This is a genomic window from Shigella sp. SIG6, from assembly GCF_053555815.1.
This window is the reverse complement of sequence record NZ_JBQZXC010000007.1, coordinates 1-55192: the sequence shown is the minus strand read 5'-3', so window position 1 is coordinate 55192 and position 55192 is coordinate 1. Positions and strand designations below refer to the sequence as shown.

52 protein-coding genes, 3 tRNA genes, 5 pseudogenes and 1 other annotated feature are annotated in these 55192 nt (G+C 52.0%); of the genes and pseudogenes, 21 read left to right on the top strand and 39 right to left on the bottom strand.

Going from position 1 to position 55192, the window contains the following annotated elements:
• Positions 1 to 175: pseudogene (locus tag ACUU1M_RS02650) on the top strand (fimbrial family protein); the annotation flags it as partial.
• 37 nt (positions 176 to 212) lie between these two features.
• On the opposite strand, the gene nhaR reads toward ACUU1M_RS02650, so the two are convergent.
• Positions 213 to 1112: a transcriptional activator NhaR gene (nhaR, locus tag ACUU1M_RS02645; RefSeq protein ID WP_005072526.1), complete on the bottom strand. Its 900-nt coding sequence runs from the start codon at positions 1110 to 1112 to the stop codon at positions 213 to 215.
• A gap of 65 nt (positions 1113 to 1177) precedes the next feature.
• The gene (nhaA, locus tag ACUU1M_RS02640) at positions 1178 to 2344 is read right to left on the bottom strand and encodes a Na+/H+ antiporter NhaA (RefSeq protein ID WP_152028868.1); all 1167 of its coding nucleotides are present in this window, start codon (positions 2342 to 2344) and stop codon (positions 1178 to 1180) included.
• 585 nt (positions 2345 to 2929) lie between these two features.
• Here nhaA and mokC point away from each other — a divergent pair.
• The gene (mokC, locus tag ACUU1M_RS02635) at positions 2930 to 3082 is read left to right on the top strand and encodes a type I toxin-antitoxin system toxin MokC (protein ID WP_000809168.1); all 153 of its coding nucleotides are present in this window, start codon (positions 2930 to 2932) and stop codon (positions 3080 to 3082) included.
• A gap of 103 nt (positions 3083 to 3185) precedes the next feature.
• On the opposite strand, the gene dnaJ is transcribed toward mokC, so the two are convergent.
• Together dnaJ and dnaK are read right to left on the bottom strand one after the other, a co-directional pair.
• Positions 3186 to 4316 carry a molecular chaperone DnaJ gene (gene dnaJ / locus ACUU1M_RS02630; protein ID WP_001118475.1) on the bottom strand — a complete coding sequence of 377 codons (1131 nt, stop codon included), beginning with the start codon at positions 4314 to 4316 and terminating at the stop codon, positions 3186 to 3188.
• Positions 4317 to 4404: 88 nt separating this feature from the next.
• Entirely contained in the window at positions 4405 to 6321 is a 1917-nt protein-coding gene (gene dnaK / locus ACUU1M_RS02625; RefSeq protein ID WP_000516121.1) for a molecular chaperone DnaK, read from the bottom strand.
• A 376-nt stretch (positions 6322 to 6697) separates the two neighbouring features.
• Here dnaK and ACUU1M_RS02620 point away from each other — a divergent pair, with 376 nt between their 5' ends.
• The 3 genes and pseudogenes from ACUU1M_RS02620 (at position 6698) to satP (ending at position 8547) form a co-directional block, all read left to right on the top strand.
• Positions 6698 to 7102 (top strand): DUF2541 family protein, encoded by a 405-nt coding sequence (locus tag ACUU1M_RS02620; RefSeq protein WP_000843568.1) that lies wholly within the window; start codon positions 6698 to 6700, stop codon positions 7100 to 7102.
• 25 nt (positions 7103 to 7127) lie between these two features.
• Positions 7128 to 7832, top strand: a pseudogene (gene msyB, locus ACUU1M_RS02615) (acidic protein MsyB).
• 148 nt (positions 7833 to 7980) lie between these two features.
• Entirely contained in the window at positions 7981 to 8547 is a 567-nt protein-coding gene (gene satP / locus ACUU1M_RS02610) for an acetate uptake transporter (protein ID WP_000528538.1), read from the top strand.
• 34 nt (positions 8548 to 8581) lie between these two features.
• On the opposite strand, the gene mog is transcribed toward satP, so the two are convergent.
• Together mog and tal are read right to left on the bottom strand one after the other, a co-directional pair.
• The gene (gene mog / locus ACUU1M_RS02605; RefSeq protein WP_001295414.1) at positions 8582 to 9169 is read right to left on the bottom strand and encodes a molybdopterin adenylyltransferase; all 588 of its coding nucleotides are present in this window, start codon (positions 9167 to 9169) and stop codon (positions 8582 to 8584) included.
• A gap of 114 nt (positions 9170 to 9283) precedes the next feature.
• Positions 9284 to 10237, bottom strand: coding sequence for a transaldolase (tal, locus tag ACUU1M_RS02600; protein ID WP_000130191.1), 954 nt, complete (start codon positions 10235 to 10237; stop codon positions 9284 to 9286).
• 278 nt (positions 10238 to 10515) lie between these two features.
• Between tal and ACUU1M_RS02595 the strand changes: the two are divergent.
• Together ACUU1M_RS02595 and yaaA are read left to right on the top strand one after the other, a co-directional pair.
• A pseudogene (locus ACUU1M_RS02595) lies at positions 10516 to 11946 on the top strand (alanine/glycine:cation symporter family protein).
• Positions 11947 to 12015: 69 nt separating this feature from the next.
• Complete coding sequence (yaaA, locus tag ACUU1M_RS02590) at positions 12016 to 12792, top strand: peroxide stress protein YaaA (RefSeq protein ID WP_000906197.1); 777 nt, start codon at positions 12016 to 12018, stop codon at positions 12790 to 12792.
• A 152-nt stretch (positions 12793 to 12944) separates the two neighbouring features.
• Here the strand turns inward: yaaA and ACUU1M_RS02585 are convergent, their stop codons facing one another.
• The 7 genes from ACUU1M_RS02585 to yjjY all read right to left on the bottom strand — a co-directional run bounded on the left by ACUU1M_RS02585 (position 12945) and on the right by yjjY (position 19724).
• Complete coding sequence (locus tag ACUU1M_RS02585; protein WP_000738718.1) at positions 12945 to 13241, bottom strand: DUF2502 domain-containing protein; 297 nt, start codon at positions 13239 to 13241, stop codon at positions 12945 to 12947.
• Between the two features lie 213 nt (positions 13242 to 13454).
• A complete protein-coding gene (gene thrC / locus ACUU1M_RS02580; protein WP_000781045.1) occupies positions 13455 to 14741 on the bottom strand; it encodes a threonine synthase in 1287 nt (428 codons plus the stop codon).
• The gene (thrB, locus tag ACUU1M_RS02575) at positions 14742 to 15674 is read right to left on the bottom strand and encodes a homoserine kinase (protein WP_000241642.1); all 933 of its coding nucleotides are present in this window, start codon (positions 15672 to 15674) and stop codon (positions 14742 to 14744) included.
• Between the two features lies 1 nt (position 15675).
• Complete coding sequence (gene thrA / locus ACUU1M_RS02570; protein WP_152028867.1) at positions 15676 to 18138, bottom strand: bifunctional aspartate kinase/homoserine dehydrogenase I; 2463 nt, start codon at positions 18136 to 18138, stop codon at positions 15676 to 15678.
• A gap of 25 nt (positions 18139 to 18163) precedes the next feature.
• Positions 18164 to 18283 (bottom strand) — a sequence feature (Thr leader region).
• Positions 18219 to 18284 (bottom strand): thr operon leader peptide, encoded by a 66-nt coding sequence (thrL, locus tag ACUU1M_RS02565; RefSeq protein WP_001386572.1) that lies wholly within the window; start codon positions 18282 to 18284, stop codon positions 18219 to 18221. It overlaps the preceding feature by 65 nt.
• A 213-nt stretch (positions 18285 to 18497) precedes the next feature.
• Positions 18498 to 19184 carry a tRNA/rRNA methyltransferase gene (locus ACUU1M_RS02560; protein WP_001223194.1) on the bottom strand — a complete coding sequence of 229 codons (687 nt, stop codon included), beginning with the start codon at positions 19182 to 19184 and terminating at the stop codon, positions 18498 to 18500.
• Between the two features lie 399 nt (positions 19185 to 19583).
• Positions 19584 to 19724, bottom strand: coding sequence for a YjjY family protein (gene yjjY / locus ACUU1M_RS02555; RefSeq protein ID WP_001303782.1), 141 nt, complete (start codon positions 19722 to 19724; stop codon positions 19584 to 19586).
• 95 nt (positions 19725 to 19819) lie between these two features.
• Between yjjY and arcA the strand changes: the two genes are divergently transcribed.
• Entirely contained in the window at positions 19820 to 20536 is a 717-nt protein-coding gene (gene arcA / locus ACUU1M_RS02550) for a two-component system response regulator ArcA (protein ID WP_001194358.1), read from the top strand.
• 58 nt (positions 20537 to 20594) lie between these two features.
• Here arcA and creD read toward each other — a convergent pair.
• From creD to creA, 4 genes and pseudogenes are all read right to left on the bottom strand, one after another.
• Positions 20595 to 21947: pseudogene (gene creD / locus ACUU1M_RS02545) on the bottom strand (cell envelope integrity protein CreD).
• A 57-nt stretch (positions 21948 to 22004) separates the two neighbouring features.
• A complete protein-coding gene (gene creC / locus ACUU1M_RS02540; RefSeq protein ID WP_152028866.1) occupies positions 22005 to 23429 on the bottom strand; it encodes a two-component system sensor histidine kinase CreC in 1425 nt (474 codons plus the stop codon).
• Complete coding sequence (gene creB, locus ACUU1M_RS02535) at positions 23429 to 24118, bottom strand: two-component system response regulator CreB (RefSeq protein ID WP_001188674.1); 690 nt, start codon at positions 24116 to 24118, stop codon at positions 23429 to 23431. The genes creC and creB overlap by 1 nt, the downstream gene beginning before the upstream one ends.
• A gap of 12 nt (positions 24119 to 24130) precedes the next feature.
• Complete coding sequence (gene creA, locus ACUU1M_RS02530; RefSeq protein ID WP_000875487.1) at positions 24131 to 24604, bottom strand: protein CreA; 474 nt, start codon at positions 24602 to 24604, stop codon at positions 24131 to 24133.
• Between the two features lie 210 nt (positions 24605 to 24814).
• On the opposite strand from creA, the gene robA reads away from it, so the two are divergent.
• Complete coding sequence (gene robA, locus ACUU1M_RS02525; protein WP_000371659.1) at positions 24815 to 25684, top strand: MDR efflux pump AcrAB transcriptional activator RobA; 870 nt, start codon at positions 24815 to 24817, stop codon at positions 25682 to 25684.
• Here robA and gpmB read toward each other — a convergent pair.
• Positions 25681 to 26328: a 2,3-diphosphoglycerate-dependent phosphoglycerate mutase GpmB gene (gene gpmB / locus ACUU1M_RS02520; RefSeq protein ID WP_000942344.1), complete on the bottom strand. Its 648-nt coding sequence runs from the start codon at positions 26326 to 26328 to the stop codon at positions 25681 to 25683. The two genes, robA and gpmB, sit on opposite strands and share 4 nt — an antisense overlap.
• A gap of 51 nt (positions 26329 to 26379) precedes the next feature.
• Between gpmB and yjjX the strand changes: the two genes are divergently transcribed.
• On the top strand, positions 26380 to 26901 hold the full coding sequence (gene yjjX, locus ACUU1M_RS02515) for an inosine/xanthosine triphosphatase (protein ID WP_001341279.1): 522 nt from the start codon (positions 26380 to 26382) through the stop codon (positions 26899 to 26901).
• A gap of 84 nt (positions 26902 to 26985) precedes the next feature.
• On the opposite strand, the gene trpR is transcribed toward yjjX, so the two are convergent.
• The gene (trpR, locus tag ACUU1M_RS02510) at positions 26986 to 27312 is read right to left on the bottom strand and encodes a trp operon repressor (protein ID WP_000068679.1); all 327 of its coding nucleotides are present in this window, start codon (positions 27310 to 27312) and stop codon (positions 26986 to 26988) included.
• An 89-nt stretch (positions 27313 to 27401) separates the two neighbouring features.
• Entirely contained in the window at positions 27402 to 29339 is a 1938-nt protein-coding gene (sltY, locus tag ACUU1M_RS02505; protein WP_152028865.1) for a murein transglycosylase, read from the bottom strand.
• 210 nt (positions 29340 to 29549) lie between these two features.
• Here sltY and ettA point away from each other — a divergent pair, with 210 nt between their 5' ends.
• The gene (gene ettA / locus ACUU1M_RS02500; protein ID WP_000046749.1) at positions 29550 to 31217 is read left to right on the top strand and encodes an energy-dependent translational throttle protein EttA; all 1668 of its coding nucleotides are present in this window, start codon (positions 29550 to 29552) and stop codon (positions 31215 to 31217) included.
• Positions 31218 to 31323: 106 nt separating this feature from the next.
• Here ettA and nadS read toward each other — a convergent pair whose 3' ends face one another.
• The 4 genes from nadS to serB are packed head-to-tail and all read right to left on the bottom strand — an operon-like array spanning position 31324 to position 35177.
• Positions 31324 to 31491, bottom strand: a complete 168-nt coding sequence (gene nadS / locus ACUU1M_RS02495) for a NadS family protein (RefSeq protein WP_000007444.1) — start codon at positions 31489 to 31491, stop codon at positions 31324 to 31326.
• A gap of 33 nt (positions 31492 to 31524) precedes the next feature.
• Positions 31525 to 32757 (bottom strand): multifunctional transcriptional regulator/nicotinamide-nucleotide adenylyltransferase/ribosylnicotinamide kinase NadR, encoded by a 1233-nt coding sequence (nadR, locus tag ACUU1M_RS02490; protein WP_000093815.1) that lies wholly within the window; start codon positions 32755 to 32757, stop codon positions 31525 to 31527.
• Positions 32758 to 32777: 20 nt separating this feature from the next.
• Positions 32778 to 34160 (bottom strand): DNA repair protein RadA, encoded by a 1383-nt coding sequence (gene radA / locus ACUU1M_RS02485; protein WP_449144638.1) that lies wholly within the window; start codon positions 34158 to 34160, stop codon positions 32778 to 32780.
• A gap of 48 nt (positions 34161 to 34208) precedes the next feature.
• Positions 34209 to 35177, bottom strand: coding sequence for a phosphoserine phosphatase (serB, locus tag ACUU1M_RS02480; protein ID WP_001132955.1), 969 nt, complete (start codon positions 35175 to 35177; stop codon positions 34209 to 34211).
• Between the two features lie 105 nt (positions 35178 to 35282).
• Between serB and ACUU1M_RS02475 the strand changes: the two genes are divergently transcribed.
• The 3 genes and pseudogenes from ACUU1M_RS02475 to ACUU1M_RS02465 all read left to right on the top strand — a co-directional run bounded on the left by ACUU1M_RS02475 (position 35283) and on the right by ACUU1M_RS02465 (position 37266).
• Entirely contained in the window at positions 35283 to 35927 is a 645-nt protein-coding gene (locus ACUU1M_RS02475; protein ID WP_000124601.1) for a YtjB family periplasmic protein, read from the top strand.
• 27 nt (positions 35928 to 35954) lie between these two features.
• A pseudogene (lplA, locus tag ACUU1M_RS02470) lies at positions 35955 to 36971 on the top strand (lipoate--protein ligase LplA).
• Positions 36972 to 37002: 31 nt separating this feature from the next.
• Positions 37003 to 37266, top strand: a complete 264-nt coding sequence (locus ACUU1M_RS02465; protein WP_000566150.1) for a helix-turn-helix domain-containing protein — start codon at positions 37003 to 37005, stop codon at positions 37264 to 37266.
• 160 nt (positions 37267 to 37426) lie between these two features.
• Here the strand turns inward: ACUU1M_RS02465 and deoD are convergent, their stop codons facing one another.
• The 4 genes from deoD to deoC form a co-directional block, all read right to left on the bottom strand.
• Complete coding sequence (gene deoD, locus ACUU1M_RS02460; protein ID WP_000224879.1) at positions 37427 to 38146, bottom strand: purine-nucleoside phosphorylase; 720 nt, start codon at positions 38144 to 38146, stop codon at positions 37427 to 37429.
• Between the two features lie 56 nt (positions 38147 to 38202).
• The gene (gene deoB, locus ACUU1M_RS02455; protein ID WP_000816471.1) at positions 38203 to 39426 is read right to left on the bottom strand and encodes a phosphopentomutase; all 1224 of its coding nucleotides are present in this window, start codon (positions 39424 to 39426) and stop codon (positions 38203 to 38205) included.
• 51 nt (positions 39427 to 39477) lie between these two features.
• Positions 39478 to 40800 carry a thymidine phosphorylase gene (deoA, locus tag ACUU1M_RS02450; RefSeq protein ID WP_000477815.1) on the bottom strand — a complete coding sequence of 441 codons (1323 nt, stop codon included), beginning with the start codon at positions 40798 to 40800 and terminating at the stop codon, positions 39478 to 39480.
• Positions 40801 to 40926: 126 nt separating this feature from the next.
• A complete protein-coding gene (gene deoC, locus ACUU1M_RS02445; protein ID WP_001295412.1) occupies positions 40927 to 41706 on the bottom strand; it encodes a deoxyribose-phosphate aldolase in 780 nt (259 codons plus the stop codon).
• A gap of 257 nt (positions 41707 to 41963) precedes the next feature.
• On the opposite strand from deoC, the gene ACUU1M_RS02440 reads away from it, so the two are divergent.
• Together ACUU1M_RS02440 and ACUU1M_RS02435 are read left to right on the top strand one after the other, a co-directional pair.
• Positions 41964 to 43505 (top strand): YjjI family glycine radical enzyme, encoded by a 1542-nt coding sequence (locus tag ACUU1M_RS02440; RefSeq protein ID WP_001143224.1) that lies wholly within the window; start codon positions 41964 to 41966, stop codon positions 43503 to 43505.
• A complete protein-coding gene (locus ACUU1M_RS02435; protein WP_001088390.1) occupies positions 43477 to 44340 on the top strand; it encodes a YjjW family glycine radical enzyme activase in 864 nt (287 codons plus the stop codon). The genes ACUU1M_RS02440 and ACUU1M_RS02435 overlap by 29 nt, the downstream gene beginning before the upstream one ends.
• Positions 44341 to 44553: 213 nt before the next feature.
• Here the strand turns inward: ACUU1M_RS02435 and ACUU1M_RS02430 are convergent, their stop codons facing one another.
• The 8 genes from ACUU1M_RS02430 to holD all read right to left on the bottom strand — a co-directional run bounded on the left by ACUU1M_RS02430 (position 44554) and on the right by holD (position 51014).
• Positions 44554 to 45336 carry a metal-dependent hydrolase gene (locus ACUU1M_RS02430; RefSeq protein ID WP_000563017.1) on the bottom strand — a complete coding sequence of 261 codons (783 nt, stop codon included), beginning with the start codon at positions 45334 to 45336 and terminating at the stop codon, positions 44554 to 44556.
• On the bottom strand, positions 45333 to 46406 hold the full coding sequence (locus ACUU1M_RS02425) for a patatin-like phospholipase family protein (protein WP_005053752.1): 1074 nt from the start codon (positions 46404 to 46406) through the stop codon (positions 45333 to 45335). The genes ACUU1M_RS02430 and ACUU1M_RS02425 overlap by 4 nt, the downstream gene beginning before the upstream one ends.
• 121 nt (positions 46407 to 46527) lie before the next feature.
• Positions 46528 to 46689, bottom strand: a complete 162-nt coding sequence (locus ACUU1M_RS02420) for a DUF1328 domain-containing protein (RefSeq protein WP_000490275.1) — start codon at positions 46687 to 46689, stop codon at positions 46528 to 46530.
• A gap of 126 nt (positions 46690 to 46815) precedes the next feature.
• Positions 46816 to 47421 (bottom strand): molecular chaperone OsmY, encoded by a 606-nt coding sequence (gene osmY / locus ACUU1M_RS02415; protein ID WP_005072483.1) that lies wholly within the window; start codon positions 47419 to 47421, stop codon positions 46816 to 46818.
• Between the two features lie 392 nt (positions 47422 to 47813).
• Positions 47814 to 49403 (bottom strand): peptide chain release factor 3, encoded by a 1590-nt coding sequence (prfC, locus tag ACUU1M_RS02410; protein ID WP_000175952.1) that lies wholly within the window; start codon positions 49401 to 49403, stop codon positions 47814 to 47816.
• A 90-nt stretch (positions 49404 to 49493) separates the two neighbouring features.
• Positions 49494 to 50171: a pyrimidine 5'-nucleotidase gene (gene yjjG / locus ACUU1M_RS02405; protein WP_000870701.1), complete on the bottom strand. Its 678-nt coding sequence runs from the start codon at positions 50169 to 50171 to the stop codon at positions 49494 to 49496.
• A 14-nt stretch (positions 50172 to 50185) separates the two neighbouring features.
• Complete coding sequence (gene rimI, locus ACUU1M_RS02400; RefSeq protein WP_001092461.1) at positions 50186 to 50632, bottom strand: ribosomal protein S18-alanine N-acetyltransferase; 447 nt, start codon at positions 50630 to 50632, stop codon at positions 50186 to 50188.
• A complete protein-coding gene (gene holD, locus ACUU1M_RS02395) occupies positions 50601 to 51014 on the bottom strand; it encodes a DNA polymerase III subunit psi (RefSeq protein WP_000204032.1) in 414 nt (137 codons plus the stop codon). The genes rimI and holD overlap by 32 nt, the downstream gene beginning before the upstream one ends.
• Before the next feature lie 102 nt (positions 51015 to 51116).
• Here holD and rsmC point away from each other — a divergent pair, with 102 nt between their 5' ends.
• From rsmC to ACUU1M_RS02375, 4 genes are all read left to right on the top strand, one after another.
• Entirely contained in the window at positions 51117 to 52148 is a 1032-nt protein-coding gene (gene rsmC / locus ACUU1M_RS02390) for a 16S rRNA (guanine(1207)-N(2))-methyltransferase RsmC (RefSeq protein WP_001272302.1), read from the top strand.
• Between the two features lie 276 nt (positions 52149 to 52424).
• Positions 52425 to 52511: transfer RNA gene (locus ACUU1M_RS02385), tRNA-Leu, on the top strand.
• A gap of 28 nt (positions 52512 to 52539) precedes the next feature.
• Positions 52540 to 52626, top strand: a tRNA-Leu gene (locus tag ACUU1M_RS02380).
• Positions 52627 to 52660: 34 nt separating this feature from the next.
• Positions 52661 to 52747: transfer RNA gene (locus tag ACUU1M_RS02375), tRNA-Leu, on the top strand.
• 38 nt (positions 52748 to 52785) lie between these two features.
• On the opposite strand, the gene ACUU1M_RS02370 is transcribed toward ACUU1M_RS02375, so the two are convergent.
• Entirely contained in the window at positions 52786 to 53022 is a 237-nt protein-coding gene (locus tag ACUU1M_RS02370; RefSeq protein WP_001423769.1) for a DUF1435 domain-containing protein, read from the bottom strand.
• Positions 53023 to 53162: 140 nt separating this feature from the next.
• Between ACUU1M_RS02370 and fhuF the strand changes: the two genes are divergently transcribed.
• On the top strand, positions 53163 to 53951 hold the full coding sequence (fhuF, locus tag ACUU1M_RS02365) for a siderophore-iron reductase FhuF (protein WP_000331583.1): 789 nt from the start codon (positions 53163 to 53165) through the stop codon (positions 53949 to 53951).
• 37 nt (positions 53952 to 53988) lie between these two features.
• Here fhuF and bglJ read toward each other — a convergent pair whose 3' ends face one another.
• On the bottom strand, positions 53989 to 54666 hold the full coding sequence (bglJ, locus tag ACUU1M_RS02360) for a DNA-binding transcriptional activator BglJ (RefSeq protein ID WP_024260828.1): 678 nt from the start codon (positions 54664 to 54666) through the stop codon (positions 53989 to 53991).
• The coding region (locus tag ACUU1M_RS02355) for a helix-turn-helix domain-containing protein (protein ID WP_449144254.1) at positions 54624 to 55192 on the bottom strand (569 nt) is incomplete at its 5' end. The genes bglJ and ACUU1M_RS02355, both read right to left, overlap by 43 nt.

The following is a 55192-nucleotide window of genomic DNA, read 5'->3' as shown; positions in this document are numbered from 1 at the left end:
CTCCAATGATGGTACGAATGAAATCCAGTATGGTAAAAGCAATTACTACTCTTTTCAGCATCCCCATGAAGGAAGTAATCAGATTCCTCTATTTATTCGCCCGCGTACATATGGAAACAATGTCTCAAGCGGGCAAATAATGAGCCGAGTCAAAATCGTGGTAATGTACAACTAATCTATCTCCCCCACCTTAACTTTGGGGGAGCTGCCGATTAATGCACCGCTGGACTAAAAAGCGCAGAATAATCCGTATTGCAGATTCGCTGTACCGCCGGGTGCTGAATCATCCGCTCAGCAAAAATAGCATGGTACTCTTCCATCACATTCTCGACGCGACCAATTTCTACGACAGTTTTATCGGCATAAAAGTCATATGCATAAAGCGTTGGGGCAACGAAGATTGCATTGTGCATCGCACCAAAAGCTTTCATCAAAGCGGCATCATCAAACTCGCCGAGGATTTCTACGTTTAATCCCTGGGAGTTAAACCAGTTAAGCAATTTGCGCCCTAACATTGAACGTCGCCCAGGAATCAAAAGTCGCCGTTCTTCCAGACAAGCCGGGAACGGTTTTTCTGGTGGTGGATTTGTACACCAGAAACTCACGCCACATTCGCCAATTCTCACGGAGAACAGGCCTTCCTGCTGCGTAGAGTCTATCGGACAGTCAGAAATGATCATATCCAGTTTATGCTGACTTAATTGCTCCAGCAGCATTTCGTGGGTGGATTCGAAGCAGCGAAGATGAATGGGCTCGCCTTCTACCACTGCGGCGTTAAGTACGCTACTGACCAGGCGTTTGGAAAGTGCATCAGCCACGCCAACGTCAAACAATAAATTGGATTCTTTGCGATAGTTCACAATATCCAGCATTTCCTGGCTTAAGGTGAACATTTTATCGGCATAGCGATAGACCAGTTCTCCCAGCTCGCTGGGTTCGAGACCACGTCCCTTGCGTTTAAATAATTTGCCTTGCAGGCGCTCTTCCAGCGCTCGAATCTGTCCGGTAATGGTTTGTGGAGTTAAATAAAGCGCCTCCGCTGCGCCAACCACGGAACCTTCTTTATAGACATGCCAGAAGTAATACAAGTGGTTGTAATTGATATGAGACATGCTCATTTCTCTCCCTGATAACAATGAAAAGGGAGCCGTTTATGGCTCCCCGGTAAACCGTCCTGTCAAACTGATGGACGCAAACGAACGCGTAACCAGCTGTATCCAATTACCGCCGAAGAGATAGAACCGACCAGGATACCGAGTTTCGCCCAGTTAATCAGTTCTGGATCTACGCTACCAAAGGCCAGGCTGGCAATAAAGATAGACATAGTAAAACCGATACCGCACAGGATCCCCACCACCATAATTTGCTGATAAGTCGTTCCCTCAGGCAGATGCGCCAGTTTCAAACGCAGCGCCAACCAGCAGAACAGACTAATCCCCAGCGGTTTGCCAATCAGCAAGCCAGCGATGATCCCCAATGGCAGAATGGAGGTCAAGCCATCCAGCGTGACGCCTTGCAGTGAAACGCCAGCATTAGCAAATGCAAACAGCGGCAAAATCAGATACGCCACCCACGGGTGCAACACATGCTCCAGTCGCTTCGCTGGAGAACGCCCATGCTTCTCTTTCAAAGGAATAAAGAAGCCGACAATTACCCCCGCCAGAGTTGCGTGAACCCCCGATTTCAACACCGCAGTCCACAACACCACGCCAACAAGAATATAGACGCCCGTGCGGCGTACACCACACAGATTCAATACCGCGAGTACCGCAATTGCTACAGCCACGACGCCAAGAGAGGCCATCGATAAGTCATTAGTGTAGAACAATGCGATGATAATGATGGCCCCAAGATCGTCGATAATAGCCAGAGCCATCAAAAAGATCTTCAGCGCTAACGGAACACGACTTCCCAACAGCGCCAGTACACCAAGTGCAAAAGCAATGTCAGTAGCCGCCGGGATCGCCCACCCTTCGCGGGTAATCGGATCGGCATAGTTAAAAGCCAGATAGAGTAATGCCGGCACAATCATCCCACCAATAGCGGCAATAACTGGAAATGCGGCCTGGCGTAAGCTGGCTAGCGATCCTTGCATCAGTTCACGTTTAACTTCCAGACCGACTAACAGGAAAAATACCGCCATCAGCGCGTCATTTATCCATAACAGCATGTTTTTGTTGATTTCGAGTGAACCAACCCGGAGCTGAACCGGCGTCTCCAGAAAGTCGTGATACCATCCACTGGTTGCGCCGCTGTTGGCCATAATCATCGCCAGGATAGCGGCAATGATAAGAATAATGCCTCCCGAGGCATCACTGCTAAAGAATCGATGCAGATGTTTCACTTTTTATTTCTCTTTCAGGTGAATAGATCGTTTTTACTATTTTACCCCGCACGAATCATCGTTAAAATCAGATTATAGTGTAGGAATAATTCGTTTTTTGCGAGCTATTGAAGAATTTGCGCCATCAGCGGTGAGATGCGTTTTTGACGGCTGTAAGCGCTCACGAGTGACCCTAAGCCCAGATAATCATAGCTTAAGGTGAGGATTCCTGAGGGATTAATTAGGAAAAGTAATAATTAATTTGTTGTCAGTCGGCGATGCTTGTTAGGCCAATATTTCAAAAATAATCCAGCTTGTCGTCAATAATTGCGATGAAGAGATAAATTAAAGTTAAATAATTAAATCATTAAAAAATTACGCCACAAAAATGCGAGGCGTCTTCAGGATTAGAATCGATAAAACAAAATGGGTTAAAGAGAGCGATATAATAGCGGCGGGTGCTTGAGGCTGTCTGTCTCAGGCATTAGCTGAACGGCAGATAGAGAAAAGCCCCGAGTGATATTTTACCATCAACCCGAGGCCTCCTATATGCTGAACACATGTAGAGTGCCTCTTACTGACCGTAAGGTCAAGGAGAAGAGAGCAATGAAGCAGCATAAGGCGATGATTGTCGCCCTGATCGTCATCTGTATCACCGCCGTAGTGGCGGCGCTGGTAACGAGAAAAGACCTCTGTGAGGTTCACATCCGAACTGGCCAGACGGAGGTTGCTGTTTTCACGGCTTACGAATCCGAGTAAGAGCAACGGCGGGGAGTGATCCCCGCCACTTTACAGGTGCTCGCATATCTTCAACGCACCCTATTTTTACCCAGGCCTGCCCACGGGCAGGCTTTTGGGGAGGTTAGCGGGTCAGGTCGTCAAAAAACTTCTTCACACCATCAAAGAAGCTCTTTGAGCGCGGGCTGTTGTGCTCGCCGGTTGGGCCACCGAAGCTTTCTTGCAGCTCTTGCAGCAGCTGTTTCTGCTTTTCGTTCAGGCCTACCGGTGTTTCGACGACAACGCGGCACAGCAAATCACCCTGTGCGCCACCGCGGACAGACTTGACGCCTTTACCGCGCATACGGAATAGCTTACCGGTCTGGGTTTCGCCAGGCACTTTCAGTTTGACGCGACCATCAAGGGTCGGTACTTCGATTTCGCCACCCAGCGCCGCCATAGCGAAGTTGATCGGGACTTCGCAATACAGGTTGTTGCCTTCACGCTCGAAAATCGGGTGCTGTTTAACCTGAACCTGAACGTACAGATCGCCTGCCGGTGCGCCATGCTCGCCCGCTTCACCTTCGCCCGCAAGACGGATGCGGTCTCCAGTGTCCACCCCTGCCGGGATTTTAACGGACAGCGTTTTGCTGCGCTCAACACGACCATGACCATGACATTTGTTGCACGGATCTTTGATCAGCGTACCGCGGCCCTGACAGTGTGGACAGGTCTGCTGTACAGCGAAGAATCCCTGGCGCATCTGCACCTGACCAGAACCATGACAGGTCGGACAGGTCTGCGGCTGTGTACCTGGTTTTGCACCGCTACCGTGGCAAACGTCACACTCTTCCAGAGTCGGAATGCGGATCTCTTTGGTCACGCCACGTACAGCTTCTTCGAGGGTGAGCTCCATGTTATAGCGTAAATCAGCACCGCGCGCCGCACGTTGACGACCACGTCCGCCGCCAAAAATATCGCCGAAAACGTCACCAAAAATATCGCTGAAGTCTGCGCCGCCGCCAAAACCACCGCCGCCCATGCCTCCTTGCTCAAACGCAGCATGACCATACTGATCGTATGCCGCACGTTTTTGCGAGTCGGTCAGAACTTCATAAGCTTCCTTGATCTCTTTAAATTTCGCCTCGGCCTCTTTGTCACCCTGGTTACGGTCCGGGTGGTATTTCATGGCCAGGCGTTTGTAGGCCTTTCTGATTTCACGCTCTTCCGCTGTTTTGGAAACGCCTAAAATCTCGTAATAATCTTGCTTAGCCATCTTTTTTAAATTGCCCCTAGATGAATGCACGGGCGGAGAGGAAATTCCCCTTCGCCCGTGTCAGTATAATTACCCGTTTATAGGGCGATTATTTTTTGTCTTTGACTTCTTCAAATTCAGCGTCGACAACATCGTCATCTTTCGCGTTGTTTGCAGAAGCATCAGCACCGGCAGTCTGCTGCTGGGCATGTTGCTGCTGGGCGATTTCCATCAGTTTCTGGGAAACCTGTGCCAGTTCCTGCATTTTCGCTTCGATAGCGGCTTTGTCTTCACCTTTCAGAGCAGTTTCCAGTGCAGTCAGCGCAGACTCGATAGCAGTTTTGTCGTCAGCCGGCAGTTTGTCGCCTGCTTCTTCAACCTGCTTACGGGTGCTGTGCAGCAGATGGTCGCCCTGGTTGCGAGTCTGTACCAGCTCTTCAAACTTACGGTCAGCTTCGGCGTTAGCTTCTGCGTCGCGTACCATTTTCTGGATTTCATCTTCGTTCAGACCAGAAGAAGCCTTGATGGTGATCTTCTGCTCTTTACCGCTGTTTTTATCTTTCGCGGAAACGTGCAGGATACCGTCAGCATCGATATCGAAGGTAACTTCGATCTGCGGCATGCCGCGCGGTGCCGGGTTGATACCATCTAGGTTGAACTGACCCAGAGATTTGTTATCAGCCGCACGTTTACGTTCACCCTGCAGCACATGGATGGTTACCGCAGACTGGTTGTCTTCAGCGGTAGAGAACACCTGGCTGTGCTTGGTCGGGATAGTGGTGTTTTTCGCGATCAGCGTCGTCATCACACCGCCCATGGTTTCGATACCCAGAGACAGCGGGGTAACGTCCAGCAGCAGTACGTCTTTTACGTCACCAGTCAGAACACCACCCTGAACAGCAGCACCGATTGCTACAGCTTCGTCCGGGTTAACGTCTTTACGCGGCTCTTTACCAAAGAACTCAGCAACTTTCTTCTGAACCATTGGCATACGAGTCTGACCACCAACGAGGATAACGTCGTCGATATCAGATACGGACAGGCCAGCATCCTGCAGTGCAACTTTCAGCGGCTCAATGGAACGGTTTACCAGATCTTCAACCAGGCTTTCCAGTTTCGCACGAGTCACTTTGATGTTCATGTGTTTCGGACCGGTCGCGTCTGCAGTGATGTATGGCAGGTTAACGTCGGTCTGCTGAGCGGAAGACAGTTCGATTTTCGCTTTTTCTGCCGCTTCTTTCAGGCGCTGCATTGCCAGCGGATCGTTGCGCAGGTCAATGCCCTGATCTTTCTTGAATTCTTCAACCAGATAGTTGATCAGACGGCTGTCGAAGTCTTCACCACCCAGGTGGGTATCACCGTTGGTTGCCAGAACTTCGAAGGTTTTTTCGCCGTCAACTTCGTCGATTTCGATAATAGAAATATCGAAAGTACCACCCCCCAGGTCATAAACCGCGATAGTACGGTTGCCAGTGCCTTTGTCCAGACCGTAAGCCAGCGCAGCTGCGGTCGGTTCGTTGATGATACGTTTTACTTCCAGACCAGCGATACGGCCTGCGTCTTTGGTTGCCTGACGCTGAGCATCGTTAAAGTATGCCGGTACGGTGATAACAGCTTCAGTTACCGGTTCACCCAGGTAATCTTCAGCGGTTTTCTTCATTTTTTTCAGCACTTCAGCAGAAATCTGCGGCGGTGCCATTTTCTGGCCTTTAACTTCGACCCATGCGTCGCCGTTATCAGCAGCAATAATTTTGAACGGCATGATGGAAACATCACGCTGTACTTCTTCGTCCTGGAAGCGGCGGCCAATCAGGCGTTTAATCGCAAACAGGGTGTTTTGCGGGTTCGTCACTGCCTGACGTTTAGCCGGCTGACCAACCAGAGTTTCACCATCCTGGGTATAGGCAATGATAGAAGGCGTGGTGCGATCGCCTTCGGCGTTCTCCAGCACGCGAGGAATGGTGCCATCCATAATCGCTACACAAGAGTTGGTAGTACCCAGGTCGATACCAATTATTTTACCCATCTAAACGTCTCCACTATATATTCGGTCATCATGTGGTTGTGAGTCTGTAATAGGGGCGAAACGTCTGGTTTCAACTGCCCAATTTCATTTTTTTGCAGACTCACTCACTGCGGTTGACTACTAAATGGGGTCGTAACCCACGTCATCAAGGGGGAGATGCAAAAATTTTTTGTGCTTTTGCGCAGAAATTTCGCGATATGGCAGGACAAGACGTAAAATTGACAGCAATTTTATTCATATAAAGAATGAATCGCAGCCAAGGCATTCATCAAAAAATTGTAATAAAAAGAAAAGATTACGTGCCTGAATCTTCTCTTTATCAGCAGTAAACTAGTGGGTATTCATCCCCCTACCTCTTCCCACTAAGAGAATCCTTATGAAATCCGTTTTTACGATTTCCGCCAGCCTGGCGATTAGCCTGATGCTGTGCTGCACGGCGCAGGCAAACGACCATAAACTCCTCGGCGTCATTGCAATGCCGCGTAACGAAACCAACGATCTGGCGCTGAAACTTCCTGTTTGTCGCATTGTGAAACGCATACAACTCTCTGCCGACCATGGCGATTTACAGTTAAGCGGTGCATCGGTTTATTTCAAAGCCGCCCGTAGCGCCAGTCAGAGCCTGAATATTCCTTCAGAAATAAAAGAAGGGCAAACCACTGACTGGATCAACATTAACAGCGATAACGACAATAAACGCTGCGTCTCAAAAATCACCTTTTCCGGTCATACGGTGAACTCATCGGATATGGCCACGCTGAAAATTATCGGCGACGACTAACGCCAGAATATAGAAGCCACAAAAAATGAATGTTAATTACCTGAATGATTCAGATCTGGATTTTCTTCAGCATTGTAGTGAGGAACAGTTGGCAAATTTCGCCCGATTGCTCACCCATAATGAAAAAGGCAAAACTCGCCTCTCCAGCGTACTGATGCGCAACGAACTGTTTAAATCGATGGAAGGGCATCCCGAGCAACATCGCCGCAACTAGCAGCTGATTGCCGGAGAATTACAGCATTTTGGTGGCGATAGTATCGCCAACAAACTGCGCGGACACGGTAAATTGTATCGGGCCATTTTGCTCGATGTTTCAAAGCGATTGAAGCTGAAAGCCGACAAAGAGATGTCTACGTTTGAAATTGAGCAACAGTTACTGGAACAATTTCTGCGTAATACCTGGAAGAAAATGGACGAGGAACATAAGCAGGAGTTTCTGCACGCGGTCGATGCCAGGGTGAATGAGCTGGAAGAGCTGCTGATGAAAGACAAATTATTGGCAAAAGGTGTGTCGCATTTGCTTTCCAGCCAACTGACCCGCATTTTACGCACCCACGCAGCAATGAGCGTACTTGGGCATGGTTTGCTGCGCGGCGCGGGGCTGGGAGGCCCTGTGGGCGCAGCATTAAATGGGGTTAAAGCGGTCAGCGGCAGCGCCTATCGCGTGACGATTCCAGCCGTACTGCAAATCGCCTGCCTGCGCCGGATGGTTAGCGCCACTCAGGTCTGATACCGGAAACCGGGGAAAATTTTCATTTTCCCCTCAAAAGATCGTAGACACTGCCCCACTGGCTGATTATTATGCCGCGCCCTGAAAACACTACAGTTATTCAGGGAAATTATTTCACCATTCATTCGATGATGATTTTTGAGGAATTATGGGCAACACTAAGTTGGCTAATCCGGCACCGCTGGGCCTGATGGGCTTCGGCATGACCACCATTCTGCTTAACCTGCACAACGTGGGTTATTTCGCTCTGGACGGTATTATTCTTGCCATGGGCATTTTCTACGGCGGCATCGCGCAAATTTTTGCTGGTCTGCTGGAGTACAAAAAAGGCAACACTTTCGGTTTAACCGCATTCACCTCTTACGGTTCTTTCTGGCTGACGCTGGTTGCGATTCTGCTGATGCCGAAACTGGGTCTGACCGATGCGCCAAATGCACAGTTCCTTGGTGTCTACCTGGGTCTGTGGGGCGTATTTACGCTGTTTATGTTCTTCGGCACTCTGAAAGGCGCACGCGTCCTGCAATTCGTTTTCTTTAGCCTGACCGTGCTGTTTGCCCTGCTGGCGATCGGTAACATTGCCGGTAATGCCGCGATCATCCACTTTGCCGGCTGGATTGGTCTGATCTGCGGTGCCAGCGCAATCTATCTGGCGATGGGTGAAGTGCTGAACGAGCAGTTTGGTCGCACCGTTCTGCCGATTGGTGAATCCCACTAATTGTCTTGAGATCCCCCCGCTCGGGGGGATTTTTTTATTCGCTAACGTCGCGTCTTGCACTCTTCGGTCTGAATGCAGCAACCACTTCTGGTGCCGTTTCAACGTATGGCCCTTCCAGCAACTGAATGCAGTACGGTACGCTGGCAAAAATACCATGCACCACAACGTTACCCTCAGCGTCCTTCACACCTTCCAGCGTCTCTTTAATAGACTTCGGCTGACCGGGTAAGTTAAGGATCAGCGCCTGTTTGCGAATCACGCCCACCTGACGCGAAAGGATCGCAGTTGGTACAAAATGCAGGCTGATCTGGCGCATCTGTTCACCAAAGCCAGGCATCTCGCGGTCCGCTACTGCCAGCGTCGCATCGGGCGTTACGTCACGACGCGCCGGGCCAGTTCCGCCCGTGGTGAGCACCAGATGGCAACTCATTTCATCCACCAGCTCACACAACGTTTGCTCGATGATCGCCTGCTCATCGGGGATTAAGCGGGTTTCCAGTTCAAACGGCGTGGTTAGCGCCGATGTCAGCCATTCTTCCAGCGCTGGAATGCCTTTATCCTGATAAACGCCGCTGGATGCGCGATCAGAGATGGAAACTAAGCCAATACGTAAAGTATTCATCAAGATTTTTCCGTTTAAACAGTCTCGTTAAACAGAATGATACACTGCGAAGGGAGTGACAGACAGGCTTCAGAAGAGGTAGCGTGACCGACTTCCCGGTCACGCTAAGAATGATTACAGCAGATCGCCGATCATTTTTTCCAGTTTTTCCTGGTCAATAGCAAACTTACGGATACCTTCCGCCAGTTTATCTACTGCCATTGGATCCTGGTTGTGCTGCCACAGGAACTCGGACTCAGTGATACGCGCCGGACGCGCTTTCACTTCGCCGGTGTAAGACAGTTTACGTTCGATAGCCCCTTCGCTCTCCGCCAGCTCTTTCAGCAGTGCCGGTGCGATGGTCAGACGGTCACAGCCTGCCAGTTCCAGAATTTCGCCGGTGTTACGGAAGCTTGCGCCCATAACCACGGTTTCATAACCGTGCTCTTTGTAGTACTGGTAGATTTCAGATACAGAAACCACGCCCGGATCTTCTGCCGGAGCGTACTCTTTCTTATCGGTATTCGCTTTGTACCAGTCAAGAATACGGCCAACAAACGGCGAGATCAGGAACACGCCCGCCTCCGCACAAGCACGAGCCTGAGCGAAGGAAAACAGCAGGGTCAGGTTACAGTTGATACCTTCTTTTTCCAGCTGTTCTGCAGCACGGATACCCTGCCAGGTAGAAGCCAGTTTGATCAGAATACGATCGTTGCTAATACCTGCATCGTTGTAGAGTTTGATCAGGCGTTTTGCTTTCGCAATTGACGCTTCGGTGTCATAGGAAAGACGCGCATCAACTTCAGTTGAGATACGGCCCGGAACCAGTTTCAGGATTTCCAGACCAATATTTACTGCCAGTTTGTCGGTCGCGTCCACGATCTGCTGCGCGCGATCGTTGCTCTGCTGTTTCGCCCAGGCGACAGCATCATCAATCAACTTACGGTATTCCGGAATCTGCGCTGCGTTAAGAATGAGAGAAGGGTTGGTTGTGGCATCCTGCGGTTGATACAGCTTCATTGCCGCGATGTCCCCAGTGTCGGCCACTACGGTGGTGTACTGACGAAGGGAGGTCAATTTGTCCGTCATGATAGTATTTCTCTTTAAACAGCTTGTTAGGGGGATGTAACCGGTCTGCCCTGATGATATCACGACGCAACGTCAGCGCAACCGCCGACAAGACGGTTATCGCTAGGCGAGACTGTTTCGGATTTCTGACACTGCGTTGATATCGCCCGCCATTTTTATACAAAACCTCATGTATGCTACGCAGAAGTTATCAAGTACCTCGTAGCGTATATACTTCTTAAACAATTGGTAACGTTTACACAGGAAAGTCATCGCGACCGGCAATAAGAGGGATATGCATGCCAGATTTTTTCTCCTTTATTAACAGCGTCCTTTGGGGATCGGTAATGATTTACCTGCTCTTCGGCGCAGGTTGTTGGTTCACTTTTCGCACCGGATTTGTGCAATTTCGCTACATCCGCCAGTTTGGCAAAAGTCTTAAAAATAGCATTCATCCACAGCCAGGCGGTTTAACCTCATTTCAGTCATTGTGTACCAGTCTTGCGGCGCGCGTGGGTAGCGGCAACCTGGCCGGCGTTGCGCTGGCAATTACCGCCGGTGGACCAGGTGCCGTCTTTTGGATGTGGGTTGCTGCGTTTATCGGCATGGCGACCTCGTTTGCCGAATGTTCCCTTGCACAACTTTATAAAGAACGTGACGTCAATGGGCAGTTTCGTGGCGGACCGGCATGGTATATGGCGCGCGGGCTGGGGATGCGCTGGATGGGCGTTCTGTTCGCCGTCTTTTTGCTCATCGCCTACGGCATAATTTTCAGCGGAGTTCAGGCGAACGCCGTTGCCCGAGCCCTGAGTTTTTCTTTTGATTTTCCTCCGCTGGTGACAGGCATTATTCTCGCTGTCTTTGCTCTGCTGGCAATCACTCGCGGTCTTCATGGCGTCGCCCGGCTCATGCAGGGGTTTGTCCCGTTGATGGCGATAATCTGGGTACTGACCAGCCTGGTGATTTGCGTAATAAATATCGGGCAACTTCCCCACGTCATTTGGTCTATTTTTGAGAGTGCTTTTGGCTGGCAGGAAGCGGCAGGCGGCGCGGCGGGATATACCTTAAGCCAGGCGATTACTAACGGTTTTCAGCGCAGTATGTTTTCCAATGAGGCGGGAATGGGATCGACGCCAAACGCGGCAGCGGCAGCTGCATCCTGGCCTCCGCATCCGGCAGCACAAGGGATTGTCCAGATGATTGGCATTTTTATCGACACCCTGGTCATCTGTACGGCAAGCGCCATGCTGATATTACTGGCGGGTAACGGCACAACCTACATGCCGCTGGAAGGTATTCAGCTTATCCAGAAGGCGATGCGGGTGCTAATGGGTTCCTAGGGTGCTGAATTTGTTACCCTCGTGGTTATTCTGTTTGCCTTCAGCTCCATCGTTGCCAACTACATTTATGCCGAAAACAATCTCTTCTTTTTACGCCTGAACAACCCTAAAGCGATCTGGTGTTTGCGGATCTGCACCTTCGCAACGGTCATCGGCGGCACCTTGCTAAGCCTTCCGCTGATGTGGCAACTGGCAGATATCATAATGGCCTGCATGGCTATTACCAATTTGACCGCCATTTTACTGCTCTCGCCTGTGGTTCATACCATTGCCAGTGATTATCTACGCCAGCGTAAACTCGGCGTGCGCCCGGTGTTTGATCCGTTGCGTTATCCGGATATCGGTCGCCAGCTTTCTCCGGACGCGTGGGATGATGTTTCGCAGGAGTAATCACAACTATCGATCAACTCATTCTCTTTTTTTGCTAAAGTCGGCATAAATTTCCTGCAAGGACTGGATATGCTGATTCTTATTTCACCTGCGAAAACGCTTGATTACCAAAGCCCGTTGACCACCACGCGCTATACGCTGCCGGAGCTGTTAGACAATTCCCAGCAGTTGATCCATGAAGCGCGGAAACTGACGCCTCCGCAGATTAGCACGCTGATGCGCATCAGCGACAAACTGGCGGGTATCAACGCCGCTCGCTTTCATGACTGGCAGCCAGATTTCACGCCGGCGAATGCCCGCCAGGCGATTCTGGCGTTTAAAGGTGATGTCTACACCGGCTTGCAGGCCGAAACCTTCAGCGAAGACGATTTCGATTTTGCCCAACAGCATTTGCGAATGCTTTCCGGCTTGTATGGCGTACTGCGCCCGCTCGATTTAATGCAGCCTTATCGTCTGGAAATGGGGATCCGTCTTGAGAATGCCCGAGGGAAAGATCTGTATCAATTCTGGGGAGATATCATCACCAACAAGCTGAACGAGGCGCTCGCAGCACAAGGCGATAATGTGGTGATTAATCTGGCGTCAGATGAGTATTTTAAATCGGTGAAGCCGAAGAAATTGAATGCCGAGATTATCAAGCCGGTGTTCCTCGATGAGAAAAACGGCAAATTTAAGATCATCAGCTTCTACGCTAAGAAAGCACGCGGTCTGATGAGTCGTTTCATTATTGAAAATCGGCTGACCAAACCAGAGCAACTGACTGGTTTTAATAGCGAAGGTTACTTCTTTGATGAAGATTCCTCCAGCAATGGCGAACTGGTGTTTAAACGCTACGAGCAGCGTTAAGTTTGTAGTCAATGCCGGATGCGGCGTGAACGCCTTATCCGGCCTACAAAAGCATGCAGATTCAATATATTGCAGAATTAACGTAGGCCTGATAAGACGCGCCAGCGTCGCATCAGGCGCTGAATGCCGGATTGTTACCCGGCATTTGTCATTTAGCGGTGATGTTTGCCTGGACCATGACCGCCGTGATGATCATGAGGTGCTTTCTTATGGTGGCGCGGCGGTGGCGGCGGTCCGTGTGGGTGCCAGCGATTGCCTCGCCATTCATAATGTTGTTTCCTCCAGCCGTGGTCGCGCCAGTGACCTCCATCCCAGTAATAGCCACGATTATCACGATCGCCTATCTGTAATTTTACTGACGGGACTAACGTAATTTCCGCAGCCTGTGCTGCCATGGGAGCGACCAGAACCAGGGAAAGTGCGAGTACGATAGATTGCATCTTTTTCACAGGTTACTCCTTTTATCATTGCCCGTTATGGGTCGATATCCGGAGATTACGCGATGAGAACGACGGTTGTTATTCTCCGCAATCCTAATCTCTAAGTTACCGCATTTATTGAGAATTTCTCCTTTTTCCCTGTCGTTTTTCTCCATAATTTCTTCATAAAAAAGCCGGGCTGCATAAAAGCAAACCCGGCCTGATTGAGATAATGAATAGATTTTACTGATGATTCATCATCAATTTACGCAACGCAGCAAAATCGGCGGGCAGATTATGTGAAAGCAAGGGTAAATCAGCACGTTCTGCCAGCTCTTTTGGCAGATCCAACGTTTCACCGAGAATCGCTTCCACGCTCTCTTTAAATTTCGCCGGATGCGCGGTGCCGAGGAACAAGCCATATTCGCCTGGATTCAACTGGTCACGCAGCGCACGATACGCTACGGCAGCGTGCGGCTCCGAGGTGTAGCCCAGTTCTTTTAACTCACGCATTGTCTGTTGCGTGGTTTCATCATCCACGGCTGCATAACCCAGCTCTTTCAGTTGCCAGATTTTGCGGCGGAACAACTCTTCCACACGCGGCCAGTTGTTCGGCTGACTCACGTCCATCGCGTTGGATAACGTCGCCTGAGTCGCTTTGGGTGACCACTGACCGTCGTGCAGGAAACGTGGCACGGTATCGTTCACGTTGGTCGCAGCAATAAAACGTTTCACCGGCAGACCGAATGACTTCGCCAGCAGACCCGCCGTCAAATCGCCGAAGTTTCCGCTTGGCACCGAGACAACCAGCTGGTTGCGCGCCTCCTGCGGCAGCTGCGCAACAGCTTCAAAGTAGTAGCAAATCTGCGCCAGCAAACGGCTGATGTTAATCGAGTTAGCCGAGTTTAACCCCAGCGCCACTTTCAGTTCTTCATCATCAAACGCCTGCTTCACCAGCGCCTGACAGGCATCGAAATCGCCGTCGATGGCAACAGTTTCGATATTGCCGCCCAACGTACAGAACAGTTTTTCTTGCAGTGGACTGATTTTGCCTCGTGGATAGAGGATAACCACTTTCACATTCGGCAAACCGTAGAAAGCATGAGCCACTGCAGCTCCGGTATCACCGGAGGTCGCGGTCAGAATGGTCACTGGCTTATCATCCGCAATATGGGTCAGCATTTGTGCCATAAAGCGACCGCCGAAATCTTTAAATGCCAGCGTTGGCCCGTGGAACAATTCCAGACAACCGACATCGCTTTCAACATTGGCGACCGGAGCCGGGAAGGCAAACGCCGCGCGCACGCGCTCTTCCAGGATTTCCTGTGGGATTTCATCACCAATAAACGCCGAGAGGATCTTCGCACTGCGGGTGACAAAATCCAGCTTCAGCATCTCATCAATTTCAGTCAGGCTGAATTCCGGCAGGTCGTGCGGAAAAAACAGCCCCTGATTTTTGCCCAACCCCTGGGTTACGGCTTGCGCAAAGCTGACCTGCTCGTTGTGATCTTTCAGATTGTAGAGTTTCATTTAGTTTTCCAGTACTCGTGCGCCCGCCGTATCCAGCCGGCAAATATGAACAAAACCTTCCTGATTTTGCAGGTAGTTCTTACCCAACCAGTCGGCAACGCGCTGGGCGGTATCCGGCTTGTCACATAGAGCGAACAAGGTCGGGCCGGAGCCGGAGATACCGCTCGCTACCGCGCCGATTTCCGCGACCGCCTGCCGCGCCTGCCGGAAGCCAGGCAGTAACCGTTCACGGTAGGGTTCAGCGATAACATCTTTCATCAGCTTCGCGGCAAGCTCAGGCTGACGGGAATAGCAGGCGTGAATGAAGCCAGCCAGATGTCGCCCGTGCGCAATGCAATCCTGGCGGCGATACTGCGCCGGTAAAATAGCCCGGGCTTCTGCCGTCGAGACTTTAATTCCCGGATACGCCAGCACCCACAGCCACTCATCAAACCCAGGCACTTGCTGGCTGATGATGTCGTTTTCTTCGATCATCAACTGCATACCACCAAGAAAACACGGTGCCACGTTGTCGTAATGAATGCTGCCGGAGATACGTCCTTCCAGCTCGCCCATCAAAGCCAGCAAACGAGTGTCATTAAGCGGCTTGCCGCAGTGTTCATTCATCGCCATCAGCGCCGCGACCACCGAACAGGCGCTGGAGCCTAAGCCCGAACCGATCGGCATATTCTTTTCCAGAGTCATCGCCACTGGAATTTGCTTGCCAAGCTCCTGGCAAAAACGCTCCCAGCACTGATAAACGATATTTTCCCGTGGTTCTGACGGCAGCTTATCGGCAAAGCGTCCGAGGTTGTTGAGACTGAATGTCTCTGCCGCCTCAACCGTGACTACATCTCCGAGCAATGCACCATCAACGGGTGCCACCGCCGCCCCGAGCACATCAAACCCGACGCTCATATTGGCACTGGAAGCCGGGGCATAAACTTTAACCATGTCAGACTCCTAACTTCCATGAGAGGGTACGTAGCAGATCGGCAAAGACACCGGCAGCGGTAACGTCATTGCCCGCACCATATCCGCGCAGCACCAACGGCAGCGGCTGATAATAGTGGCTATAAAAGGCCAGGGCGTTTTCGCCATTTTTCACTTTGAACAGCGGATCATTCCCATCCACTTCGGCAATCTTCACGCGGCAGACACCATCTTCATCAATATTGCCAACATAGCGCAAAACTTTTCCTTCATCACGGGCCTTCGCCACGCGCGCGGCAAAGAGATCGTCGAGCTGTGACAGATTCGCCATAAAAGCGGCAACATCACCCTCGGCGTTAAACTCTGCGGGCAGCACAGGTTTAATTTCAATATCCGCCAGCTCCAGTTCACGTCCCGTTTCACGAGCGAGAATCAATAGTTTACGCGCCACATCCATACCAGAAAGATCATCTCGCGGGTCCGGTTCGGTATAACCCATTTCCCGCGCCAGCGTGGTCGCCTCGGAGAAACTCATGCCTTCGTCTAACTTGCCGAAGATATAAGAAAGCGAACCTGAAAGAATGCCGGAGAACTTCACCAATTCATCACCTGCATTGAGCAGATTTTGCAGGTTCTCAATAACCGGTAATCCAGCCCCAACGTTGGTGTCATAGAGGAATTTACGCCGCGATTTTTCCGCCGCATAACGCAACTGATGATAGTAATCCATCGACGAGGTGTTGGCCTTTTTGTTCGGCGTGACAACGTGGAAACCTTCGCGCAGGAAGTCGGCATATTGATCCGCCACTGCCTGGCTGGAGGTGCAGTCAACAATGACCGGGTTCAGCAGATGATATTCTTTCACGAGGCGAATTAAGCGCCCGAGATTAAACGGCTCTTTGGCTTGTGCAAGTTCTTCCTGCCAGTTTTCCAGATTAAGGCCATGCACACTAGTGAGCAGAGCCTTCGAGTTGGCAACGCCGCAGACACGTAAGTCGATATGTTTATTCTTCAGCCAGCTTTGCTGACGCTTCAGTTGCTCCAGCAGCGCACCGCCAACGCCACCGACGCCAATCACAAACACTTCGATAACCTGATCGGTATTGAACAGCATCTGATGAGTAACGCGCACGACAGTGGTCGCATCATCGTTATTTACCACGACAGAGATTGAGCGTTCAGAAGATCCCTGAGCAATGGCGACAATGTTGATATTGGCGCGGGCCAGCGCGGCAAAGAATTTCGCCGAGATCCCACGCAAGGTGCGCATACCATCACCTACCACCGAGATAATGGCCAGCCGTTCCGTCACCGCCAGCGGCTCCAGTAAGCCTTCTTTCAGTTCCAGGTAGAACTCTTCCTGCATTGCCCGTTCAGCTCGCACACAGTCGCTTTGTGGAACGCAGAAACTGATACTGTATTCGGAAGATGATTGCGTAATCAGCACCACGGAAATACGGGCGCGTGACATTGCAGCAAAGACGCGCGCCGCCATGCCAACCATCCCTTTCATCCCCGGGCCGGAAACGCTGAACATTGCCATGTTATTCAGATTGGAAATGCCCTTGACCGGTAATTCGTCTTCATCACGGCTGGCACCAATGAGCGTACCTGGTGCTTGAGGATTTCCGGTATTTTTAATCAGGCAAGGGATCTGGAACTGGGCGATGGGGGTAATGGTGCGGGGGTGAAGAACTTTAGCGCCGAAGTAGGAAAGCTCCATCGCTTCCTGGTAGGACATCGACTTCAACAACCTCGCATCGGGCACCTGACGCGGGTCGCAGGTATAGACCCCGTCAACGTCCGTCCAAATCTCGCAACAATCGGCGCGTAAACAGGCAGCCAGCACCGCCGCGGAGTAGTCGGAACCGTTACGTCCAAGCACCACCAGTTCGCCTTTTTCATTACCGGCGGTGAAACCTGCCATCAACACCATGTGATCAGCCGGAATGCGGCTTGCCGCAATACGGCGGGTGGACTCAGCAATATCGACGGTAGATTCGAGGTAATGCCCCACTGCCAGCAGTTTTTCGACCGGATCGATAACGGTAACGTTGTGACCACGCGCTTCTAACACGCCGGCCATAATGGCGATCGACATTTTCTCGCCACGGCAAATCAGCGCAGCGTTGATGCTATCCGGGCACTGCCCCAACAAACTAATGCCATGCAGGACATGTTTTATTTGGGCAAATTCCTGATCGACGAAAGTTTTCAATTGCGCCAGCGGGAACCCCGGCTGGGCGGCGGCGAGTCCCGTCAAAAGTTCGGCAAAAATACGTTCGGCATCGCTGATATTGGGTAAAGCATCCTGGCCGCTAATGGTTTTTTCAATCATCGCCACCAGGTGGTTGGTGATTTTGGCGGGGGCAGAGAGGACGGTGGCCACCTGCCCCTGCCTGGCATTGCTTTCCAGAATATCGGCAACACGCAGAAAACGTTCTGCATTTGCCACTGATGTACCGCCGAACTTCAACACTCGCATGGTTGTTACCTCGTTACCTTTGGTCGAAAAAAAAGCCCGCACTGTCAGGTGCGGGCTTTTTTCTGTGTTTCCTGTACGCGTCAGCCCGCACCGTTACCTGTGGTAATGGTGATGGTGGTGGTAATGGTGGTGCTAATGCGTTTCATGGATGTTGTGTACTCTGTAATTTTTATCTGTCTGTGCGCTATGCCTATATTGGTTAAAGTATTTAGTGACCTAAGTCAATAAAATTTTAATTTACTCACGGCAGGTAACCAGTTCAGAAGCTGCTATCAGACACTCTTTTTTTAATCCACACAGAGACATATTGCCCGTTGCAGTCAGAATGAAAAGCTGAAAAATACTTACTAAGGCGTTTTTTATTTGGTGATATTTTTTTCAATATCATGCAGCAAACGGTGCAACATTGCCGTGTCTCGTTGCTCTAAAAGCCCCAGGCGTTGCTGTAACCAGTCGACCAGTTTTATGTCATCTGCCACTGCCAGAGTCGTCAGCAATGCCATGACTCGTTCGCGTAAAGCTTGCAGTTGATGTTGGTCTGCCGTTGTGTCACTTTTCGCCGGTTGTTGTATTAATGTTGCTAATTGATAGCAATAGACCATCACCGCCTGCCCCAGATTGAGCGAAGGATAATCCGCCACCATCGGCACACCAGTAAGCACGTCAGCCAACGCTAACTCTTCGTTAGTCAGCCCGGAATCTTCGCGACCAAACACCAGCGCGGCATGGCTCATCCATGAAGATTTTTCCTCTAACAGCGGCACCAGTTCTACTGGCGTGGCGTAGTAATGATATTTCGCCCGACTACGCGCAGTGGTGGCGACAGTGAAATCGACATCGTGTAACGATTCAGCCAGTGTCGGGAAAACTTTAATATTATCAATAATATCACCATATCCATGTGCGACCCAGCGGGTGGCTGGCTCCAGGTGTGCCTGACTATCGACAATCCGCAGTTCGCTAAAACCCATCGTTTTCATTGCCCGCGCCGCTGCCCCAATATTTTCTGCTCTGGCGGGTGCGACCAGGATAATCGTTATACGCATATTGCCACTCTTCTTGACCAAATAACCGCGAACAGGGTGATCACTGTCAACTTATTACGCGGTGCGAATTTACAAATTCTTAACGTAAGCCGCAGAAAAAGCCCTTTACTTAGCTTAAAAAAGGCTAAACTATTTTCTGACTGCACTAACGGTTTAATTGTTAAAAAATGCTACATATCCTTCTGTTTACTTAGGATAATTTTATAAAAAATAAATCTCGACAATTGGATTCACCACGTTTATTAGTTGTATGATGCAACTAGTTGGATTATTAAAATAATGTGACGAAAGCTAGCATTTAGATACGATGATTTCATCAAACTGTTAACGTGCTACAATTGAACTTGATATATGTCAACGAAGCGTAGTTTTATTGGGTGTCCGGCCCCTCTTAGCCTGTTATGTTGCTGTTAAAATGGTTAGGATGACAGCCGTTTTTGACACTGTCGGGTCCTGAGGGAAAGTACCCACGACCAAGCTAATGATGTTGTTGACGTTGATGGAAAGTGCATCAAGAACGCAATTACGTACTTTAGTCATGTTACGCCGATCATGTTAATTTGCAGCATGCATCAGGCAGGTCAGGGACTTTTGTACTTCCTGTTTCGATTTAGTTGGCAATTTAGGTAGCAAACATGCAGACCCCGCACATTCTTATCGTTGAAGACGAGTTGGTAACACGCAACACGTTGAAAAGTATTTTCGAAGCGGAAGGCTATGATGTTTTCGAAGCGACAGATGGCGCGGAAATGCATCAGATCCTCTCTGAATATGACATCAACCTGGTGATCATGGATATCAATCTGCCGGGTAAGAACGGTCTTCTGTTAGCGCGTGAACTGCGCGAGCAGGCGAATGTTGCGTTGATGTTCCTGACTGGCCGTGACAACGAAGTCGATAAAATTCTCGGCCTCGAAATCGGTGCAGATGACTACATCACCAAACCGTTCAACCCGCGTGAACTGACGATTCGTGCACGCAACCTGCTGTCCCGTACCATGAATCTGGGTACTGTCAGCGAAGAACGTCGTAGCGTTGAAAGCTACAAGTTCAATGGTTGGGAACTGGACATCAACAGCCGTTCGTTGATCGGCCCTGATGGCGAGCAGTACAAGCTGCCGCGCAGCGAGTTCCGCGCCATGCTTCACTTCTGTGAAAACCCAGGCAAAATTCAGTCTCGTGCTGAACTGCTGAAGAAAATGACCGGCCGTGAGCTGAAACCGCACGACCGTACTGTAGACGTGACGATCCGCCGTATTCGTAAACATTTCGAATCTACGCCAGATACGCCGGAAATCATCGCCACCATTCACGGTGAAGGTTATCGCTTCTGCGGTGATCTGGAAGATTAATCGGCTTTACCACCGTCAAAAAAACGGCGCTTTTTAGCGCCGTTTTTATTTTTCAACCTTATTTCCAGATACGTAATTCATCGTCCGTTGTAACTTCTTTACTGGCTTTCATTTTCGGCAGTGAAAACGCATACCAGTCGATATTACGAGTCACAAACATCATGCCGGCCAGCGCCACCACCAGCACACTGGTTCCCAACAACAGCGCGCTATCGGCAGAGTTGAGCAGTCCCCACATCACTCCATCCAGCAACAACAGCGCGAGGGTAAACAACATGCTATTGCGCCAGCCTTTCAATACCGCCTGCAAATAAATACCGTTCATTAACGCCCCAATCAGACTGGCGATTATCCATGCCACGGTAAAACCGATATGTTCAGAAAGCGCCAGCAAGAGCAAATAAAACATCACCAATGAAAGCCCCACCAGCAAATATTGCATTGGGTGTAAACGTTGCGCGGTGAGCGTTTCAAAAACAAAGAACGCCATAAAAGTCAGTGCAATCAGCAGAATGGCGTACTTAGTCGCCCGGTCCGTTAATTGGTATTGATCGGCTGGCGTCGTCACTGCGACGCTAAACGCGGGGAAGTTTTCCCAGCCGGTATCATTGCCTGAAGCAAAACGCTCACCGAGATTATTAGCAAACCAGCTGCTTTGCCATTGCGCCTGAAAACCTGACTCGCTAGCTTCCCGTTTGGCTGGTAGAAAATCACCTAAAAAACTGGGATGCGGCCAGTTGCTGGTTAAGGTCATTTCGCTATTACGCCCGGCAGGCACCACAGAAAGATCGCCGGTACCGCTTAAATTCAGTGCCATATTCAGCTGCAGGTTCTGCTTCCGCCAGTCCCCTTCGGGTAAAGGGATATGCACGCCCTGCCCGCCTTGCTCTAACCCGGTACCGGGTTCAATGGTCAGTGCCGTTCCGTTAACTTCAGGCGCTTTCACCACACCAATACCACGCGCATCCCCGACGCTAATCACAATAAAGGGCTTGCCTAAGATGATATTTGGCGCGTTGAGCTCGCTAAGACGCGAAACATCGAAATCAGCTTTTAGCGTTAAATCACTGTGCCAGACCTGACCGGTATAAATCCCTATCTTGCGTTCTTCCACGTTCTGATTGCCATCAACCATCAATGACTCAGGTAACCAAAAATGGATAAAACTTCGTTTCCGCTCCACGGTTTTATCCTCTTCCTGCACCGTATAAAGCTCGGTCACAGGAATAGCGATAAGCGGCCCAACGAGTTTTTACGGCCCGCTGGTACTTTGGCGAATCGCATCTTCCACATCGCTACGGTAATCGGCACGTTCGACAATCACTTGCCGAATCAGCATTATCGGAATCAACAACAGCAATACTGCACCAAACAAGGTGGTCATTTTCCAGAACAGGGGGGATTTCAACATAGTCTTCTCCTTTGCAATGGCAGCAGGATACGAAGGCTATGTGGGAAGAATTTGAAGCTATGTGAAGTGACGGTGAAGTCGTAGCGAGGCCAGCACGCCACCTTCCTGCACGTTGCGCAGCGTGACTTCGCCGTTAAACAAACGGGCGACCTCACTGACGAACGCCAACCCCAGACCGCTGCTTTTTTGCCCATTTGCACGCGGCAAAGAGTAAAAGCGTTCAAAAATACGTGACAGCGCGTAGTCAGGAATACCACTACCGGTATCCAGCACCTTAAGCGTGACGTGTTCCTGATCCACTTCGCCGCTTAGCGTTATGCAACCGCTCTCGGGAGTAAAATCGATGGCGTTATCCAGTAAATTCCCCAGCGCCTGATTCAGTAACGCCGGTTCAGCAGCAACATTAACCTCGGTGGGCATAACATGCAAAGTGATGTTTTTTTCTGCCAACTGCACGGTGCGCGCTTCGCTGACGCGGCGAAATAATGCCGCCACATCAACAGCAGTCAGAACGACTTCCTGACGATTCTCCAGTCTTGCCTGGCGTAGTAACGTTTCCACCAGCGCCTGCATTCGCGCATTTTGTGTCAGAATGTTGTCAGTAAAACGAGCCACTACTTCAGGCGGCGGACCTTCGCGTAAAATTTCCGCCGCGCCACGAATCGCCGCCAGTGGGCTTTTTAGCTCATGGGTTAACGCATAAACATACTGCTCAATATAGTTTTTCCCTTCCAGCTTCACGCGCATACTTTCCAGCGCCTGCGCGAGTTTACGCAGCTCGCTACTACCGAGATCGGGAAGAGGAACGGGCTTATTGTCAGTGACGGAATCAGCATAGCGAGTGAGCCGGGCAATGGAGCGGTTGATCCACCAAACCATACCTGCGCCAATCACCAGTGCAATCCCCAACAAAATGGCGCTGGCCCATAAAATTCGCCGCTCGCTGCGTTTAATGACCGGAGCCATCGCCGCGTTCGGTTTGCCTACGCTCAAAACGCCAATAAGCCGCGAGCCGTCCATAATCGGCGCGGCAACATACATCACCGAACTTTCGGGATCGGCAGGATTTTGCAACGTGCTGCGCGCACCATACTGACCACGCAACGTTAGCCAGACGTCATTCCAGCGCGAATAATCCTGTCCAACGGCTTTATTTGCCGAATCGAACAATACTTTGCCATGCGCATCGGTCATATAGACATGATATTCATTGCGCACTTTGTTAATGCCACCAATATTGGCGCGAAACGGGCGATGTTGTAGCTGATTAAACGCCTGCGCCAGTTGCCCATGCGTTGGGTCCCCAGAGAGCAAATCGGGACGCGCCAGCTCCGCAAGTAACGTTGCCGTGTCGATCAACGTCCCCTCCGTTGCTCTTCGCACGCCCGGTTTAACTTCTTTGACAAAAATAGCCAGTACGAACCAGGCCGCCACCGCCACCAGTAAAAAATAGCCCAGCAGCAACCGCATGCCGATACGCATTACAAGCCCCTCAGGCTATATCCCATGCCGCGATGAGTATTAATCGGTGAAAGATCGGGGTTGATGGCGCGCAGCTTGGCACGCAGCGTTTTAATGTGGATATCGACGGTGCGATCGTAGGTGTCCTGCGCATCTTCCCACACGCTATCCATTAGTTGCTGGCGGGAGCAGACGCGGCCTGGCGACTTGAGTAACGTCTTCAGCAATAAAAACTCATACCGCGTCAGCGTTAATGGCGTGTCAAACCAGCTGATCTGCGCCGCGGGTTCATTCAATTCAAAATGACCAATACGGATGACGGGAGACGGCGTCGAGAACTTCTTCACCCGACGCAGTAAGGTGCGCACCCTGGCGCACACTTCGCGGGGTGAAAACGGTTTAGCCACATAGTCGTCAGCGCCAATTTCCAGCCCAAGCAGGCGATCGACCTCTTCACTTCGGGCCGTCAGGAACAGTACAGGTAACGCCGGATGGAGCGCCAGTAACTGGCGGCACAATTCAAAGCCACTGATATCAGGCAAACCAACGTCGAGAATCATGACGTCGGGAACCTGCTGGCGAGCTTTATCCAGCACCGGCAAACCTCGCTCAAAGACCTCGACGGCAAAACCTTCCTGCTGCAACATGTAGACCAGCGTGTCGGCTATCCCTTGCTCATCTTCCACTAACCAGACCGTTTCCCGTTGCATAAATCGCCTCTGTTATTGCCGCCACGGCATGACAGGAACCGCGCTAATCGCGTTTTTCGGCGAACCTTCTACAACTTTGTCGGAGTAAGCCAGATAAGCGAGCGCGTTGCGTTTGGCGTCATAAAAGCGCACGACCTGTAACGACTTAAAGACCAGGGACGTGCGTTTTTTGAATACTACCTCGCCCTGAGCTTTGCCGTTTTTAATACGATCCGACAGTTCAATCGGCCCGACTTGCTGACAAGAAATGGCCGCATCGGAGGTATCTTCTGCCAGGCCCAATCCCCCTTTAATACCACCGGTTTTCGCCCGGCTCACATAACAGGTGACATTTTTCACATCGGGATCGTCAAAGGCTTCCACAACAATTTTGTGATCCGGGCCGATCATTTTAAATACGGTGTCGACCGAACCAATCTCTTCTGCATGAGCCAATGGCCCCAGCATTATCAGGCTTAAAGACAGGATCAAATGCTTGTATTTCATATTGTTACCATTTTTATCTATTACACGAGCAATTAGTTCGTCACGGTAAATAACATATTGATTAAGAACAAAATCTCAATTCTTTTATTTCCGTCAAGCCCTAAAACATACTCTACTAAGAAAAAAACACTGAATGCTAAAACAGCAAAAAATGCTATTATCCAATTACCTGATGTCAGGTGCTCGTTGTTGAAAGGATGAGGATATTTTATGGATCAGGCCGGCATTATTCGCGACCTTTTAATCTGGCTGGAAGGTCATCTGGATCAGCCCCTGTCGCTCGACAATGTAGCGGCGAAAGCAGGTTATTCCAAGTGGCACTTACAGAGAATGTTTAAAGATGTCACTGGCCATGCTATTGGCGCGTATATTCGTGCTCGTCGTTTGTCGAAATCGGCGGTCGCACTACGCCTGACTGCGCGTCCGATTCTGGACATCGCGCTGCAATACCGCTTCGACTCTCAACAGACATTTACCCGCGCATTCAAGAAGCAGTTTGCCCAGACTCCTGCACTTTACCGCCGTTCTCCTGAATGGAGCGCCTTTGGTATTCGCCCGCCGCTACATCTGGGTGAATTCACAATGCCAGAGCACAAATTTGTCACCCTGGAAGATACGCCGCTGATTGGTGTTACCCAGAGCTACTCCTGTTCGCTGGAGCAAATCTCTGATTTCCGCCATGAAATGCGTTATCAGTTCTGGCACGATTTTCTCGGCAACGCGCCGACCATTCCGCCGGTGCTCTACGGCCTGAATGAAACGCGTCCGAGTCAGGATAAAGACGACGAACAAGAGGTATTCTATACCACCGCGTTAGCCCAGGATCAGGCAGATGGCTATGTACTGACGGGGCATCCGGTGATGCTGCAGGGCGGCGAATATGTGATGTTTACCTATGAAGGTCTGGGAACCGGCGTGCAGGAGTTTATCCTGACGGTATACGGAACGTGCATGCCAATGCTCAATCTGACGCGCCGTAAAGGTCAGGATATTGAGCGATACTACCCGGCAGAAGACGCCAAAGCGGGAGATCGCCCAATTAATCTGCGCTGTGAACTGCTGATTCCTATCCGCCGTTAACGCTGCAGCTCATCTAATGCAGGGGCGTCCAGATGCGAGATGTCCCCTGCGGTTTCAACGACCCAGCCAGACGCCAGCCACAGGCTTTCCTGATAATCCACGCGCGAAATAGAACAGTTACGCAGACGTAAGCGGCGCTCTGCCCATGCTGGTAATCCGAGAATCGTACTCACCAGACATCCCAGTGCAATACCATGGCTCACCAGCAGCGGTCGGCTTCCCTGCGGTAAGTCCCGGCAAGATTCCAGTGCCGCATTGACGCGATCGCTGAGCTCCTGCATTGACTCGCCTTCAGGAATACGCCCGTCAACGGTGCCATTGACCAGCTGCCGACGCCAGTTCTCTTCTTCTTCGGTCAGAGAATCGATATGTCTTTTTTCCAGCACACCCATGTTTAATTCACGCAGGCGAGAATCAAAGATGATGTCACAGCCGCAGGCCTGGGCGATGATTTCCGCCGTACGCCGGGTGCGTCCTAAATCGCTACTGATAATATGCGTAATGCCAAGCTCTTTGGCACGGGTTGCCACCTGCATCGCCTGTTGCTCACCTTTGGCGGTCAGCGGGCTGTCAGACTGGCCCTGAATACGTCGCTCGGCGTTCCACTGCGTTTCACCGTGGCGGACTAGGTATACCTGTAACATGCTTTTTTTCCGTATACTGCTGTAACGTTAATTTTCTGAGTAATGCTGATTATGCACCAAGTTGTCTGTGCGACCACCAATCCCGCTAAAATTCAGGCCATTCTGCAGGCATTTCACGAGATCTTCGGCGAAGGATCCTGCCATATTGCATCCGTTGCCGTCGAGAGCGGTGTACCGGAACAACCCTTTGGCAGTGAGGAAACGCGCGCTGGCGCACGAAATCGGGTAGCAAATGCCCGCCGTTTACTTCCAGAGGCTGATTTTTGGGTGGCGATTGAAGCTGGCATTGATGGCGACAGCACTTTCAGTTGGGTGGTGATTGAAAACGCCAGCCAGCGCGGCGAGGCGCGTTCGGCAACTTTGCCGTTACCTGCGGTGATTCTGGAAAAAGTTCGTGAAGGCGAGGCGCTTGGTCCCGTGATGTCGCGTTATACCGGTATTGATGAGATTGGTCGTAAGGAAGGGGCGATCGGCGTGTTTACCGCCGGGAAACTCACTCGCGCCAGCGTCTATCACCAGGCGGTGATCCTGGCGCTGAGTCCGTTTCACAATGCCGTGTATCAGGCATTGTAGGACGGATAAGGCGTTCACGCCGCATCCGACATTCGGTGCACGATGCCTGATGCGACGCTGCCGCGTCTTATCAGGCCTACAAAATCAATCGCTTTTCAGCAACACCTCTTCCAGCCACTGGCGCAGCTCCACGGGCGCGGCTTTCAGGCTGTTAGATCCACGCGTAATCGTCGCGATGCCCGCGCCGAGTTCATTTTTTAACTCACGCTGACTCATTTCGCCACGCAACAGCTCTTCGACAATACGCACGCGAGTCCCCAACGCTTCGCGCTCATCTGGCGTCAGCATCAGGTTTAACAACGGTAAATGGAGATCGTTTTGGTAGGCATTCTTAAGCAGGTCGACAAAACGTAACCACTCCTGGTGACGCTGTTCTGCCATCGCTGCTGAATAGGGTGATTGTTGGGCCATAATATGTCGCCATTGTTAGCGGGGGAAGCAAAATGACTCCCCCGGTTGTACTCGCTAAAGAGTACGATAGCATATCATAAACGTGCGGATCAGTAACGACGTCCCCATTCCGTGGCGCTCATCAACGTCGGTTTATCCCCCATGAAATAGCGGTAGTAAGCATCATAAGCCAGCACGTTCTTCACATAACCGCGCGTCTCGGAGAACGGAATACTCTCGACAAATGCCACAGCGTCGATACGCCCGGCGCTGTTGCCAAGCCAGGTTCGCACCCGTCCAGGTCCGGCGTTATAAGCTGCTGAGGAGAAAATACGGTTATTGCCAAACTGCTGATAAACATATTGCAGGTAACTGGTGCCAATGTTGATGTTCGTTTCCGGATCCAGCAATTGCCCAGGGCTGCTATAACCAGGAATAGAGAACATCTTCACCGTATGGGTCGCTGTACCAGGCATAATCTGCATCAGGCCGCTGGCCCCTACCGGTGATTTCACTTTCGGATTCCAGGCGCTCTCCTGACGGGCAATCGCCATCGCATAGCTTTGCGGGATCTCTTTCCCACTGGTGTAACGTTTGAAAAGATCGTTGTAAGCCAGCGGGAATCGCTCTTCCAGATGATCCCAAAGCTTCCCGGCGATCGTTGCCTGAACGCTAAGATCCCACCATTGGTTATTGAAAGCATACCGAGCCAGTTGAGCCTGCTCTGTTTTTGACTTGCTCTTCACCAGATTGGCCCACTCGCTACGCGCGGTATTATCGAGATTCCAGTACATCAACTCGCGCACGCGCGCCATCTCCGGCCCCTGAGTCAGGGTGCTGTCAACATTCTGCGGCGCTTTATCAATCTTCAGCTCATACTCTTCACCGATGCGTTGTGCTGCAACCATCGGGTAGAAACCACGCTGTTGCATGAGTTGATGCAAAATCTCTTTCGCTTCAGCTTCACGTCCGCGTTCCAGCAATAAATCCGCCTGCCAGTAACGCCATTCATCTTTCTCTTTTGCTTCCATCGGCAGACGCGCCAGCCAGGTATTCAGGCCGCGACGATCGCCGGTGCCAAGCGCCATTCGCACACGGCGTTCAATCAACGACGTGGATTGCGAGCGCATAATGGCGTCATCGCGCCATTTCGCCTGCTCATCGGTGACATCATTGCCCATCAAACGCCAGGCGACGATATCGCGCAGCTCCTGAATCTGATCTTCATTAAGCTGCTGCGCCTGGGCAAGCGACGGGATCATCAGCCGTGCATTTTCGGCATCCTGCCGCGCCACACTGGCAAACGCCACCGCCGCCATTTGACGGGTAAAATCGGTCGCGCCGGTTGTACGCGCGAAGGTCAGTACCGTATTAGGGTTGTTCGCCAGTGAAATGATTGCCGAGGCGATAGTCTGGTAATCGGCAGGCATCTGCCCTGCCAGCACTGTTACCAGGCCTGTGTTACCCGCTTTCATCGCCAGACGGATACGCTCTAAATACGCCAGCGGATCTTGTTTACCTGACGCACGCCAGACGCTAAATAACTTGTCACAGGCGTTAGGCTGGCTCTTGCCGATCAGCCACAGCTCTTTCGCCCCTTGCCAGGCTTCTTCACTCTGCCCGGTGTTCCATTTCGCATAGTAGTAATTACATTGCGCTTCGGTAGTTCCGGGCTTTTCCGGGCTAAAGGCTAACAAGCCACGCCAGTCTTCACGCCGCGCCAGTTCATTGACGAAACGAGATTGCAGCGTGCGAGCGGGAGGAAGCGTGGGGTTAGCGCGAACAAAGTTAGTGACCGTCACCGCCGGTTGATTCATCAGGTCATCGGTGATCTGGCGGTATTCCAGGTAGGGATAAAGCGGATAATCCTTCAGTCCAGGCATCATTTGTTCGACCACATCCATCTGTCGATTATCCCAGGCCTGCTTGATTTGCGCGTAACGGCTACGCTGCTCATCCAGTGAGTCGGCTCGCGCCACGCTGCTGACCGTCAGCAGACAGACACCGGCAGCCAACAGCCGCCAGGTAACTTGTTTGGCTTTTTCCACAAGCGCATCCTCTAAGTGTAAATACATCAATGCAGCGTCATGCCGCGTAATAGATTTATGCTAACCAGTCATTGCCGTTTACGCCACGTTACGGACACTTTTTTACTTTTACTGCGAAGGTGATCGACCAACTGGGATTAGGCGGGGAAACAGGCTACACTTCGCCTTTGAAAACTCATCATCACGATAAACATAGAGGCGAAGTCCAACGTGGCTCAATTCGTTTATACCATGCATCGTGTCGGCAAAGTTGTTCCGCCGAAACGTCATATTTTGAAAAACATCTCTCTGAGTTTCTTCCCTGGGGCAAAAATTGGTGTCTTGGGTCTGAACGGCGCGGGTAAGTCCACCCTGCTGCGCATTATGGCGGGCATTGATAAAGACATCGAAGGTGAAGCGCGTCCGCAGCCAGACATCAAGATTGGTTATCTGCCGCAGGAACCGCAGCTGAACCCGGAACACACCGTGCGTGAGTCCATTGAAGAAGCGGTTTCAGAAGTGGTTAACGCCCTGAAACGCCTGGATGAAGTGTATGCGCTGTACGCCGATCCGGATGCCGATTTTGACAAGCTGGCCGCTGAACAAGGCCGTCTGGAAGAGATCATTCAGGCTCACGACGGTCATAACCTGAACGTACAGCTGGAGCGTGCGGCGGATGCGCTGCGTCTGCCAGATTGGGACGCGAAAATCGCTAACCTCTCCGGTGGTGAGCGTCGTCGCGTGGCGTTGTGCCGCCTGCTGCTGGAAAAACCAGACATGCTGCTGCTCGACGAACCGACCAACCACCTGGATGCCGAATCCGTGGCGTGGCTGGAACGCTTCCTGCACGACTTCGAAGGCACCGTGGTGGCGATTACTCACGACCGTTACTTCCTCGATAACGTTGCAGGCTGGATCCTCGAACTGGACCGCGGTGAAGGTATTCCGTGGGAAGGTAACTACTCCTCCTGGCTGGAGCAGAAAGATCAGCGTCTGGCGCAGGAAGCTTCACAAGAAGCGGCGCGTCGTAAGTCGATCGAGAAAGAGCTGGAGTGGGTACGTCAGGGAACTAAAGGCCGCCAGTCGAAAGGTAAAGCACGTCTGGCACGCTTTGAAGAGCTGAACAGCACCGAATACCAGAAACGTAACGAAACCAACGAACTGTTTATTCCACCTGGACCGCGTCTGGGCGATAAAGTGCTGGAAGTCAGCAACCTGCGTAAATCCTACGGCGATCGCCTGCTGATTGATGACCTGAGCTTCTCGATCCCGAAAGGGGCGATCGTCGGGATCATCGGTCCGAACGGCGCGGGTAAATCGACCCTGTTCCGTATGATCTCCGGTCAGGAACAGCCGGACAGCGGCACCATCACTTTGGGTGAAACGGTGAAACTGGCATCGGTTGATCAGTTCCGTGACTCAATGGATAACAGCAAAACCGTTTGGGAAGAAGTTTCCGGCGGGCTGGATATTATGAAGATCGGCAACACCGAGATGCCAAGCCGCGCCTACGTTGGCCGCTTTAACTTTAAAGGGGTTGATCAGGGTAAACGTGTTGGCGAACTTTCCGGTGGTGAGCGCGGTCGTCTGCATCTGGCGAAGCTGCTGCAGGTTGGCGGCAACATGCTGCTGCTCGACGAACCAACCAACGACCTGGATATCGAAACCCTGCGCGCGCTGGAAAACGCCCTGCTGGAGTTCCCGGGCTGTGCGATGGTTATCTCGCACGACCGTTGGTTCCTCGACCGTATCGCCACGCACATCCTGGACTACCAGGATGAAGGTAAAGTTGAGTTCTTCGAAGGTAACTTTACTGAGTACGAAGAGTACAAAAAACGCACGCTGGGCGCAGACGCGCTGGAGCCGAAGCGTATCAAGTACAAGCGTATTGCGAAGTAATGCGTAAAATGCCGGATGCGGCGCGAACGCCTTATCCGGCCTACAAAACCAGCAATTTCAATACGTTGTAAAACTGTAGGCCTGATAAGACGCGGTAAGCGTCGCATCAGGCATTGAGCACCGAATGCCGGATGCGGCGTGAACACCTTTTCCGGTCTACAACAGCCTTAGCATCCTCAATTTCGTGGCGGGTCACCCGTGCAGGTTTTTTCAAACCTTGTTTAATCTCGACAGCCTCTTCCAGAGAGGTTTTCAACTCATCAAAAAAACTCATTTTATACCTCGCCTTTGAGCAGTTTCGTCACGGTTATCCTTGCTCCCCCATCATCTCCCGCACCAGCTCCACGCAGCGCAGGAAACGGCTGTCGTAATCGTCCTCTTCAACCCGCACGAATTCGATATTGTTCTCTTCCAGCATCTCCACCAGCAAGTTCTGGAACTCTTTGCGCTCCACCGAACTGCCGAGGCTGCGTAAACCATCCGCCACCCACGGCGTGTTGTTCTCCAGCAGGATCACCAGATCGAAACGGTATTCATCAATCAGCGCCTGCACGAACGGATGCTCACGCCCTTCGTACTTTTTGCAGAACGCCTGGGTAGTGACAAAATCGGTGTCAATAAACGCCACTTTATTGGCGTATTTCACTGCAAAATCAATGTATTGTGCGTGGCCCAACGCGATTTTATCGTAGTCGGAATACTGCAATGCGATCTCATCACCGCCGAGGTGTGAAAAGACATAATCGCGGCCATATTCCCACGCACTGGTGGTGTTGAAGATATTGGCAAGTTTGTTTACCAGGGTGGATTTACCGCTCGACTCGCCGCCAAGGATCGCCACGGTACGCACAAAAAACGGCTTCACTTCGGTAGGAATATATTCCCAGTAGCGGAACGGGTTTTCGCGGATCTGCGCACCGCTGATACTCATAAAGGTACGTTTCGGATCGACCAGCACCGTCTCGATCCCCAGATGTTCCATATACTGTGGCGCATCGGCTTCTTCCGAGGTGTAGATCAGGTCCGGCTGGATCCCCTTTTCAGCCATAAACTTTTTGATGCCGTTGCTCCACACATCCCAGCCATGCGGATACGGCTCCATGCCCTCTTCGTTGAAAGCATGAATACGGATATTTTTCTGATATTTAAAGGTTTGCAATAGCCAGCGCAGACGATCCGGCACCGTGGGCTGCTGCGACATGGCGCTGTCTTCAAACAACGCGCGGTCGCGGGTATCGTCAAAACCCATAATGATATGCAGCTCGTCAACCTGGCTACAGGCGCGCTGGATAAGGTAGATATGTCCGGTATGCAGCGGGTAGAACTTACCGAATACGACACCAATGGTTTTCTTCTGTCGGGGAAATTCAAGCCCCAAAAAACGGTGCAATGCCTCCAGCTTTTGCGCGCTGGGGCTTTTAATTTTGGCATTCAGTAACTGGCTTAAATACCCTTTGGTCATACCGCTGGCATCAGCTACCTGCTGTAGCGTGCAGCCCTGTTGCTTGATGGCAGTTTTCAGGTAATCAAATGACGACATATCTCCCTCCGTATCTCTCATTATAAGTCGTCGAACACGCTAAGCGCGTCGGAGAGTTTTTTAACGCCAAAAATCTGCATCCCTTCCGGCGCTTTTTTCGGTACGTTAGCCGCCGGAACAATCGCCCGGCGAAAACCGTGTTTCGCCGCTTCAGAAATCCGCTCCTGGCCACTGGGCACCGGGCGGATCTCCCCTGCCAGCCCGACTTCACCAAACACCACCAGATCCTGTGGCAGCGGTCTGTCACGCAGGCTGGAAACCATCGCCAGCAGTAACGCTAAGTCGGCGCTGGTTTCGGTTACCTTCACGCCGCCGACCACGTTCACAAACACATCCTGATCGGCCATTTGCAGACCACCGTGACGGTGCAAGACAGCCAGCAGGATTGCCAGACGGTTTTGTTCCAGCCCCACTGCCACGCGGCGCGGATTCGCCATTATCGAGTGATCGACCAGCGCCTGAATCTCCACCAGCAACGGACGCGTTCCTTCCCACACCACCATCACGGAGCTGCCGGAGGTCACTTCATCTCCGCGACTTAAGAAAATTGCCGAAGGGTTGCTGACTTCACGCAGCCCCTGTTCGGTCATCGCGAAGACGCCCAGCTCATTCACCGCGCCGAAGCGGTTTTTATGGCTGCGTAAGGTGCGAAAACGGGAGTCGGCATCGCCATCCAGAAGCACCGAACAGTCGATACAGTGTTCCAGCACTTTCGGGCCAGCCAGCGAACCATCTTTGGTTACGTGTCCAACCATGACAATCGCCACACCGCGCGTTTTGGCGAAACGCGTCAGATAAGCCGCCGTTTCACGCACCTGCGCCACGCTACCAGGCGATGATTGTACATCCGCCATATGCATCACCTGGATCGAGTCAATTACCATCAGCTTCGGTTGCTCTTCTTCGGCAATCAGGCAGATCTGCTCGATGCTGGTTTCCGACAACATATTGAGATTGTCAGTCGGCAGGCCAAGGCGATGAGCGCGCATTGCCACCTGTTGCAGCGACTCTTCGCCGGTGACATACAGCGTTTTCATCTGCTGGGCCAGTTTGCACAGCGTTTGCAGCAACAGCGTGGATTTCCCCGCACCAGGGTTACCGCCAATCAGAATGGCACTTCCTGGCACCACGCCGCCGCCTAGTACGCGGTCGAACTCTTTAAATCCGGTGGAAAAACGCGGCAGCTCTTCAAGGCTGATATCGGAGAGTTTCTGGACTTTTGCCCCCCCGGCGCTACCGGCATAGCCGCTGAGACGCTCGTTACGCGCCACCGTTGGCGACGCAGCAAGACGCACCTCGGTGATGGTGTTCCAGGCATGACAGGCACTGCACTGCCCCTGCCAGCGCGGATAATCGGCCCCGCATTCATTACAAACAAAGGCGCGTTTTGGAGCTTTTGCCACGGTGTACCTCGTTAATGCTGTGCCGCCCGCAGGATGACGGGCAGGCAATTACTTCTGATTCAGGCTGCCAGAGAGGATGCAGAATACCCCCATCAGGTCAGCGTGACGGATGGTGACTTCCGCCTTTTCATTCACTTTTGGCTTGGCATGGTAGGCAATCCCCAGCCCTGCTGCTTTGATCATCGGCAGGTCATTAGCTCCATCGCCAATCGCCACGGTCTGCGCCAGCGGGATTTCATACTCCTGCGCGAGGCGAGTCAGAGTTTTCGCTTTGTACTGCGCGTCTACGATGTCGCCGATCACATTGCCGGTAAATTTACCGTCCATGATCTCCAGTTCATTGGCTACCACGGCTGTCAGGCGCAGCTTGTCGCGCAGGTATTCAGCAAAGAAAGTAAAGCCGCCGGAGGCAATCGCCACTTTCCAGCCCAGCGTTTCCAGCTTGAGCACCAGCTGCGTTAAGCCTGGCATCAGCGGCAGATTTTCACGCACCTGTTGCAGAATATTGGCGTCAGCGCCTTTCAGCGTCGCCACGCGGCTGCGCAGGCTGGCGGTAAAATCGAGTTCGCCGCGCATCGCCCGTTCGGTTACCTCCGCCACCATCTCGCCCGTTCCGGCCAGCTTGGCAATTTCATCAATACATTCAATCTGGATGGCGGTGGAATCCATGTCCATCACCAGCAAACCCGGCGTGCGCAGGTGCGGGATTTTCCCCAGCGGGGCGACATCCAGCTGCGCTTCGTGGGCCAGGCGTGTAGCCCGTGCGGTGAGTGAACCTGCCAGACGAATCACCTGATAATCTTCCACGCACCAGGCGGCAACAATCACCATCGCCGCACCCAGTTTGCTCTGGTATTGGGTCAGACGCTGTTTATCCAGCCCACGACCATACAGCAGCCAGCCGCTACGACCTGCGTGGTAATCCAGTGGCATCACTTCATCACCACTTAATGAAAGAGGCAGACCCGGCCATAAAGAGACATCTTCAGGCAGGTCGCACCAGGTAATGTTAGGCATTAAGGCTCCTGTAAAATCGTTCGAAGCAGGGAAAATAACGCATGAGGCTACCTTGTATCCATTGCTTCTGGCAACATTAAGTCTCAAATTTTCAAAGGGTGGAAGATGGCTCGCACAAAACTGAAATTCCGGCTACATCGGGCAGTGATTGTCCTGTTCTGTCTTGCCTTGTTAGTGGCACTGATACAGGGGGCGTCATGGTTTAGTCAAAACCACCAGCGACAGCGTAATCCACAGCTGGAAGAACTGGCCCGCACCCTGGCGCGTCAGGTGACGCTGAACGTTGCACCGCTGATGCGTACCGACTCACCGGATGAAAAACGCATTCAGGCGATCCTCGATCAGTTAACGGATGAAAGCCGTATCCTCGACGCGGGTGTGTATGACGAACAAGGCGATCTTATCGCACGTTCTGGCGAAAGCGTCGAAGTGCGCGATCGGCTGGCGCTCGACGGTAAAAAAGCAGGCGGCTATTTTAACCAGCAGATTGTCGAGCCAATTGCGGGTAAAAACGGACCGCTCGGCTATCTGCGCCTGACACTCGACACCCATACGCTCGCCACCGAAGCCCAACAGGTGGATAACACCACTAACATTTTACGCCTGATGTTGCTGCTCTCACTGGCAATCGGCGTAGTGCTGACCCGCACGCTGCTACAGGGTAAACGCACCCGCTGGCAGCAATCGCCCTTCCTGTTAACCGCCAGCAAACCGGTGCCGGAAGAGGAAGAAAGCGAGAAAAAAGAGTGACCCATTACTACAAGAAAGGAAATCGTTATGTCCACATTACGCCTGCTCATCTCTGACTCTTACGACCCGTGGTTTAACCTGGCGGTGGAAGAGTGTATTTTTCGCCAAATGCCCGCCACGCAGCGCGTTCTGTTTCTCTGGCGCAATGCCGACACGGTAGTAATTGGTCGCGCGCAGAACCCGTGGAAAGAGTGTAATACCCGGCGGATGGAAGAAGATAACGTCCGCCTGGCGCGGCGCAGTAGCGGTGGCGGCGCGGTGTTCCACGATCTCGGCAATACCTGCTTTACCTTTATGGCTGGCAAGCCGGAGTACGATAAAACTATCTCCGCGTCGATTGTGCTCAATGCGCTGAACGCGCTCGGCGTCAGCGCCGAAGCGTCCGGACGTAACGATCTGGTGGTGAAAACCGTCGAAGGCGACCGCAAAGTCTCAGGCTCGGCCTATCGCGAAACCAAAGATCGCGGCTTCCACCACGGCACCTTGCTACTCAATGCCGACCTCAGCCGCCTGGCAAACTATCTCAATCCGGATAAAAAGAAACTGGCGGCGAAAGGCATTACTTCAGTGCGTTCCCGCGTGACCAACCTCACCGAGCTGCTGCCGGGGCTCACCCATGAGCAGGTTTGCGAGGCCATAACCGAGGCCTTTTTCGCCCATTATGGCGAGCACGTGGAAGCGGAAATCATCTCCCCGGACAAAACGCCAGACTTGCCAAACTTCGCCGAAACCTTTGCCCGTCAGAGTAGCTGAGAGTGGAACTTCGGTCAGGCTCCGGCATTCTCGCATCTGCTGGATGAACGCTTTAGCTGGGGCGGCGTGGAACTGCATTTCGACGTTGAAAAAGGCCATATCACCCGCGCCCAGGTATTTACCGACAGCCTCAACCCCGCGCCGCTGGAAGCCCTCGCCGGGCGACTGCAAGGCTGCCTGTACCGCGCGGATATGCTGCAACAAGAGTGCGAAGCGCTGTTGGTTGACTTCCCGGACCAGGAAAAAGAGCTACGGGAGTTGTCGACGTGGATAGCGGGGGCGGTAAGGTAACTCGCTGATTAAAATATCCAAGGAAGGAAATATGATCGATCTGGAAAACCAGGAACGGGAGATTATCAATTTAATGTTCAGCCAGCGTATTTCCTGGCTAGCCGCCGTGCGTATCAGGCATAAATTATCGCTTGCTGAAGTAAGTAAAATGTTAGGTATCTCGATTAATTCTCTAAAACAGATCGAAAAGACGGAACGGCTTAGCTCAAACATCAAAAGCAAAATGGCAGAAATTTATGGTTGTCCACCAGAGTTGCTGATATGCCCTTCCTGGATGACGGCTGAACATAAATGAATAGATTCGTGAATAGATACTTGAATGTATTTTATTTTCTATCCATATGAAAAATAATAGTAAATCTATAAATCAGTTGCTATTGATGAATAGATACTAAAAAGCCGGAGCAGTCCCCCACTCCGGCTTAACACGACAATCGCCTTTCAGCGAAACACAATTACTCTTTATCGCCCAGCAGAACGGATTCCAGTGCGATTTTGATCATGTCGTTGAAGGTGGTCTGACGCTCAGCGGCAGTGGTCTGCTCGTGAGTGCGGATGTGGTCAGACACGGTGCAGATGGTCAGGGCTTTCGCGCCAAACTCTGCAGCCACGCCGTAGATACCAGCCGCTTCCATTTCCACGCCGAGGATGCCGTATTTTTCCATCACGTCGAACATTTCGCCGTCCGGAGAGTAGAACAGGTCAGCGGAGAACAGGTTACCCACGCGAGCATCAACGCCCAGTGCTTTAGCTGCATCTACTGCGTTACGCACCATGTCAAAGTCAGCGATAGCGGCAAAGTCATGGTCTTTAAAACGGATGCGGTTAACTTTGGAATCGGTGCAGGCCCCCATACCGATAACGACGTCGCGTAGTTTTACGTGCGGCAGAACTGCGCCACAGGAACCAACGCGGATAATTTTCTTCACGCCGAAATCGGTGATCAGTTCTTTGGTGTAGATGGAGCAGGACGGGATACCCATACCGTGACCCATTACGGAAATTTTGCGGCCTTTGTAAGTACCAGTGAAGCCCAGCATACCGCGAACGTTGTTCACTTCACGGGCATCTTCAAGGAAAGTTTCAGCAATATACTTCGCACGCAGCGGGTCGCCTGGCATCAAAACTACGTCAGCGAAATCGCCCATTTCTGCATTAATGTGTGGGGTAGCCATTGTTTTATCCTTTTTGTGACATAACAAAGGCGGAGTCAACGCTCCGCCCAAATCCATCAGAACATGGCTTTGCCATATTCCATATCAGAAGTACCAAAATATTTTGCCAGAGTCTGGCCGATATCCGCGAAGGTTTCACGGTGACCCAGTGAGCCCGGTTTTACTTTCGGGCCATATACCAGTACCGGAATGTGTTCACGCGTGTGGTCAGTACCGGTCCAGGTCGGATCGCAACCGTGGTCAGCGGTGAGGATCAGGATGTCGTCATCGCGCAGCAGAGACATCAGCTCCGGCAGACGGCGGTCGAACAGTTCCAGACCCGCAGCATAACCGGCGACGTCGCGACGGTGGCCCCAGGAAGAGTCGAAGTCAACGAAGTTGGTGAAGACGATGGTGTTATCACCCGCTTCTTTCATCTCTTTGATGGTGGCGTCAAACAGCGCGTCCAAGCCAGTCGCTTTCACTTTTTTGGTGATACCGCAGTTGGCGTAGATGTCTGCAATTTTACCGACAGAAACCACCTGGCCGTGTTTTTCATCAACCAGTTTCTGCAGCACGGTCGGTGCTGGCGGCTCAACAGCCAGGTCGTGACGGTTACCGGTACGCTGGAAGTTACCAGCTTTGTCACCGATAAACGGACGAGCGATAACACGACCGATATTGTAGCCGCCGTTGGTCAGCTCTTCACGGGCGATTTCGCACAGTTCGTAGAGTTTATCCAGACCGAAAGTTTCTTCATGGCAGGCAATCTGGAACACGGAGTCAGCGGAGGTATAGAAAATCGGCTTGCCGGTTTTCATGTGCTCTTCGCCCAGTTGATCCAGAATGACCGTACCGGAAGAGTGGCAGTTACCGAGGTAACCCGGCAGATTAGCGCGTTCGACCAGTTTATCCAGCAGCTCTTGCGGGAAGCTGTTTTCGTGATCGGAGAAATATCCCCACTCAAACAGAACCGGGACACCGGCGATTTCCCAGTGACCAGACGGGGTATCTTTACCAGATGACATTTCGTGCGCCCATGCGTACGCGCCGATAACTTCAGCGTTGCCGTCCATTCCCGCCGGAATGAAACCGGTAGAACCTTCGTGTGCTTTCGCCAGCCCCAGACGGGTCAGATTTGGCAGATTGAGCGGCCCTTTACGACCATTATCAGCTTCGCCTTTGGCACAAGCTTCTGCGATATGACCCAGGGTGTCAGCCCCGACGTCACCAAAGCGTTCTGCATCTTCTGTAGCGCCGATGCCGAATGAGTCCAGCACCATAATAAATGCACGTTTCATATGTTCTCCGTACTCAGTGCTTCAAATTTAAATGATCAGATCAGTATACCGTTATTCGCTGATACGGCGATAGACAGTTGGTGTGCTTTCCGGTGCGTTATCGGCAAGTTTAATTGCCGCTTTCACCGCTTTCGCCGCTTCCTGCCAGCTGTTTTCGTCTTTCGCGAGGATAACCGCCAGCGGACGCTGACCGTCTACCTGGTCGCCCAGACGCGCCATATCAGTAAAGCCGACGCTGTAATCGATGGTGTCAGATGCCTGACGACGACCGCCGCCCATTGCAACCACTGCCATCCCCAGCGCGCGGGTATCCATTTCACTGACAAAACCTTCGGTATCAGCATAGACTGCTTTCGTCAGCATCGCTGTCGGCAGATACTTCGCGTAGTTCTCAACGAAGTCGGTCGGGCCTTTTTGTGCCGCTACCATACGACCAAAGACTTCTGCCGCTTTACCGTTGTCCAGCACCGCCTGCAATTTCGCGCGCGCTTCGGCGTCATCTTTCGCCAGTTTGCCGGAGATCAGCATCTCCACGCACAGCGCCATCGTGACATCAAACAGACGCGGGTTACGATACTCACCCGTCAGGAACTGCACCGCTTCACGAACTTCAACCGCGTTACCTGCACTGGAGGCCAGTACCTGATTCATGTCGGTGAGCAGCGCGGTGGTGCGCACGCCAGCGCCGTTAGCCACGCCAACAATCGCTTCGGCAAGGGCTTCAGAGAGTTCGTAGGTCGGCATAAACGCGCCGCTACCCACTTTCACGTCCATCACCAGCGCGTCCAGACCTTCCGCCAGTTTCTTCGCCAGGATCGAGGCAGTGATCAGCGGGATGGAGTCCACGGTTGCGGTAATATCACGGGTCGCGTAGAAACGTTTATCAGCCGGAGCCAGTGAACTGGTCTGACCGATAATCGCCACGCCGACGTCTTTAATAATTTCGCGGAAACGGTTGTCATCCGGGAAAATGTCGAAGCCAGGGATGGATTCCAGTTTGTCGAGCGTACCGCCAGTATGACCGAGGCCGCGACCGGAGATCATCGGAATATAGCCGCCGCAGGCTGCGACCATCGGCCCCAACATCAGCGAAGTGACATCGCCGACGCCGCCGGTCGAGTGTTTATCAACAATCGGGCCATTCAGATGCAGGCTTTTCCAGTCGAGAACGGTTCCTGAATCTCGCATCGCCATGGTCAGCGAGACACGCTCAGGCATTGTCATATCGTGGAAGAAAATGGTCATCGCGAGGGCGGCAATCTGCCCTTCGGAAATAGTGTTGTCGCGAATACCGTTGATAAAGAAACGAATTTCTTCATCGCTCAGCGCATGACCATCACGTTTTTTACGAATAATTTCTTGTGCGAGAAACAAGGTAACCTCCCGAGGAAAAGAGTATGAGGCGGCTTTTGCCGGATGCGTCTACGCCTTATCCGGCCTACGGGTAGATACGTCTCGTAGGCCTGATAAGCGCAGCGCATCAGGCGTAAAGCATCTTACTTAGTAGCTGCTGGCGCTCTTACCGTCGCCGTGGCCCAGCGCTTTCAGCAGGCTTGCCAGCAGGCTGGAAGCACCAAAGCGGTAGTGACGCGCATCAGCCCAGTCAGCACCGAACAGTTCATCTGCGATGGCGAGATATTTCTGCGCATCTTCCGCAGTACGCACGCCGCCCGCCGGTTTGAAACCAACGGTTTTTTCTACGCCCATATCACGGATCACTTCCATCATGATGCGAGCGCTTTCCGGCGTCGCGTTCACAGCCACTTTACCGGTAGAGGTTTTGATGAAGTCCGCACCCGCTTTGATGGAGATTTCAGACGCTTTACGGATCAGCGCTTCGTCTTTCAGTTCGCCGGTTTCGATGATCACTTTCAGCAGTACATTCGCTGCCGCGCAAGCCTCTTTACAGGCTTTCACCAGGTCAAAACCAACCTGCTCGTTACCCGCCATCAGCGCGCGGTACGGGAACACCACGTCAACTTCATCAGCACCGTAGGCGATTGCCGCACGGGTTTCTGCCAGCGCGATTTCGATGTCGTCGTTACCGTGTGGGAAGTTGGTTACCGTAGCGATACGGATTTCCGGGGTGCCCTGCTCTTTCAGAGTTTTGCGAGCAATCGGGATAAAACGAGGATAGATACAGATAGCGGCGGTATTGCCGACCGGGGTTTTGGCCTGATGACACAGAGCAATTACTTTCTCGTCGGTGTCGTCGTCATTCAGGGTGGTCAGGTCCATCAATTTCAGTGCACGCAGGCTGCTTGCTTTCAGATCAGTCATTTCATTCTCCTGGCTTGTCGCCAATAAAATTCACCTTGCGAGTTTGTTAGTATTCTAACATCTACTCCGCAACACACTTCGATACACATCACAATTAAGGAAATCTACTTACAAGTTTGCATCACTGTAATGCGATCTGGTTCAAATAATTCACTTTCAAATGAATGCGTCAGTGGTGGCAAACGCATCAGGATCAAAGTGAACATCACGAAACTTCTTACAATGGCGCATCACCTTCGGCATAAAAGGAAAAGAAGATGCCCACTTCTCATGAAAATGCACTGCAACAACGTTGCCAGCAAATTGTCACCAGCCCAGTGCTTAGCCCGGAGCAGAAGCGCCATTTTCTGGCACTGGAAGCAGAAAACAATCTGCCTTACCCACAGCTTCCTGCCGAAGCCCGCCGCGCGCTGGATGAAGGTGTAATCTGCGATATGTTTGAAGGTCATGCGCCGTACAAACCGCGCTATGTCTTACCCGATTACGCTCGTTTTCTGGCGAACGGTTCCGAATGGCTGGAGCTGGAAGGCGCGAAAGATCTTGATGACGCACTCTCTCTGCTGACCATTCTTTACCACCACGTACCGTCGGTCACATCGATGCCGGTCTACCTGGGGCAACTGGATGCGTTGTTGCAACCACATGTTAGAATTCTAACACAAAACGAGATCGATGTTCGAATAAAACGTTTCTGGCGTTACCTCGACAGAACCCTGCCAGATGCCTTTATGCACGCCAATATCGGCCCGTCTGATTCGCCCATTACCCGCGCGATCTTACGTGCAGACGCGCAGGTTTCACCGAACCTGACCTTTATCTACGATCCTGAAATCACCCCTGATGACCTGCTGCTGGAAGTGGCGAAGAACATCTGTGAATGTAGCAAACCGCACATCGCCAACGGTCCGGTGCATGATAAAATTTTCACAAAAGGGGGCTACGGGATTGTGAGCTGTTACAACTCACTGCCGCTGGCGGGTGGTGGCAGCACGCTGGTACGCCTTAACCTGAAAGCCATTGCCGAGCGCAGCGAATCGCTGGATGACTTCTTTACGCGCACTCTACCGCACTACTGCCAGCAGCAGATCGCCATCATCGATGCGCGGTGTGAATTCCTCTATCAACAATCACACTTCTTTGAGAATAGCTTCCTGGTGAAAGAAGGGCTGATTAACCCTGAACGTTTTGTGCCAATGTTTGGCATGTATGGGCTGGCGGAAGCGGTTAACTTGCTGTGTGAGAAAGAAGGGATTGCCGCGCGCTACGGTAAAGAAGCCGCCGCAAATGAAGTGGGTTATCGCATCAGCACGCAACTGGCGGAGTTTGTCGCCAATACCCCCGTGAAATATGGCTGGCAAAAACGCGCCATGTTACACGCACAGTCGGGGATCAGTTCCGATATCGGCACCACGCCGGGCGCGCGTTTGCCGTATGGCGATGAGCCAGATCCGATCACCCATCTGCAAACTGTCGCCCCGCATCATGCTTATTATTATTCCGGCATCAGCGACATTCTGACGCTCGACGAAACCATCAAACGTAACCCGCAGGCACTGGTACAGCTTTGCCTCGGTGCCTTTAAAGCCGGAATGCGTGAATTTACCACCAATGTCAGCGGTAACGATCTGGTTCGCGTTACCGGTTATATGGTGCGTTTGTCGGATTTAGAAAAATATCGCGCCGAAGGTTCACGCACCAACACCACCTGGCTGGGCGAAGAAGCCGCACGCAACACTCGTATTCTGGAACGCCAGCCGCGCGTGATAAGCCATGAACAGCAGATGCGCTTTAGTCAGTAAGATTATCCCCTTCTCCTGCGTTGACGGGCCAGGCAGTCGTCTGGCTCTGTTTTTGCAGGGCTGCAATCTGCGCTGCAAAAACTGTCACAATCCGTGGACGATGGGACGTTGCAATGACTGTGGGGAGTGCGTGCCACAGTGTCCGCATCAGGCGTTGCAGATTGTTGACGGCAAAGTGGTGTGGAACGCTGTGGTCTGCGAGCAATGTGATACCTGCCTGAAGATGTGTCCGCAACATGCCACACCAATGGCGCAATCCATGAGCGTGGACGAAGTGCTTAGCCATGTGCGCAAAGCGGTGCTGTTTATTGAAGGGATAACGGTAAGCGGCGGCGAAGCCACGACCCAACTGCCGTTTGTAGTGGCGCTGTTTACTGCTATCAAAAACGATCCGCAACTGCGCCATCTCACCTGTCTGGTGGACAGTAACGGTATGTTGAGCGAAAGCGGCTGGGAAAAATTACTCCCGGTGTGTGACGGTGCAATGCTCGATCTCAAAGCATGGGGTAGCGAATGTCATCAACAATTAACCGGACGCGATAATCAACAGATTAAGCGCAGCATCTATTTGCTGGCAGAGCGCGGCAAGCTGGCGGAACTGCGTTTGCTGATGATCCCAGGCCAGGTGGATTATTTGCAACACATCGAAGAACTGGCGGCGTTTATCAAGGGACTTGGCGATGTTCCGGTTCGCCTGAACGCGTTTCATGCCCACGGCGTGTATGGCGAGGCGCAAAGCTGGGCGAGCGCCACGCCGGAAGACGTTGAGCCGTTGGCTGATGCATTAAAGGTGCGCGGGGTGAGCCGGTTGATATTTCCGGCGCTCTATTTGTGACATGCCGGATACGGCCTACGGTTCGGCACAGACTTGTAGGCCTGATAAGACGCGTCAAGCGTCGCATCAGGCATTGTGCGCCAACTGCCGGATGCGGCGTGAACGCCTTATCCGGCCTACGGTTCGGCACAAACCTGTAGGCATGATAAGACGCGTTAAGCGTCGCATCAGGCATTATGCGCCGACTGCCAGATGCTGCCTACGAAGGGCAAACTACCCACGAACGTTAAACACCGCATACGTGTTATTAAGCAACACTTCGGCAATCTCATCCGCGGGTTCCGGGCGTAACTCGCAAAGCACGGCAAACACACGGGCAGCCTGTTCCGGGCGGTTAGGCTGCCCCTGAAAACCGTTGAGCGGCATATCCGGCGCATCGGTTTCCAGCAACAACGATGCCAGCGGTAATTTTGCGATGACATCGCGGGTTTTACTGGCGCGTGGATAGGTGATAGTACCGCCTACGCCGATTTTGTAGCCCAGCTGTACAAACCGTTCAGCCTGTTGCTGGCTGCCAGAAAATCCGTGGACAACACCAGCACGTGGCAAATCGTGGCGTTTAAGATGCATCGCCAGTTTGTCGTGCGTGCGCCGTGAATGCAGGATCACCGGCAGATCGTAGCGTTTCGCCAGTTTCAGTTGTTCGTCGAGTAACCACTGCTGCCTCTCAAATTGCGGATCGTCGCCGAAGAGATCCAGACCGATCTCCCCCACCGCCACCACCTTCGCCGGACGCCTTTCCAGCGCCTGCTGTAGCTGCTCAAGAGACACATCGCTATGTTTTTCCAACATACCAGGATGCAAGCCCAATGCGGCATACAGCGGTTGATAATTTTCCGCTAACGCCTGCACGCGGGCAAAATTTTCCGCCTCTGTCGCCGGAACAATGATCTTGCCTACGCCCGCTTGTGCCGCGCGTTGCAGGCTGGCCTCTTCATCGCCAATAAAAGGCGGGAAATCAAAATGGCAGTGAGTGTCGATAAAACGGCAAATCAAGCCAGATCCTCATTGTTAAATGTCGGGTCGTTCGCCTGCGGAGCGTCGCTCACTTCGGCAACCAGCGTATCGTTGGCGACTGGCGCAGGCGGAATGACAATCGATTCCGGCGTCACCACTGGCACCAGATGGCGGGTAAGCGGCGCTTTTTCAGTTAATAGCTTGCCAACCGTGGCGAGGAAATAACGACCGCATAAACGCCCAAGTTTATAGTCTTCACGCAGCGCCGGAATCCGACTGCCAAGCGCGATACTATGTAATGGCTTCGGCGGATAAATTTCGGATATCCGCAGCTTGCCCGGTGGTTTCTCAATAAATTGCTGAATGTCACGATAGCTGGTTTCATGATGCTGCACCAGATTGACCAGCGGCTGCAGGCTACTGTCACCCAGCCAGCGTTCCATGCGTTTGAACCACTGCGGCGTGTAGTACATTTGTGACGGCACAGTGCGGATGACGACCAACGTTTTAGCGCCCTGCCTTGCCGCCTCTTTAACCGGAATCGCATCACTGATCCCGCCATCCAGGTAGTTAATGCCTTCCAGCGACACTCCGCTACGATAAAAGCCAGGTATCGCACTGGAGGCGCGAATCACATCCAGCCAGTTTTGTTTGGTTGGTAAAAAGTAATTCGGCGCGTAGTCATCCTGACGACAGGCGCACATATAAAACGATTTGCCGCTGTCAAACAACCGCGCGGCGGTATCCATTTGCAACGGCATCTGGCTTGCGGTGGCCTCCACCAGCCAGTCGAGATCGATAAGATTTCCTCCACGGACAAAGCGCAATGGATCGAAAAATTCGCGTTTTGTGGTATAGCGCATGATGACTTTGCGCGCGTAACCGGGCTGATTGCAGATAAACGCCGAGAGGTTCTGCGCCCCGGCAGATGTGCCGAGATAAAGATCGAAAGGATTAAACTGCGCGCGCATAAACTCATCCAGCACGCCAGCCGTGAAAATTCCACGCTGTCCGCCGCCTTCGCACACCAGAGCTATTCGTCCAGGCTGGAACGGCCTTAGCGACAACGGCGCAATATTACCAAGCGTTACAGGTATTCGCTGCCCCACTTCTGCCTTCCTGTTTTTGTTGTGAAAGAAAGACAAAGTAACGCAATTTATTATTCGCTAAAACCGCAAAAGCCAGTCCGCTGGACTGGCTTTGGATAAAATTTTCTTAATGGTCTGAAATCTAGGGTCGTTTTCGGCCCATGAACAAACTCACCAGGAACAGAATAATCCCGACGACAAAGACAATTTTAGCTGCGCCTGCAGCGGTACCGGCCAGACCACCAAACCCAAGTGCGGCGGCGATTAACGCGATAACCAGAAATATGATGCCCCAACGAAACATAAGCGTCTCCTTTACCATAGTTAATGTCACCGCTTGATATGAGCGTGAAAATCACTCAATGCGATATTTTTAGTGTGGTACACATCGCGCCTCCCGACAAAGTTCGGGAGGACGAATTACGACGAATTACTTAGTTTTCAGATCATTTTTAACGCTTTTCACACCATCTACCGCTTTGGCGATACTTTCAGCACGGTCACTTTGTGCCTGAGAATCTACGGTACCGGAGAGCTGAACCACGCCATCGGTGGTTTCAACTTTCACTTTACGTGAAGGGACGATATCGTCCGCCAGCAGTTTGGCTTTGATTTCACTGGTGGTGGCGGTGTCACCCGCGTAGCCCTTCACCGAGCCTTCTTTAGCGTCGCGAACGTGCAGTTTGTCGCTGACAGAGGTCACGCCTTCAACGCCTTTCGCCACTTTCACTGCCTCTTCGGCCTGGGCCTGACTTTCAACGAAACCGCTCAGGGTCACGACTTTTTGATCGGTTTTGACAGAGATATCGGTGCCCTTGATGTTGTCATGATCCACCAGCGCCGCCTTCACTTTCGCGGTGATGGCGCTGTCATCCATGAAATTACCGACTTTATTCATAGAGCTATCGACTTTTTGCCCTGCGCTTTCATTGGTAGTCTGCGCGTTGTTTTCCGCGTAGGCAGAGCCGGTCGCGACGGCAGAGGTCAACATTACAGCCAGCAGAGTTTTCGAAATCTTCAGTCTTGTCATAGTCATCGATTTATTCCTGTATGTTTGCTCGTAATTTGAGCCTAGCAACACGAGGTTGCATTGCTGAATAGGGAGAGACTTCACCCTCTACAAAAGTCAATGGTTGCCATCACAAAAGCGATGGGTGATGAATAACGACCATTACAGCCTCTGAATCAGTTATTAATATCGGTAGAATGACAATCGACGGCTTTAGATACTGATATCTACGCATTGAACGGTATTTAACGCCATCAGAAATGTCATCACTTTGTTAAATATAGATCACAATTTTGAAACCGCTCGGGATATCAGCGAAAACATAAGCAAAAGTGAATGTTTTAAGAACATTCCGTAAGCGGCTAATAAGGAAGGGAAATTGACAGGGCGCAGCGGCTACCGCGCCCTGGAGGCAAGAATTAATGCTCGCGGGTCTGGTGGAACTGAACGTCCGGATAACGTTCCTGTGCCAGGCGCAGGTTGACCATGCTGGTAGCGATGTAAGCGAGGTTATCGCCGCCATCAAGCGCCAGTTGGCTTTCGTTCTTACGCTTGAACTCTTCGAATTTCTTCGCGTCTGCACATTCTACCCAGCGGGCAGTGGCAACGTTGACTGACTCATACACTGCTTCAACGTTGTATTCGCTCTTCAGGCGCGCTACCACCACATCAAACTGCAGCACACCAACCGCACCAACGATCAGATCGTTGTTGGAGATTGGACGGAACACCTGCACCGCGCCCTCTTCGGAAAGCTGTACCAGCCCTTTGAGCAGCTGTTTTTGCTTCAGCGGATCTTTCAGGCGGATACGACGGAACAGTTCTGGTGCGAAGTTCGGAATACCGGTGAACTTCATCATCTCACCCTGGGTAAAGGTGTCGCCGATCTGAATGGTGCCGTGGTTGTGCAGGCCGAGGATATCGCCCGGATACGCTTCTTCAACGTGCGAACGGTCACCCGCCATAAAGGTCAGCGCGTCGGAGATCACCACATCTTTCGCAGTGCGCACCTGGCGCAGTTTCATGCCTTTTTCATATTTACCGGACACCACACGCATAAACGCCACGCGGTCGCGGTGTTTCGGGTCCATGTTGGCCTGAATTTTAAATACGAAGCCGGTAAATTTATCTTCGCTCGCTTCTACGGTACGGGTATCGGTCTGACGCGGCATCGGCGCAGGCGCCCACTCCACCAGGCCATTCAGCATATGATCAACGCCGAAGTTACCCAGCGCAGTACCGAAGAATACCGGAGTGATTTCGCCCGCAAGGAACAGCTCTTTGTCGAACTCGTTAGACGCGCCTTTAACCAGTTCCAGTTCGTCACGCAGCTGCTGTGCCAGATCTTCACCAACCGCAGCATCGAGATCCGGGTTATTCAGCCCTTTAACAATGCGGACTTCCTGAATGGTGTGCCCTTTACCGCTCTGATAGAGATAGGTTTCATCTTTATAAAGGTGGTAAACGCCTTTAAACAGCTTGCCGCAGCCAATTGGCCAGGTGATCGGTGCGCAGCCAATTTTCAGCTCGTTCTCAACTTCATCGAGCAGTTCCATCGGGTCGCGGATATCACGGTCAAGTTTGTTCATAAAGGTGAGGATCGGCGTGTCGCGCAGACGGGTAACTTCCATCAGCTTACGGGTACGATCTTCAACACCTTTTGCGGCGTCGATAACCATCAGGCAGCAGTCCACCGCCGTCAGGGTACGATAGGTATCTTCCGAGAAGTCTTCGTGCCCCGGGGTGTCGAGCAGGTTAACCAGGCAATCGTGATACGGAAACTGCATCACAGACGTAGTAATGGAGATCCCACGCTGCTTTTCCATCTCCATCCAGTCCGACTTAGCGTGCTGGTTGGAACCACGGCCTTTTACTGTACCGGCGGTCTGAATGGCCTGTCCGAACAGCAGCACCTTCTCGGTGATGGTAGTTTTACCGGCGTCCGGGTGAGAAATAATGGCAAAAGTGCGGCGCTTCGCCACCTCTTGCAAATAAGGAGACAACGTCATAATTCTTTCTTCTTGAGTAAGCGGCATCGCGCCGCGCTTGTTGAAAACGAAAAATTGCGGCTATTTTACCCATCAACGGGGGGGAGGCAATCAGTGTTTACACAGGAGCTGCTCCAGTTCGTGCAACGAAGAAACGGTCCAGGTGGGCGCGATGCCTTCTGGTTGCTCGCGATTGTGCGCATTCAGCCAGCAGGTCGCAAGCCCGGCGTTGATGCCACCGAGAATATCGGACTCGGCAGTGTCGCCAACCATCAGCACGCGTGAACGGTCAGGATTGCCCGCCTGTTCCAGCGCATAATCGAAAATTTTCTTATTCGGTTTGGCAACGCCAACTTCTTCGGAAATCACCAGCAAATCGAAGTAATCACGCAGGCCCGTCCGTTCCAGACGCACTTGCTGCAAGGCGCTAAAACCGTTGGTGATGATGCCGATTTTAGCGTTGCCACGAATGGCGTTAAGCAGAGAAACCGCGCCCGGCAACGGCGTACAGATTTCCGCCATCGCATTAATAAAGGCATCGTTAAGCAAGCCTGCTTCAACTTTCAGCCGTTCGGCCCAGCTCTCGAAACGCCCGTGCTGAAGCTGTAATGAAGTGATCGCGCCGTTTTGATAATCCACCCACAGTGGCTTGTTAACGGCCTGATAGTCCTGAAAATCTTCAGCGGTAAAGGTGACGCTGTAATCAAGAAACATCCGCTGCAGGCCGGTGAATGAGTCAAAGGTAAACAGCGTTTCATCGGCATCAAAGAAAATCCAGTCCCACTTCATTATTCCACCTTGTCTTACATACTGATTGGCAACGCCATGATGATGGCGTCTTCGCGACCGTCCGTGGTGGGGTAGTAATTGCGGCGAATCGTCGCCTCGTTAAAGCCTAAACTTTCGTACAGGGCAATGGCGGCAGCATTTGAGGCACGGACTTCCAGCCATAGTGTCGCCACGCCGCGTTTTTCCAGTTCGTCGATCAGATGTTCCAGCAGCGCCCTACCCAGCCCCTGACGCTGATAGTCGGGATCGACCGCAATATTGAACAATGTAGCTTCATCCAGCACCACTTGCGTAATCGCAAACGCCGCCATTTTGCCGTTTTGCGTTAACTGAAAGTTGAGATAACGCTCGCCCTGGTTGCTGGCAAAGGTTTTTTCACTCCACGGAAAGGCGTGGGCGCGTTGTTCAATGTGGTAAGCCGCTGGTAAATCAGTCGTTTCGAGGGAAGAAATCGTGTTCATATGTGCAAATTTGTTGCCATAACGCGGCGCGTGCCGTTGGGTTTGCCCGTAATTCGGTGAGCGCCGGTGATGCCACCTGAGCGCCTTCCAATGATAGCGGTTCGTCAGTACCCAACCGCCAGCTGTTGCAGCGACTGCCTTGCGGCAGCATCGCGATTTTTTCTGGCGTCAGTTGCAGCACTTGATCGGGGCTGACGGTTAATGCGCGCAGAACATCGCTCACTAAAGGATCAGTCAGGGCGGGAAGATCGTTTGCCACCATCACCAGACGGACGTGTGCCGGGCTCGCAATGGCAATCTCCCCCTGCAACGCGCCAGGGCGACGCAGCGACCACTGGGTAATGCCCAGTTGCTGTAACTGCCAGTCTCGTCGGGATGTCATAGCGAATCGCTCCTGTTGTCAGGGGCGCAAATATAGCAAATTCGTCGATACCGCGCCAACATATGGCTATAATCGCCGCCAGTATCAATTGAGGAGCATTCCATGTCTGCATTTACCCCGGCAAGTGAAGTCTTGCTGCGTCACAGTGATGATTTCGAACAAAGCCGTATTCTGTTTGCCGGAGACTTACAGGATGACCTGCCCGCGCGTTTAGATACCGCGGCCAGCCGTGCTCATACCCAGCAATTCCACCATTGGCAGGTGTTAAGCTGCCAGATGGGGGATAACGCCCGTTTTAGTCTGGTCGCCACGGCGAATGATGTCGCAGATTGCGATACGCTGATTTACTACTGGCCGAAGAACAAACCGGAAGCCCAGTTCCAGTTGATGAATTTACTTTCTCTGCTGCCAGTGGGGACAGATATTTTTGTCGTTGGCGAGAACCGCAGCGGCGTGCGCAGCGCTGAGCAGATGCTGGCAGATTATGCGCCGTTGAATAAAGTCGACAGCGCTCGTCGCTGTGGCCTCTATTTTGGTCGTCTGGAAAAACAGCCAGTATTTGATGCGGATAAATTCTGGGGCGAATACAGCGTCGATGGCCTGACGGTCAAAACGCTGCCTGGCGTGTTTAGCCGCGACGGTCTGGATGTCGGTAGCCAGTTGCTGCTCTCGACGTTAACTCCGCACACGAAAGGTAAAGTGCTGGATGTCGGCTGTGGCGCGGGTGTACTTTCAGTTGCCTTTGCGCGCCATTCGCCGAAAATTCGTCTCACCTTGTGCGATGTCTCTGCCCCGGCGGTAGAAGCCAGCCGCGCAACACTTGCAGCCAACGGTGTTGAAGGTGAAGTCTTTGCCAGCAACGTCTTTTCCGAGGTGAAAGGTCGTTTTGATATGATCATCTCCAACCCGCCGTTCCACGATGGGATGCAAACCAGCCTGGATGCGGCGCAAACGCTGATTCGCGGCGCGGTGCGTCATCTTAATAGCGGCGGCGAGCTGCGAATTGTAGCGAACGCCTTCCTGCCTTACCCGGACGTGCTGGATGAGACATTTGGCTTCCATGAAGTTATCGCGCAAACCGGGCGCTTCAAGGTATATCGCGCCATTATGACCCGCCAGGCGAAGAAAGGTTGAGTATCTGATATCTGTCGCCGCATACCGTGTCGGATGCGGCGTGAACGCCTTATCCGACCTACAAAACCTGCACGTTAGCCCTTCGTAGGCCAGATAAGACGCGCCAGCGTCGCATCTGGCATCTGCCCCCGCATGCCTACCAAACCTGCACGCTAGTTTCCTGATGGACATTTTTCCAGCAATTACACATCAGGCGATAATTAACTATTGACGAAAAGCTGAAAACCACTAGAATGCGCCTCCGTGGTAGCAATTCTTTTTAAGAATTGATGGTATGCGAAGGTGGCGGAATTGGTAGACGCGCTAGCTTCAGGTGTTAGTGTCCTTACGGACGTGGGGGTTCAAGTCCCCCCCCTCGCACCAAAAACCACGTTGATATTGCTCGCACTGGGCGAAGGTGGCGGAATTGGTAGACGCGCTAGCTTCAGGTGTTAGTGTTCTTACGGACGTGGGGGTTCAAGTCCCCCCCCTCGCACCAAACGAGGCGATATCAAAAAAAGTAAGATGACTGTGCGAAGGTGGCGGAATTGGTAGACGCGCTAGCTTCAGGTGTTAGTGTCCTTACGGACGTGGGGGTTCAAGTCCCCCCCCTCGCACCAATTATCTTTACTTCCTTTCTTGTTTCTTCCCTGTTTTGTCATCCCTGATTCAAATTCATTATCATCAGCATGATGCCAGCAATAAGCGCCAGGCACGATGGTAGCAAAATGTAATGCCGCAACTGTTTGTGATACAGCATCACCGGCGTCAATACTAATCCCATCAGAATGACAATCCGCCACTGATCCGGCGATAAATCCGCATACATCAGCCCTGCAATCAGCAATCCCGGCAGCAACACTCCCCAGCCACTGCCCAGCGTACGTTGCAACATGGTTTCATCTCTTTCATTGATAATGAAAACCAATATCATATGATAATTTTTATCATTTGCAAGCCAGAGAAATCCCTTGCTATCGAGTAAACCTATCGCTAGGATTAGCAATCATTATCATTTAGATTACTATCACGATTATGGCCTATCGTTCCGCACCGCTCTATGAAGATGTCATCTGGCGAACGCATCTCCAGCCGCAGGATGCTGGGCTTGCACAAGCCGTACGGGCGATGATCGCCAAACATCGTGAACATTTGCTGGAGTTTATCCGCCTGGATGAACCCGCTCCGCTTAACGCCATGACGCTGGCGCAATGGTCATCACCGAATGCGCTAAGTTCTCTACTGGCGGTCTATTCCGATCATATCTATCGCAACCAACCAACGATGATCCGCGAGAACAAACCGCTGATCTCACTATGGGCACAATGGTATATCGGCCTGATGGTGCCACCATTAATGCTGGCGCTACTGACGCAGGAAAAAGCATTAGATGTGTCGCCGGAACATTTCCATGCTGAGTTTCACGAAACCGGACGCGTCGCCTGTTTCTGGGTCGATGTGTGTGAAGATAAAAACGCAACACCACATTCGCCGCAGCAGCGAATGGAAACGTTAATCAGCCAGGCGCTGGTTCCGGTTGTGCAAGCACTAGAAGCGACCGGAGAGATCAACGGCAAACTTATCTGGAGTAATACCGGTTATTTGATCAACTGGTATCTCACTGAGATGAAGCAACTGCTCGGCGAGGCTACTGTTGAATCGCTGCGCCATGCCCTCTTTTTTGAGAAAACGCTCACGAACGGTGAAGATAATCCACTCTGGCGTACCGTGGTACTGCGCGACGGCCTGCTGGTGCGCCGCACTTGCTGCCAGCGTTATCGCTTACCGGATGTGCAGCAATGTGGCTATTGTACGCTGAAATGAAAGCACTGCCGGGGAAGTAAACCCGGCATCATGCGGATTAATAGGGATGCAACACATTACTTGCTTCGCAATGCCGCATACATAACAGAATATCTGCGGCCTCCAACAACCCTGCATCAGAACTGACACCCAGTTTCGACATCACATTAAATTTATGCGCTCGGATCGTTTTGATATTACGTTTAAGCTGCTCGGCAATTTGTGTCATTGAGTAGCCACGCGACATAAAGCGCAATATTTCTCTCTCCGTCGGGCTTAACGTCCGGCTTTGGTTAATGTACCACTGATTGTTCAGTCGGTCGGTCGCCTGACGTACACCATTTAATGACAAAAAGAGTTCCTGATGAAAAATCTCCAGCGTTGACGCTTTACTTAATACACCGTCCAGCGGTAATGGCGACAATGAACCAATCAGCCGAGCTTCAATATCATCATCCGCAATAACTAAACGCCGGGTACGCGGAAACTTAATCGCCAGCTCAGTCAGGCAAGATAATCCCTCTCTGCGCTCACTTCTCATGGCAGAAAAAGAAAAAATGACCGCCGCAAACAAGATCCGCGACATGGCATCCTGAAATGACTCCTGACTGGTATAGGTATGGAGCTTATAAGGGGTGCCCGCAAACTTTCTGAATAAACTCTCAATACCGATACTACTCATGACGCATTTTTCTATGAGTGCGACATTTCTCTTCTTAATTCGGCTGTGTTCCATTCTGCGGCATCTCCATAAACAGAAGGCAAGTTAAGTTCTCTTGCACCCTGCGCGCTATTTATCCATGCATACATTTCAGCGTTGCTGTGAATTGCCAGTCGACGCATCGCACTGTTTTTTTGGGCGCTGATAGTTTTATTACTTTTCTTAAGCAATGAAGCTATCTGGTTGATGCCCCATCCTTTACCTAATAGCCGCAGTACCTTGCGCTCTGAAAGAGTGAGAATGACGGAGCGATAGCTAAAATCATGAGTTTCAGTCATTGCCGGAGAGGTCAGCATGGCGCTGATACGCTCTGCGTGCGTATTGCCGGAACGTACGGTCTTGACCAGATTCTCAATGGGTTCAACATCAGACAATAACGTCGCCGTAGGGCACATGAGCAGTTCTACAGCCTGGGAATACCAGGAGCGTGACACCATGAAAACCCAGTGAATTTCCCGATATTGTGAGATTAAAGAATAATAATGTTCACAAACCGAACGTGGATCTTCACTTTCACCGGCTAAATCAGCAATGACTAATC

Excerpts from the sequence above, each read along its gene's own strand:
- nhaR (WP_005072526.1), bottom strand. The coding sequence starts at position 1,112 with ATGTCTCATATCAATTACAACCACTTGTATTACTTCTGGCATGTCTAT.
- mokC (WP_000809168.1), top strand. The coding sequence starts at position 2,930 with ATGAAGCAGCATAAGGCGATGATTGTCGCCCTGATCGTCATCTGTATC.
- dnaJ (WP_001118475.1), bottom strand. The coding sequence starts at position 4,316 with ATGGCTAAGCAAGATTATTACGAGATTTTAGGCGTTTCCAAAACAGCG.
- dnaK (WP_000516121.1), bottom strand. The coding sequence starts at position 6,321 with ATGGGTAAAATAATTGGTATCGACCTGGGTACTACCAACTCTTGTGTA.
- ACUU1M_RS02620 (WP_000843568.1), top strand. The coding sequence starts at position 6,698 with ATGAAATCCGTTTTTACGATTTCCGCCAGCCTGGCGATTAGCCTGATG.
- satP (WP_000528538.1), top strand. The coding sequence starts at position 7,981 with ATGGGCAACACTAAGTTGGCTAATCCGGCACCGCTGGGCCTGATGGGC.
- mog (WP_001295414.1), bottom strand. The coding sequence starts at position 9,169 with ATGAATACTTTACGTATTGGCTTAGTTTCCATCTCTGATCGCGCATCC.
- tal (WP_000130191.1), bottom strand. The coding sequence starts at position 10,237 with ATGACGGACAAATTGACCTCCCTTCGTCAGTACACCACCGTAGTGGCC.
- yaaA (WP_000906197.1), top strand. The coding sequence starts at position 12,016 with ATGCTGATTCTTATTTCACCTGCGAAAACGCTTGATTACCAAAGCCCG.
- thrC (WP_000781045.1), bottom strand. The coding sequence starts at position 14,741 with ATGAAACTCTACAATCTGAAAGATCACAACGAGCAGGTCAGCTTTGCG.
- thrB (WP_000241642.1), bottom strand. The coding sequence starts at position 15,674 with ATGGTTAAAGTTTATGCCCCGGCTTCCAGTGCCAATATGAGCGTCGGG.
- thrA (WP_152028867.1), bottom strand. The coding sequence starts at position 18,138 with ATGCGAGTGTTGAAGTTCGGCGGTACATCAGTGGCAAATGCAGAACGT.
- ACUU1M_RS02560 (WP_001223194.1), bottom strand. The coding sequence starts at position 19,184 with ATGCGTATAACGATTATCCTGGTCGCACCCGCCAGAGCAGAAAATATT.
- yjjY (WP_001303782.1), bottom strand. The coding sequence starts at position 19,724 with ATGACTAAAGTACGTAATTGCGTTCTTGATGCACTTTCCATCAACGTC.
- arcA (WP_001194358.1), top strand. The coding sequence starts at position 19,820 with ATGCAGACCCCGCACATTCTTATCGTTGAAGACGAGTTGGTAACACGC.
- creC (WP_152028866.1), bottom strand. The coding sequence starts at position 23,429 with ATGCGTATCGGCATGCGGTTGCTGCTGGGCTATTTTTTACTGGTGGCG.
- creB (WP_001188674.1), bottom strand. The coding sequence starts at position 24,118 with ATGCAACGGGAAACGGTCTGGTTAGTGGAAGATGAGCAAGGGATAGCC.
- creA (WP_000875487.1), bottom strand. The coding sequence starts at position 24,604 with ATGAAATACAAGCATTTGATCCTGTCTTTAAGCCTGATAATGCTGGGG.
- robA (WP_000371659.1), top strand. The coding sequence starts at position 24,815 with ATGGATCAGGCCGGCATTATTCGCGACCTTTTAATCTGGCTGGAAGGT.
- gpmB (WP_000942344.1), bottom strand. The coding sequence starts at position 26,328 with ATGTTACAGGTATACCTAGTCCGCCACGGTGAAACGCAGTGGAACGCC.
- yjjX (WP_001341279.1), top strand. The coding sequence starts at position 26,380 with ATGCACCAAGTTGTCTGTGCGACCACCAATCCCGCTAAAATTCAGGCC.
- trpR (WP_000068679.1), bottom strand. The coding sequence starts at position 27,312 with ATGGCCCAACAATCACCCTATTCAGCAGCGATGGCAGAACAGCGTCAC.
- nadS (WP_000007444.1), bottom strand. The coding sequence starts at position 31,491 with ATGAGTTTTTTTGATGAGTTGAAAACCTCTCTGGAAGAGGCTGTCGAG.
- nadR (WP_000093815.1), bottom strand. The coding sequence starts at position 32,757 with ATGTCGTCATTTGATTACCTGAAAACTGCCATCAAGCAACAGGGCTGC.
- serB (WP_001132955.1), bottom strand. The coding sequence starts at position 35,177 with ATGCCTAACATTACCTGGTGCGACCTGCCTGAAGATGTCTCTTTATGG.
- ACUU1M_RS02475 (WP_000124601.1), top strand. The coding sequence starts at position 35,283 with ATGGCTCGCACAAAACTGAAATTCCGGCTACATCGGGCAGTGATTGTC.
- ACUU1M_RS02465 (WP_000566150.1), top strand. The coding sequence starts at position 37,003 with ATGATCGATCTGGAAAACCAGGAACGGGAGATTATCAATTTAATGTTC.
- deoD (WP_000224879.1), bottom strand. The coding sequence starts at position 38,146 with ATGGCTACCCCACACATTAATGCAGAAATGGGCGATTTCGCTGACGTA.
- deoB (WP_000816471.1), bottom strand. The coding sequence starts at position 39,426 with ATGAAACGTGCATTTATTATGGTGCTGGACTCATTCGGCATCGGCGCT.
- deoC (WP_001295412.1), bottom strand. The coding sequence starts at position 41,706 with ATGACTGATCTGAAAGCAAGCAGCCTGCGTGCACTGAAATTGATGGAC.
- ACUU1M_RS02440 (WP_001143224.1), top strand. The coding sequence starts at position 41,964 with ATGCCCACTTCTCATGAAAATGCACTGCAACAACGTTGCCAGCAAATT.
- ACUU1M_RS02435 (WP_001088390.1), top strand. The coding sequence starts at position 43,477 with ATGAACAGCAGATGCGCTTTAGTCAGTAAGATTATCCCCTTCTCCTGC.
- ACUU1M_RS02420 (WP_000490275.1), bottom strand. The coding sequence starts at position 46,689 with ATGTTTCGTTGGGGCATCATATTTCTGGTTATCGCGTTAATCGCCGCC.
- osmY (WP_005072483.1), bottom strand. The coding sequence starts at position 47,421 with ATGACTATGACAAGACTGAAGATTTCGAAAACTCTGCTGGCTGTAATG.
- prfC (WP_000175952.1), bottom strand. The coding sequence starts at position 49,403 with ATGACGTTGTCTCCTTATTTGCAAGAGGTGGCGAAGCGCCGCACTTTT.
- yjjG (WP_000870701.1), bottom strand. The coding sequence starts at position 50,171 with ATGAAGTGGGACTGGATTTTCTTTGATGCCGATGAAACGCTGTTTACC.
- rimI (WP_001092461.1), bottom strand. The coding sequence starts at position 50,632 with ATGAACACGATTTCTTCCCTCGAAACGACTGATTTACCAGCGGCTTAC.
- holD (WP_000204032.1), bottom strand. The coding sequence starts at position 51,014 with ATGACATCCCGACGAGACTGGCAGTTACAGCAACTGGGCATTACCCAG.
- rsmC (WP_001272302.1), top strand. The coding sequence starts at position 51,117 with ATGTCTGCATTTACCCCGGCAAGTGAAGTCTTGCTGCGTCACAGTGAT.
- ACUU1M_RS02370 (WP_001423769.1), bottom strand. The coding sequence starts at position 53,022 with ATGTTGCAACGTACGCTGGGCAGTGGCTGGGGAGTGTTGCTGCCGGGA.
- fhuF (WP_000331583.1), top strand. The coding sequence starts at position 53,163 with ATGGCCTATCGTTCCGCACCGCTCTATGAAGATGTCATCTGGCGAACG.
- bglJ (WP_024260828.1), bottom strand. The coding sequence starts at position 54,666 with ATGGAACACAGCCGAATTAAGAAGAGAAATGTCGCACTCATAGAAAAA.